Consider the following 56,440-nt stretch of genomic DNA (forward strand, 5'->3'; position numbering starts at 1 on the left):
TTTTAATTAAGCTAAAAAAGCCGTGCTATTAGCACGGCTTTTTTGTGCCTATAATTTGGCTAACTTCATTAGTTGAGGGCACAATTTAATACAACCTCGCATAAGCCCCTTTTTATTCAATTATTTTTTCATTCCTTTTAAACCTTTTCGAACTGTCATTACGTCTAACTTATCAATACACTTAAATAGCAACTCAACAATAATAATTAAAAGGCGGCATCACGGATGTTACACGTTAAACCCGAACCAACGCCTTTGTGCGAAGCTGCACTCATTGAGCGTGTTAAATCGGGTGATCAAGGCGCATACACAACGCTTTATGAGTTACATATAAAACGAGTATACGGTTTATGTTTACGCTTATTAGCAGACCAAGCACACGCCGAAGACGCCGCCCAAGAGGTATTTGTACAGGTATGGCATAAAATAGCATTGTTTGATGGGCGTTCGCAGTTTTCTACTTGGCTATATAGTGTTGCCAGTAATGTAGCGATAAGTTACCTGCGCAAGCAAAAAAACTGGTTACAAAAAGTAGTAAGTATTGAACACAGCGGTATGGATGAGCAATCAGCTAACGACTGCAAAGGCTTAAATGGCCTCGATAAGTTAATAGTAAGGCTTCCTGAGCGCGCACGTATGGTATTTGTATTATTTGCTATTGAAGGTTACAGGCACGAGGAAATCGCGGAGCAATTAGGTATGGCTGTTGGTTCAAGTAAGTCACAATATCATCGTGCTAGGCAGTTATTACAAGAGTGGTATGAAAATGAGTAAACCAAACTTTAACGACTACTTAAACAAGTCATTAAACACGCTTGATAAAGAAATTACGCCACAAAAAGATTTATGGGCGGGGATTGAGCGAGCAATTGTTAATAATAAGCAGAACCCAAACAGCACTATTATTTGGCCAAAACTAACGGCAATAGCAGCGTGTACTGTGGCTGCTTTAATTGCTGTTAATATATTTGTTATAGCACCTGAACCACAGCCCGTAGTGGCTATAAGTGATTACTTTTCGGCTCAAAAAAATAGTTTGTTAGTTGAATACGAAAATAAAGAAGCATTAACCACTAACTGGCAAACGCAACTACAAGAACTTGAAGAAGCTGAGCAAGCAATAAAGCAAGCTCTTGAAAACGAACCACAAAACCAAGCGCTACTGACAATGTTAGCGCAAATATATCAACAACAACTTGATTTAATTAACAAGGTGCACGCGCCACGTTGGCAGCACATTTAGGAGTACGATATGAAAGCGATTTTATTAGGACTGAGCTTATTTCCACTGGTGGCATTTGCGGGTGAAAAAATAGATAAGCAAATAGACGTACCAAGTGGCGGCACTATTTTTATTGAAAACCAACGCGGTGATATACATATTACAGGCTGGGATAAAAACGAATTTAAAGTATCTGGCGAGCTTGATGATAAAGCACAGGGTTATGAGCTTAAAACAAGTGGTGATAAAACACAGTTTATTGTAAAAATGCCCCGTAAATCAAATTGGGGCAATAGTGGTGACGGCTCAAACCTAACTATATTTATGCCTAAAAGCAGTAGTTTAGAGTTTGCTGGCGTTAATGTATCGGTGACTGCGAAGGAGCTTAAAAACGGCGCAGAAGTTGATGTGGTTAACGGCGAAATTACGGTAGATCATATTACTGGCAACATTAAGCTCACCACTGTAAATGGTGATGTGAACGCTGAGAACTTAAACGGGAATATTCAGTTTGAAACCGTAAATGGTGAAATTAACGATAGGCAATCAAGTGGTGAGCTGCGTTTTAGCGCTGTTAATGGTGATATTAAATCAACTTCAAGCGCTAATGATGTACGCCTTGAAAACGTAAATGGCGATATAGAATTTACGCTATCGGCTATTAAAAACCTACGTATTAATACGGTCAATGGCGAAGCAGAAGTACAGATTAACGAGCTTTTAAAAGGCGGTGATGTACGTTTTGAATCAGTAAGTGGTGATGCCGACTTTTATTTCCCACAAAGTGTATCAGCAAAGTTTGAAATTAAAGCCCATGCTAATGGTAAAATCATTAACAAAGTCAGTAGTGACAAAGTCAGTAAAGCTAAATATGGCCCAGCCAGTGATTTAGAATTTAGCATTAATGGCGGTAATGCTAATGTTGAAATGGATACCATTAGTGGACGCATAGAGCTGCGTACCAAATAACACTCATTCCCCATCACGATTACAAAAAGCAGGAAAGATTTCCTGCTTTTCTATTTGCACAGCCCCTGCAAGTCGATAGAATAGAGCCATTCAATTTTACTACTGTGAAGTTATGGCCAAACCAGATAAGCAAGTCGATACTCTTAAAGTTCCTCCCCATTCAATAGAAGCTGAACAATCTGTTTTAGGTGGCTTAATGCTTGATAACCAAGCTTTTGACCGCGTAGCTGAGCTTGTTGTATCACAGGATTTTTATACCCGCACGCACAAGTTAATTTTTGAGGCGATGACGGCACTTGCTGAGATTGGCGATCCGATAGATTTAATCACTATTTCTGAAAGTTTAGAAAAAAATAATAAACTTGCAGGCATTGGTGGTTTTGCTTACTTAGCCGAAATTGCTAAAAATACGCCAAGTGCAGCCAACATTGATGCCTACGCAAACATTGTACGTGAGCGTGCTGTTGTACGTGAAATGATTGGCGTGGCAAATGAAATAGCCGAAGCGGGTTTTAATACCGAAGGGCGTACTAGTCACGACTTACTCGACTTTGCCGAAAGCAAAGTATTTAAAATTGCCGAGCAACGTACAAAAAGTACGGAAGGCCCGCAAAGTATTCATAACATACTCGAAAAAACCGTTGATAAAATAGAAGAGCTTTATCAATCGCCACAAGATGGTGTAACGGGTGTAAGTACAGGTTATGCCGATCTTGATAAAATGACGACGGGCCTGCAACCGTCTGACTTAATTATTGTTGCTGCGCGTCCTTCAATGGGTAAAACCACCTTTGCGATGAACCTTGCAGAACATGCCGCAATGACTCAAGACAAACCCGTGCTAATTTACTCGCTAGAGATGCCTTCAGAACAAATTATGATGAGGATGTTAGCGTCTCTTGGCCGTATTAACCAAACTAAGGTACGTACAGGTCAGTTGGATGATGACGATTGGGCGCGACTTTCATCAACAATGGGCTTGTTGATGGAAAAAGGCAAAATGTATGTGGATGATGCCTCGGGCTTAACACCTACCGATGTTCGCTCTCGTGCGCGTCGTATTGCGCGTGACCACGGCGGCATTAGTATGATCATGGTCGATTACTTGCAGCTAATGCGTGTACCTAGCCTTGCTGATAACCGAACGCTTGAAATTGCTGAAATTTCGCGTTCACTTAAATCACTAGCAAAAGAACTAAAATGTCCGGTTGTGGCGCTTTCGCAGCTAAACCGTACGCTAGAGCAACGTGCCGATAAGCGCCCAATTAACTCAGATTTACGTGAGTCAGGGTCGATAGAGCAGGATGCCGATTTAATCATGTTTATTTACCGTGACGAAGTTTACAACGAAGACAGTACTGATAAAGGTATTGCTGAAATTATCATAGGTAAACAACGTAACGGCCCAATTGGTAAAGTGCGTTTAACGTTCCAAGGTCAATTTTCTCGCTTTGATAATTACGCGGGACCAGCGGTAGATGACGATTACTAATGCGCTTAGCCACTGCTGAAATTAACTTAACGGCACTTGCGCATAATTTAGCGCAAGTTAAGGGCTTTGCACCTAACAGCAAGGTGATGGCGGTGCTAAAAGCAAATGCTTACGGGCATGGATTAGTAACGATTGCGCAGCATTTAAATAATGCTGACGCATTTGCTGTGGCACGTATAGATGAAGGGCTTGCCCTTCGAGCTGGGGGCTTAACAAAGCCAATTGTTTTACTAGAAGGCTTTTTTAACAAAGCCGACTTACCGATTCTGCTCGCCAACAATTTTCAAACTATTATTCACGATGAGTACCAATTAGCGGCGCTTGAAAAAGCAAAGCTAGATGCACCAATAACATGCTGGTTAAAAGTAAATACAGGTATGCATCGATTAGGTATTGCGCCAGAGCAGTTTGAAGCGTTTTATAACCGCTTACAAAAAACACCTAACGCTAAAAATACCGTTAATTTAATGACCCACTTTTCGTGTGCTGATGATGTTGATAATGCCAAAACGGTTCAGCAAATTACGTTGTTTGATAATTTAGTGAATGGCATTGACCAAGCGCATTGTTTATCAAATTCTGCTGGTATTATTGCCTGGCCAAGCGGTCATGGCGATTGGGTACGTCCTGGGCTTATGCTCTATGGTGTATCGCCAATGGCAAATAGTATTGGGCAGCAACACAAATTAAAACCAGTTATGCGCTTAACTACGCGCGTAATTGCAGTGCGTGATGTGCCTGCTAATGAGGCTGTTGGGTATGGTGGTCGTTGGAAAAGCGATAAACCAACCAAGTTAGCTGTTGTAGCTATGGGTTATGGTGATGGTTATCCTCGGCATGCTAAAGAGGGGACACCGGTAATAATTGGTGAGCAGCGTTATGGTATTGTAGGTAGCGTAGCTATGGACATGATCAGCGTTGATATAGGCGCTAATGAGCATAATATTAAAGTTGGCGACAGAGTCACTATGTGGGGCCCTGAGCTACCAGTTGAAGAAATAGCACTGTGCGCTGATACTATTCCTTACGAGCTATTATGTAATATTACACCACGCGTAAGTTATGAGTATCAGCCATAGTTAGTTTTTAGCGTACACCAATTGGGTATAATTACTCTTTTATAAAGTAAATGTCGCTAAAGCCCATACGGGCAAATTCTTGGTCGCGAAAGTTACGAACAGAAGCAGACCCTTTTGAGGTCATTTCTATTTGGCGTACCATGTTTAAGTAATTTGTTAAATCAATACCCTCGGCAGCAGCAATAGCTTGATACATGTCGTGGTATTTATCTTTTGCGAAGTTAATTTCGCGCGGTTGGTTTTTAAATGTATACGTTATTCTGCGTGCCATAATAAGCTCAGTTAAATTGAGTGTTAGTATAATTTTACACTGTATTGAACTGGCATTGAATGATTTGTTTAAATCAAATAATTAAAAAGTAGAGTTTAAAATGAAATTATCAGTAGAGATCAGTAAATATCCACTTCACCAAGATTACATTCCGTTTATTAAAGGCTTTATTGACCGCTTAAACGAATACGAAAATTTAAAAGTGATTACTAATACGCTATCAACGCAAATTTTTGGTGATTATGATTTAGTAATGCAGGTGTTAAATACCGAAATTAAGCGCTCATATGAAGAATTTGGTAAAGCTATTTTTGTATGTAAGTTTCTCTCTGGCGACTTATCGCCTGAATAATCTATAATACCAACCTACATAAATCTTTGATCAATTTAACGAATTAAATTGCACTAAAACGTCGTTAAAAATTTTTTATTTAGAACAACTAGATACAAAAATTTTTGCCTAGTTCTAGCGTAATTTCCTTAACGTTAAATAGACCCCGTATATAAGCAGATTGGTATAACAATCTGCACAACTAAACGGTAACTGCATAATATGGATTTTTTAACACAAACCTTAAGCGGTTTTACAGCAATGTCGCATTGGGAATACATTGCGGTAGGATTGTCGATGGCGTACTTATTATTGGCAATAAAGGAAAGCTTATGGTGTTGGCCAGCGGCATTTTTTAGCACGCTCATTTATACAATAATGTACTGGAATGGCGCATTGCTCATGGAGTCGTTACTTAATTTTTATTATATGTATATGGCTGTGTTTGGATGGGTTGTATGGAGAAAAGGCAAAGCTGAAAATTTAAATATTACCTCGTGGTCGATAAACCGTCATGCTGTTTTAATTAGTTTAACAACCGTAGCTGCAATTACAATTGGTTACGTTATGCAAAACTATACGCATGCCGATTTTGCTTATCTTGATAGTTTTACAACGTGTTTTGCTGTAGTAACTACTTACTTAGTTGCTAAAAAAGTCCTCGAAAACTGGCTGTACTGGATTGTAATAGATGCAGCTTCCATGTATTTATATTATGAAAAAGGCTATTACCCAACGCTTGCGCTCTTTATATTTTATACCATTATGGCAGCGTGGGGCTTTAAAACTTGGTACGAAGAGTACGAACAAAGCCAAGCTAAGCCGCTAGCTCAGCTTTAATTAATGATTGAGCATACTCAGTTAGTAAAAATGTGTAGGGCGTTTATAGAGCCTACGAGCGTTATTTCAAGCGAGCGACTACTCAATGGTTTTAGTAACGATAATTTTTTAATACGTACCGAGCAACAAGGGTATTTGTTAAAGTGTTATAAAAGCCATTGGCCAAGTGACGGCCTTGAAGCGCAGCGCTTTTTAAGTGACTTTAATATATGTCCTGCGCCTATTTGGCTCGATAAAAAGAATAGCCGTGCGGTATTTAATTATATTGAAGGTAATACAGCGCAATCGGATATAACGCTTAGCTTTATTAATAAACTTGCTCAAGTGCACAATTACACAGTGTCTACTGCGCCAATGGATATAGCTAAAGAGCTGCATTTTTATCAAAGCACCGGCGTATATACGCAATATAAACCTCAAATAGAGCAGGCACTCAAAGTAGTTGCAGCCATGCAATTTGATGAAGGCTTTTGTCATAATGACTTGGTAAAAGATAACATTATTGTAAATGCTTCGGGCATGTATTTAATTGATTTTGAGTACGCGCAAACCAACGATGTATATTTTGATTTGGCAGCTCTTGCAGTGAGCTTTAATCTTAATGAGAGCAGCGAAAGTACATTGTTAAATAACTATAAAAATAGCGTTGATGAAACAAGTACGTTTTACCCATCAATAGATAAGCTAAATTACTATAAGCTGTTTTTTTTGGTGTTGTGTATTGCTTGGTATGAGGAGCGCAGCATAACTAGTAAATCTATAATGTTACGTGCGCAGCTAAATAAACTTGTTACTAATACTTTTTTATAAAAGTTACAAACCACCAAAGCGTTCAGCTAATTCTTTATATTTTGCAACTTCTGCGGCATCAAATTGTGGCTCGCCGTTTTCGTCTTCTGACTTAGCTATTAGTAAACTCTCGCGAGCAAGACGCTTTACACGCTCAACTTTTACACCTAAAAATTCAGCGGTTTGCTCTGTAGACATTAAACTCATAATTATTTCCCTCGTATTAAATCAATTCGTATCACAATAACCATAGTAATAATGTTGCTAAAGCGTTACTACTTTTTACCGAATATGAATAAATAGCGTGTTTTTAAGTCATTGTGAAGTGTTTTATTTAAAACAGCTTAATTAATAAGCATATAAGCTGATCTTACTGGTATTTATTTAAAGATCTCTTTATCATTGCGGGTGCTAAAGCACTGATATCGCGAGTTGGTGTGGCGGCAACAAATGTGCTCTCGTGGTGAAATGGATATCACGTGGCCCTCCGGAGGCTGAGTTGTAGGTTCGATCCCTACCGAGAGCGCCATTTGCTTTTATATGTATTAATTATCCTCTTTATATTACCTAGCTTCTTATTAATTACTCTTATATTTAAAAGTACATTTACTGCAAAAACTTTGAAAGTTAATTTTAAAAATAGCTTTCTAGTTATTTATACAATGCAAAATTAGCATCCAAAATTCATGTTGTACTTTTTTGCATATAAAATTTAGTGATAAATGAGGAAGACCGATTCAATGTTAAATAGTCAATTAGAGATACTAGCTCAAGGGCACGCTTATCTTGAAGGTGTAACTAAAGAGGACTATTCCCAAGTCATAACTCCTAACTTTATTAGCTCGGCAGGAGCTCATATGCGACATATTATCGATCATTATCAATCTTTAATGACCGGCTTTAGCACGCAAAAAGTAGATTATGATTGCCGCTTAAGAGGAGGGGATATTGAAAGCTCTCCAACTGCTGCAATAAAAAAGATTGCCGAGATAGCATCGTGGATTGAACAGCTAAGTCCAGATGATTTTAATAAACCGTTATCACTTTCAAGCGAAGTTTCGATTAAAAGCAAAAATGTACAAACAGTAACAACATCACTTGCGCGAGAGCTTATTTTTGTAGGCAGTCACGCTGTGCACCATTACGCGATGATTTCACAAATTTCTTTTGCTCAAAAGTCGCAGCTCGATAAAAGCTTTGGTTTAGCACCAAGTACAGCTACTTTTTTAAGAGAAAATAGCCAGCCAGCACAACCAAAATCGATGCAAAATTAAAATGTGCACGTTGAGCTACTTTTTAACTGATGATGGCTACGAGTTATTTTTTAATCGTGATGAGAAAAAAACACGACAAACGGCAGTCGCTCCAAGTAAGCACCAGGGCAATGCAATTTTTCCCATTGATCCGCAAGGAGGAGGTACTTGGCTTGGCGTATCGCATTTTGGGCAAACACTCGCATTATTAAACGATTACCAAAGTGTATTCGATATAACAGCCGTAAAGCATAGTAGAGGTCTGTTAATCCCTCATTTACTGAGCAATAAAGCCCCTGCATTGTCCCAATTACAAAACATGGATTTATCGGGCTACGCGCCTTTTAAGTTGTGTATTTTTCCGGATGGGCTATCGATAAATAACAATAACGTGGTTTTTGTTAGGTGGGATGCAAAGCAGTTAAGCCACTGCCAAGTTGAACCACTTGCTACGTCATCAGGTGTTGAGCTTGAAACGGTGACACAAAAGCGTAAACATCAATTTAAGCAACTTATTGATTTAAGACATCCTGAAAGCGAGCAATTTTTAGCGTTTCACTATAGTAAAGCCGAACAAGGGCAATATGGCGTAAACATGCTAAGAGAAGATGCAATGACAGTCAGTATTAGTCATATTAAAGTTGGTAACACTATACGCTTTAATTATTTTGATAAGCAGTCTCAGCTCATTAGTAGCATTGGTTGTTTAAAAGTGGCTGCAGCTTAACTAAATATTTTTATAGCTGTTACATAACTAAAAAAGTCGACGCAATTAATAGCGTCGACTTTTTTTGCTCAATTTTTACCTGCTATATTAATACAGCAGGTAAAAATTATGAGTGATTTATATAATCATCCTTTTTATCACCAAGGTAGAGCTTAAGTAGCTTTTCAGGCGCACTTGGTAGGTGCACACTTAAAAGTAATCCTGGCGTGTGATTAAAGTTGCTATCAATGCCCATGCAATGAAATTGAGCGCCTAGCTTGTGGTACTGCTTTAATAAAATTGGTATGTCTTTTTTATCTTCTTCTATTCCCATAACCAATGCTGATACATGGCCTATGTTTAACGCGTGGTCATTAATAAAGTCTTCAAATTCTGGGTGAAGCTTATTATTAAAAGGCGTATTGGCGCTAACACCTTGTTTATTATTAACCATTGTATGGTCAATAATTGCAACAGAACGAGGGTCATAAAGTTTACTTAATGAAACCGTGCCATATAAAGTCCTATAGCGTGGATTTTGCGCCATAAATACACCAATCCCTTTAAATAGCAGTAATAAACCATGGTAACTGCCCTGATGTTTTTGAACTATAAACGATCGACCCATTTCTAAGCACGGCTGTTGCTGATTAATAAAAGAAGGTTCGAAGTTAAACATTTGCGATAAATAAAGGGCGCTCACGTCGCTATTTTTTTGTAATAAATCGGTTTGTCCAATTCTATAAGCACCAATAATTTCTTCATTTTTATGATCAAAAATAAACAAATGCATGTAAGTCGTATCAAACTTATCAGTGTCGCATGGCTCGCCACTTCCTTCGTTTAATGTGCGAAAAGTTATTTCTCTGAGGCGTGTTATTTCAGTAACGCAATTAGGTATTTGCTCTTGGTAGCCGTAATAAACTGAGTAACCTTTAAAGTCGACTAAATGCTGCTCGCTTGGCAAGTTTGCAAGCTCATTTTTCATTTTTGTTTTATCAACTTCCTGCATAATGGCTTTGAGCTGTGTTGATTGGTTATCCTCTTGCCAAGGCGTTACAAAGCGCTCATCGTTTAAGTAACATTGCAAGCGCGCAAGTGCGTTTATGTCGTCAGTTTTTTCAAACTTATTTAATAATTTGGGTGTAAGTAAATTACCAGCGCTTAAGCTAATAGAGCTTTTTTGAATTTTAAGTAATTCGCGTATTAGCATTAATAATCTAAATCGGTAGTAAACACGCCCCAAGTTATAAAAGGTTGAGCTATTCTGACCGCTAATAAATACAGGCAATAAAGGAGCTTGTGTTTTTAAAGCTAGTTGAGCGGCTAAGCGATTCCATTGTCCGTCAGTTACACGTTGTTTTTCTGATTGAAAAAATGACACTCTTCCCGCAGGAAAAACCACAAGTAAGCCATCATTTTTAACATGACTAAAGCACTGTTTTATTGCGCCGGTATTAATGGCTGCTTTTGGTTTTAGTGGGTTAGCAAAAATAAAATAGTCTTTAATTTCTTTAAATATTTTTAAACCCACGTTAGCCATTACTTTTGTATCGATACGATAATGGGTGAGTAAATTTGCAATAATTACGCCCTCAATCATGCCATAAGGATGATTACATACCACTATGCAAGGACCATGCTTTGGTATTTTGTTAATAACACCTTGTGCACCAAGCACATTAATACCTAATACATTTAACAGCTTTTCACTAAACTCTTGTTTATCTAAACCCGATAAATTATTAGAGAGGTATATATCACGTAGCTTATTGATGCCCAATAGGCTATCGAGCAGCGGAGCGGCTATTTTTAGTATATGACTCAAAGGAGAAACGGTGCTTATTGCCGCTACACTTAAGTTTGATACGGGGTGGTTTAATTTTGTCATATACGTTGATGCTCTTAAATTTTTATAGCTGTTGTGTATATTTAGACCGAGGAAAAACCACATTATGTTCAAATTAGGTTAATTAAGTTTGTTTAAAAGCGTAAAAATAATACTCAAATAGCCTTTTAAGTGCTAAGTGGCTGTAGGTTATTAAGAAAATAGAAGAGGGTTTTAATTATCCATAAAATAAGGTTACCCACTACAGCTAATAAGAGTGATACAGCAAGTAATCCTTTGTAGTTATATATCACTACTTACAACTCAAAAACTAGACTTTTAAGCTTAATTAATGCTATTTAAGGTACATCTACTTTAAATGTAAAAAATCTCACCTTTATGCTAATTACTTTGCCTGTGTCTGAGCTCACCCCTGGTATGTACGTTGATAGCGTTACTAAGCAACACGAGGGGATCAATAGCATAAAAATTAAGACCAGTGGCTTGGTGCGCGACAAATCTATTATTAAGCGTTTAGTGTCTGAAGGGGTGCTCGAGCTGCTTATAGATTTTACTAAAGGTGATATACCAGTTCCTGCCAAATATAAGCTCCAAAGCGCACCTAAAACATCTAATAGCCAAAAAAAAATAGAAAAAACACCTATAGCTATTTCTATCGAACAGGAATTTGCTAAAGCGACTGTAAATTACGATCAGCATGGCCGAAAGTTACAATCATTATATGGCGATTTAACATCTGGCCTGAGTGTTAATATAAAAGTGCTTGATGAAATTGCCAGCGAGATAGTCAGCTCAGTTTTTCGTAATGCTAACGCTATGACTATTCTTACTCGTATAAAAGACAAACATAGCTATAACTGGCGCCATATGATCAACTGCGCCATTTTTACTGCTGTATTTGCTAAATACTTAGGGTATGAAAAAGCTGTTGTACAAGAGCTTGCAATGGGGGCGTTACTTCATGACTTGGGCCAAGCTAAATTACCGCAGGGTATATTTTCCAAGCCAACTAAACTAAGTAATAACGAGCTAGCAGCAATTAAAAAGCATGTTGCGCAAGGTTTAGGTTTAGTTAAAGGCGAGAAGGGTATAACTCCCCTTATGCTCGATATGATAGTAAATCATCATGAGCGTTTAGATGGCTCTGGTTATCCGCGAGGCCTGCAGGCTGAAAAGTTAAGTCGCCCGGCGCGTATAATGGCAATTGTAGATGTGTACGATGCTATGACAGCCGATAGAATGCACCAAGAGGGTGATGAGCCTATTAATGCATTACGCTACTTATTAGCCAATAAGCACTTGTTTGATGGTGAGTTAGTTCAGCGCTTTATAAAATGCTTGGGGGTCCATCCGGTAGGGACTATTGTAAAATTAACGAATGAACGTTTAGCCTTAGTGCTTGAAGGGAACGTATTAAATCCTATAAAACCTAAAATTAAACTATTTTATAATGCTAAGCACAATCATCATGTTACACCTAAAGACATCGATTTAAGTGAGCACACCCAAGAGCTTAAAATACTAGCGAGTGTTAAGCCTCTTGATTATCAGATTAATTTGTCTCGCCTGCTAAAAGAGCATTTGTTGAACTAGTTTTACTGCATTGCCTTTTTTTAGTTTGTTTTTCAGAAATAAACGCACCCAAAAAACAACTTCCCATCAGTGTTAGCCATAGCAAAGTACCTAACTCTACGTGCAATGCAAAACAACACAGTCCTAAAGAGATCAACGCATTTAACATTGCCCCAAGCCAATAATGGTTTACGGGGTTATCGCATTGTCCTGCTTGAGTGCATGCACAGTAGTTTGCTTTGTAAAAGCAAAATACACTCGCCCCACAAAATATTAGCCCTGTAATAATAAATAAAATGATCACAGTTTTACTTCCTTTGCGATTTTATAGTGAGTGTAATTTGCTATATATTTCAAGTCAATCTAAATGATAATTAATTACAATTAGAGCTTTAACTCTAATAACACATTTCTCATCCGATGAGTTTTAAATAGTTGTTAAAATGTCGTTAAATAACATGTTTTTTGCTGTTTTTTGACGCATTCATAGAGTTTTTTACAAAAAATTAAGGTAGTGTAGCAAAGTTTCAAATCCTAATAACAACACACATAGTACCCAGACAGTCAGTTTGGTTAAGGACTCAACAATGAAATTTTCTAAAACTCTTATTGCAGCTTCGCTTGCATTTGTTTCAGCTGATAGCTTTGCAGCTGCGTTTCAATTATCAGAGCAAAATGCATCGGGTTTAGGCCGTGCATACGCTGGTGAAGCTTCTATCGCAGACGATGCGTCTGTAGTTGCACGTAACCCAGCACTAATGACTTTATTTAAAGATAAACAACTAAGTGTTGCTGCTATTGGTGTAATTCCAGATGTAAGTATTGAAGGCGAAAGTACTAATAACGGTATTGACCCAAGTGCATTAGATGACGACAGCATCGCACCAAGTGCTGTAGTACCTGCTATTTACTTTACTATGCCTTACAACGATAAAGTATCGATTGGTTTTGGCGCATTTTCTAACTTTGGTTTATCTACAGAGTTTAACGACGAATACGTTGCTGGCCAAATTGCTGGCGAAACAGAAATCTTTACTGTTAACCTTAATGCAAGCGTTGCTTATAAAGTAACTGAGCAATTTAGCTTTGGTATTGGTTTAAACGCTATTTATGCTGATGCAACTGTTATTCGTAAAGTGGGTGCTAATGCAAGCGGTATTGATTTTGGTGCTGATGCTGTAAACCTTCAAGGTGATGATACTGGTTTTGGTTTAAACGTTGGTTTAATGTACCAGCTAGATGATAACAGCCGTTTTGGTTTTAACTATCGCAGCGAAACAGACATCACATTTGATGGTGACTTCTCAAACGATCTACCAGCAGCTATTGGTGGTACAGGCGGCGCTAAGCTACCAGGAGCTGTTGATCTAACACTACCAGCTATTGCTGAGTTTTCTGGCTCACATCAGTTAGATGATAAGTTAGGCCTACATTACAGTGTATTATGGACAGGTTGGAGCAGCTTTGAATCACTAGAAGCACAAGTAACGTTACCAACTGGTGATAAGTTTGTTGCGTTTGAAAAGCAAGAGCAGTTTGATGACTCTTTCAGATACTCTGTAGGTGCTGATTACCAATACAACGAAGATTTACTACTTCGTGCCGGTGTTGCATTTGATGAGTCACCGGTATCACAAACGCACCTTTCTATCTCTATTCCAGATACCGATCGCTTTTGGTTCTCGTTTGGCGGTAACTACACAATTGATCAAAACTCTAACGTTGACCTTGGTGTAAGTATCATCCGTGGTAAAACACAAACGTTCACAGAAGCTGATGACTCGGGCAGCCAGTGGGGCTTCGAATCTAAAGGCCACGCGGTATTACTTGGCGCTCAGTACAACTACAAGTTTTAATGTAGAAGTGTCTTGTGGTTAATCACAGGGCACAAAAAAGCCGCTCACTTTAATTAAAGTGAGCGGCTTTTTTAATGCCTATTAAATAGTGTTAATAGGCATTTTATGAAAGCTTATAAGCTTTCTATTTTAGTTTTTTGCTCAAGTAGCTTAGTTTTAGCATCGCTAAACTCAGCCAGTTTTGCATTTTCTTTAGCAAGTACAGCTTCAGGTGCGTTGTTTACAAACTTTTCGTTAGCGAGTTTGTTTTGCACTTGTGCTAGGCCTTTTTCTGCTTTTTCGAGTTGCTTATTAATACGCGAAAGCTCGGCTTCTACATCAATTAAGCCCGCCATTGGGATCATGATCTCAAGGTTGCCAACATAAGACGTTGCACATGCAGGTGCGTCGTCTTTGTTTTCAAGCATTGTAAACTCTTCAATTTTTGCAAGTGATGCTAAAAATGATTTGTTTTCTTCAATGCGGCGCACGTCGTCGCTTGATGCATTAGCAAGTAATACGCTAAGCGGTTTACTAGGGCTAATATCCATTTCACCACGAATATTACGAATAGCTAAAATGAATTGTTTAACCCACTCTAAGTCATCCATAGCTTTAGCATCAACGCTTGCTTCATTATATACAGGGAACGGCTGAACCATAATGCTGGTGTTTGCTGTTTCAAGGCCTGCAAGCGGTGCAACACGTTGCCAAATAGTTTCAGTGATGTACGGCATCATTGGGTGCATTAAACGCAGTAAGCTTTCAAGTACGGTAATAAGTGTATTACGTGTACCACGTTGTTGCGCTTCATTACCTTTAAATAATACCGGCTTAGTTAGCTCTAAGTACCAATCACAGAACTGGTTCCATGTGAATTCGTAAAGCGTGTTAGCAGCTAAGTCAAAACGGTAGTTATCAAGGTGTTCAGTGTATGTTTTAACTGTTGACTCAAATTGACCTAAAATCCAGCGGTCAGCTAATGAAAGCTCTTTTTGTGCATCGTTTGCAAAACCACAGTCTTGCTCTTCTGTATTCATTAATACGTAACGGCTCGCGTTCCATAACTTATTACAGAAGTTGCGGTAACCTTCAAGGCGGTTCATATCCCAGTTGATATCACGACCCGTAGATGCCATAGCAGCTAACGTAAAGCGCAGCGCATCAGTACCGTGTGCTTCAATACCGTTATCGAAGGTTTTACGAGTATCTTTTTCGATTTTTTTAGCGACTTTTTCTTGCATCAAATTACTGGTGCGTTTGGTTACTAAGCTCTCAAGGTCGATACCGTCAATCATGTCGATTGGATCAAGTACGTTACCTTTTGACTTAGACATTTTATCGCCATTATCATCACGTATCAGACCCGTTACATACACGGTTTTAAACGGAACTTGTGGTTTGCCATTTTCGTCTTTTACAAAGTGCAGCGTCATCATAATCATGCGCGCAACCCAGAAGAAAATAATATCAAAACCAGTTACCAACACGTCAGACGGGTGGAAGGTTTTTAAATCATCGGTATTTTCAGGCCAACCTTGTGTAGAGAACGTCCAAAGCGCTGATGAGAACCACGTATCAAGTACGTCTTCGTCTTGGCTTAGCGTTACGTTATCTGCAATGTTGTTTTCACGGCGAACTTCAGCTTCGTCGCGACCAACAAATACATTGCCTTCACTGTCGTACCAAGCTGGGATACGGTGACCCCACCAAAGCTGGCGTGAAATACACCAATCTTGTACGTCGTTCATCCACGAGAAGTACATGTTTTCGTATTGCTTAGGTACAAATTGAATATCGCCGTTTTTAACAGCGTCTTTTGCAGGTTCAGCAAGTGGTGCAACACGTACATACCATTGGTCGGTAAGTAGTGGCTCAATTACCACACCAGAGCGATCGCCGTAAGGAACCGTTAAACCATGGTCTTCAATTTTTTCAAGCAAACCTAGTTCTTCAAATTCTGCCACAATTGCTTTACGCGCTGCAAAACGATCAAGTCCATGTAGGCGCTCAGGTATTGGTGCATCAAACTCAAGCTCTTTACCGTCAAAGGTGTATGTTTCACCTTGGGTAAGAATAGCGGCGTCTTTATCGAAAATGTTGATCATCGGCATTTGATGACGCTTGCCCACTTCGTTATCGTTAAAATCGTGCGCTGGGGTTATTTTTACACAGCCCGTGCCTTTATCTTTATCGGCATGTTCGTCAGCAACAATTTTAATACGACGATTAACGATGGGTAATAAAATCTCTTTACCGATTAAATCTGTGTAGCGCTCATCATCAGGATTTACTGCAACACCTGAGTCACCCAACATGGTTTCAGGACGTGTTGTTGCTACTACTATGTAGTCTTTTCCGTCTTGTGTTGTAACGCCATCAGCCAGTGGGTAACGTAAGTTCCACATGTGGCCTTGCTTGTCTTTGTTTTCAACTTCAAGATCAGAAATAGCCGTGTGTAATTTTGGATCCCAGTTTACTAGGCGCTTGCCTCGGTAAATTAGGTTTTCTTTATGAAGGCGTACAAACACTTCTTTAACAGCTTCAGATAAACCATCATCCATGGTAAAGCGTTCACGATCCCAATCAACCGATGCGCCAAGGCGACGAAGTTGCTTAGTGATAGTGCCGCCAGATTCTTTTTTCCATTCCCAGATTTTATTAATAAAATCTTCGCGGCCTAAATCGTGGCGTGTTTTGCCTTCTTCGGCATGCAGTTTACGCTCAACCAACATTTGCGTTGCAATACCTGCGTGGTCAGTACCTACTTGCCATAATGTGTTGTTACCTTGCATACGTTTAAAACGCGTTAGGGTATCCATTATTGTATCTTGGAAGGCGTGGCCCATGTGTAAGCTACCAGTGACATTTGGCGGCGGGATCATAATTGAATATGGTACGCCTTGGCCAGATGGCTTAAAGTAGCCTTTTTGTTCCCAGTCTTGATATAGCGACTGTTCAATATCTTGCGGATTGTAGGTTTTATCCATTACACAGAACCTTAAATAAGTACTTAAATTAGTTGGTTAGTTTGCCTGATTGGCTAGCTATTAATATCTTGCGTGGTGAGATTGGCACCGAGTTGGCGTAGCTTTTTAAAACGCTCGCGGGCTGCTTGCTTAGCAGCTGGTTCTACGGGTACAAAATCAAAAACTTGGTTAAACCGACGAATGTAATCCGGTAACTGAGTAGCCAAGTTAATTAAAACTTTACGATTGCCAACAGGTGGCGTAATACCAATTTCTACAGGTGCGCCGCCTTTAGGGCCTTCACCTTGTAAATTATGTGGCACAAAACTATCTGGATCGAATGCCCAAATTATTTCATCAATGGCACAGGCTGCTTCGTTATCGTTAACACAAATAAACACACGCTGCCCATTTCGATACTGATCGGCTGCAATTTGAGCTGCCAATGCAAAATGATCGTCAGCCTTCGCTTTAGACTCATCTTGTTGCTTTAGAACGAAAAATTTAGCGTTCATGTTCATTGTATCGGGGTTTCCCATGACATTGAATGTATACCAAATTGATATACACAAATTAAGAGGCAGATTTTGCCATATAACGGGGTTTGCTTCAATTAATACACAAATAAATAAGGCGCCAAATGGCGCCTTATAAATAGCTAAATAGATTATTAATCGTGCGTAGCTTCGCTTACACCCGCTCGGTTTAATAAATACTGAGTAAGCATAGGAACAGGACGGCCCGTTGCGCCTTTTTTAGCGCCACTGCGCCACGCTGTACCGGCAACATCTAAATGTGCCCAATTATACTTTTTAGTAAATTTAGATAAAAAACATGCCGCAGTAATAGTACCCGCAGAGCGTCCACCTAAGTTCGTAAAGTCAGCAAATGGGCTTTCTAGTTGATCTTGATAGTCATCCCATAACGGTAACTGCCATGCACGGTCGCCACTTTGCTCAGACGCTTTTAATAAATCGTGTGCAAGTGGGTTATGGTTTGATAGTAAACCAGTAGCATGCGCGCCAAGGGCTACAATACACGCGCCAGTTAGCGTTGCTACGTCAATAACCGTATCTGGATTAAAGCGTTCAACATATGTTAGTGCGTCACATAATACTAAGCGGCCTTCAGCGTCGGTGTTTAACACTTCAACTGTTTGCCCTGACATTGTTGTTAAAATATCACCTGGGCGATACGCATTTGAGCCGGGCATGTTTTCACAACCCGCTAAAACACCAATAACGTTAATCGGCAATTGCATTTGTGCAAGTGCACGCATTGCGCCAATAACGCCTGCTGCTCCGCCCATGTCGTATTTCATTTCGTCCATGCCTTCGCCTGGTTTTAATGAAATACCGCCTGAATCAAACGTTAGACCTTTACCAACAAGTACAATAGGGGCTTGGTCATCAGCGGCGCCTTTGTAGTTAATAATCGACATAATCGATTCGTTATCACTACCTCGGCCAACAGCTAGGTAAGAATTCATACCAAGTTCTGCCATTTGCTTTTCACCAATAAGATCAACAGTGATGTTGTCAAAATCAGTTGCCAGCTCTTGTGCTTGTTCACCTAAGTACACAGGATTACAAATATTTGGTGGCATATTAGCTACGTCTTTACATAGCTTACTACCTGCTGCAATGGCTAAACCATGCTCAATAGCGCTTTCGCCAATAGTTAGTTCGCGTCGTGTTGGTACGTTAAACACCATTTTACGAAGTGGACGACGAGGGTCTACTTTTTTACTTTTCAGTTGGTTAAACGTATATAAGCAGTCTTGCGTTGTCTCAACTGCCTGACGTACTTTCCAGTAGGTGTCTCGACCTTTAACGTGTTGCTCTGTTAAAAAGCAGACTGCTTCCATAGAGCCCGTTTCGTTTAAGGTATTAATAGTTTTAGAAATGATTTGTTTATATTGCTTATCATCAAGCTCACGCTCTTTACCACAACCAACAAGCAATATGCGCTCGCTTAATACATTAGGTACATGATGCAATAATAAAACTTGGCCTGGCTTACCTTCTAAATCGCCACGGCGAAGTAAATTAGAGATATAACCATCACTAATTTTATCGAGTTGTTCACCAATGGGGGATAACCTACGTGGCTCGTAAACGCCAACCACAATACATGCGCTGCGCTGTTTTTCTGGGCTACCACTTTTTACGTTAAATTCCATTGTTACTCCTGGTTTTGAGTCGTTTAAGTTACTAAGTTGGGGCTAAAAAAGTATTTTCTAGTCTTATCTACGTAACTTATGTAAGGATAATTCTTATTTTAGCTGATTTTGCTAGACTCTTACTGTGTAATTGAACTTTATATGCTTAAGGGCTACTAATGCAACATTATATCGTGCACTTAGGTAGGATAATTAATTTTGATGGCTTATAATAATAGCCTATTTGCCGGTATTAATTGGGTAAAATAGCTATTTAACTATTCAATTCTCACTATCGTAGTGAAATTCCATGTTTAACAGGGGCGAGCATTGCTAATTTTCCGTTATTTGACCGCTGAGGTTTTAAAATCGCAGGTCGCCGTATTTTTAACTTTGATGACAATATTTTTGTCACAAAAGTTAGTTGGTATTTTAGGTGATGCCTCTGAGGGCAGCATTCCTGCTAAATTAGTGCTATCGATGATTGCACTAAAACTTCCACAACTAGCCTCGCTAATACTTCCGCTGAGTATATTTTTAGGCATTATTTTAGCCTACAGCCGTATTTACGCCGATAGCGAAATGACCGTACTTAAAGCCTGTGGCGTAAGTGAATGGTATGTTGTGCGCGTAACACTTATATCAAGTGTAGGGCTTGCTATATTAGCCGCAGCACTGACTATGTATATAGCGCCGTGGGCAAGCGAGCAAGAGTATCAATTAAAAGAGCAAGCCAAAGCCGATGCGGGGTTATCTGCACTCAGAGCTGGGCGGTTCCAAGAAACCGGTAACGAAAAAGCCGTGGTGTTTATTCATAATATTGAAAAGGGTGGCAAAGAGCTCAATAAGGTATTTGTTGCACAGTTACCCGATAGCGAAAAAGGCAACTTAGCGCGCTTGGTATATGCAGAGCAAGGTGTTGTGGTTGAAGCCGTAAATGGTGAGCAACAGCTCGTACTAACAGACGGTAAACGTTACGAAACAGATGGCGCAACGCCTGCACTTAACTTAACAGAATTTGATGGTTACAGCGTACAAATACGAGAACAAGAAATAGAGCACCAACGCCGTAAATTAGAGGCTGTGCCTACTAATCAATTACTCGCCATTAATACACCAGAATCTATTGCTCAATGGCAGTGGCGACTCGCTATTCCATTATCAATTCCGCTACTTACCTTACTGGCAGTACCGCTAAGTGTGGTTAATCCTCGCCAAGGTAAATTTGCAAAACTAGTGCCTGCTATAAGCTTGTACTTAGGCTATTTTATTTTACTAAATGCCGCTAAATTTGCAGTTGAAGATGGCAAAATTCCGCCTTCAATTGGCTTGTGGTGGATTCACCTAAGTGCCTTATTTATAGGTGGGTTATTAATTATAAAAGGGCGACCGTTGGGCGCTTGGCTTAAAGCCGTTGTAACTAAGCGGGAGTTAGGCTCATGATGAAAACGCTTGATTGGTATTTAGGCCGCAGTATTTTACAAACTACCGGCTTTGCATTGTTGGTACTTGTTGGTATTAGCACCTTAATTAAGTTTATCGACCAGCTAAAGTCGGTAGGGCGTGGCAGTTACGATTTAATGACCGCAATGCTTTACACGCTTTACACAATACCTGGCGATTTAGTGGTGTTTTTTCCGATGGCTGCGCTAATTGGTGGCTTAACGGGGTTGGGGGCACTTGCCTCAAACAGTGAGCTGGTAGTGATGCAAGCGGCTGGTATGTCGCGCTTACAAATAATTGGCTCTGTGATGAAAACGGCCATATTTATGGCTGTATGCATGATGGCACTTGGCGAATGGGGTGCACCTGAAGCGCAATTACACGCTAAAGAAATGCGTAACCAAGCAATACATGGCGGCGATGTATTTAACACACAAAAAGGTGTATGGGCTAAAGACGGCAGCAATTTTATTAATATTGAAGATGTTGACGAAAACGGCAGGCTCAATGGGGTACACATGTACCACTTTGACAAATCGTTAGAGCTTACCCAAATCACTAAAGCAAAAGATGCACTGAGCCGAAAAGAAGGCTGGCTACTTCGTGATGTAAATAAGGTTATTATTACGAGCGAAAAAACCACAACAGAGCAACTACCTGAAGAGTTTTACCCTTCACAATTGACCGCTGAAAAGTTAGGGGTTGTTTCGGTAAAACCAGAGTCACTTTCATTTACTGGGCTTTGGTCGTATTTAACTTACTTAGAGCAAAACGAACAAGACACCAGTACCTACGAGCTTGCTCTGTGGCGTAAGCTTATGCAGCCTGTATCTGTAGCGGTAATGCTGCTGGTGGCGCTCTCGTTTATATTTGGCCCACTGCGTACCGTTACTATGGGCGCACGTATTATTATGGGTGTTGTAACGGGGATTGTGTTTCACTTAACTAATGAAATATTTGGCCCTGTAGTTATGGTTTACCAAATACCCGCTATTATAGGGGCGGTATTACCCAGTATTATATTTATAGGCTTTGCGACATATTTGATGAATAAACGGGTATAGAGTACCCATTCAAAGCATTAAAAAGGGTGACCAGTGGTCACCCTTTTTGCTTTTTAATTTCCAGTTTTGGAAAGCTGGTATTAATCAAGCTCACTATAAATACGTCTGTTTTCTTCTTTAGTAAGTGTAATAACTTCTGTTTTAGAGACGTAATCTTGTAGTGCCTTTTTGTTTTTAAAATCGACTAACACCACCAAATTACCTAAACCGAGTAAAGCGCTAACGCTGCGGATAATTGATTGCGGCCAGCTAATTAAATTACCTTCAAGAGTTTGTACTTTTAAACGCCATGCACGCATGCCAATGGTTTGCCCGCTTTTAGTCCAAAAGTAGCCAAAAAATACTAAGCTAACAATAATTAAAAGAGCGGTACGAATACCCGAAAGAAGATTTGAATTTTGAATAAATGCAGATACATCCTCTGCGCCATTTAAACTAATTACATCGAGAGAAATAAGCCCCTGTACTGCAAATAAATACAGCACTACAGTTAACATCGCAAACGCAATAATGGCTAACGTATCGTAGACCAACGACGCAAAACGGCGCCAAAAACCAGCACGTGGAAACTCACCCGACATAAATACACTCTCACTATTAATATGCGAGCTAGTTTAACAAAAAAGCTTACAAATACTAAGACATGTTAATGTTTAGAGAGAATTGATTTTATTGCTGTAAATTACTACCTACGGAGGGGAATGAAAAAGACCCTACTATTTACAGTAAGGCCTTTTAATTTATAGCGAGTTTAACCTAGCTTAATGGCAAGGTATTTTATGTCGTCACCACTTATTTGCGGTAAAAAATAAATATCGCCGTATTTAAAATACTGCTGTGAGTTAATTATTACGGCCTGTGCTGCCTGAGGCAGTGAGTCGTAAGTTTGGCCCAAGCTATAATCATTCACATTACCCACTTTTACTGCCTGATTAAGGCGAGTTGATGGCTCATCAACAACCGTATAACCATTATTATCTGCAATGTAGTACACATTTTGATAAGTGTAGTAAGTCGTATTATGGTGTTTAAAATGCCTGTAATTTCTTGGTAGCGTATTTATACGCAGGCCTCTAGGTGGTTTAACAACATGGTAGCCTCTTTTAGCTTTACGGTAATAAAGGCCGTCGTTAAACGTAAACGAAATACCATTAAATCTGATTGATGCGCTATTGCGTGGTAAATGGTTTATAAATCGATTTTGTCTGTAAGCGACTGAATTGTGATGGCTTGTTAAGTAGTTATATTTTCGCTGGTTGTAGCGGTGTAGTTCATGCTTTTCCTGTTTGTACTTAGCAAGTTTACGTTTTTCTTGCTTACGGTCTTCTCGTTTTTCTTTTTTATGCTCAATACGCTGCTTTTTTTCATGGCGGCGTTCATCGCGTTTATATTCAACACGTTTTTCGTGGTCACGTTTAAAGCTTTTATCATTCTCTCGCTCGTTTTGTGCTCCAAGCGCAGAGCCTGATACTGCGCCAATGGCGAGCAGGGCAGGTAGTAAAAAAGTAAGTTTCATAGTATTGCCTCGTTTATGTTTTTACATAACTGGGTTCAATACTAGCGGCTCAAACTGAATGTTAACTGACATACAACAGCAAACGGAGTTATGCTTACAGCTTTTTACATTTTACTGACGGTTCTTGACATAATCTCTAGTTTTTGACGATTTTAGGAACGTTTTAATATATCAAAATGATTAGTCGTGTCATAAAAAATAGCTATTAAATTAGTAATTAAGCCTTCCTTGGCTTTGCAGGTTAATTACTTTTGATAAAAAGGATAATCGCTATAACCTACTTCAGTACCGCCATACATAGTGGCTGCATCAGCTTCGTTAAACATCCAATTATTTGCTATACGCTCTGGTAAATCAGGGTTAGCTATAAATGGGCGACCAAATGCAAATAAGTCACCGTAACCTTCACCTAAAATACGCACTGCTTTTTCTACTGTGTATTTACCTGCATAAATAATGCGCCCTGAAAATTCAGCTCGGACTGCTTTATAAAATTCTTGTGGTAAATCGGGAGCGTTATCCCAATCAGCTTCCGCAATCGATAAGTAAGCAATACCTGCTTGCTCAAGCACTTTAACTGCCTGGATATAAGTGTGATGAGGGTTTGATTCAACAAGTCCTAAATACACTCGTGTTTCATCTGTGCTTTCAAATAAAGGAGCAAAGCGAACACCTAAACGGTTTGCGCCTACAACGTCACTTACCGCTTCAACTATCTCTTTTAAAAAGCGCAGGCGATTACTAAGCGTTCCACCGTATTGATCGTCACGGTTATTAGTATGCTCAGAAATAAACTGATTAACTAAATACCCGTTAGCACAATGAAGCTCCACACCATCAAAGCCTGCTTCTAAAGCATTACGTGCAGCTTGAGCGTACATGTTTACCAGTTCGCCAACTTCAGTTGTTGTTAGCGCAAGAGGCTCACTTGGGTCAGCCAATGCGCCTTCACCAGGTGCGGTTTCAATAAATACTTTTACATTGTCAGCTGCAATGTCTGAAGGACCAACTGGTTTACCTGAATTTGGTTGTAGTGTGGCGTGCGATACGCGCCCTACATGCCAAAGCTGAGCAAAAATAACACCGCCTTTAGCGTGTACCGCGTGTGTTACTTTTTTCCAGCCTTCAATTTGTGCTTGCGAGTGAATACCTGGGGTCCAAGCGTAGCCTTGTCCACGAGGTTCTATTTGTGTGCCTTCGGTAACCATAAAACCAGCCGATGCCCGCTGCGCATAATACTCAGCCATTAATTCATTAGGAATATTGCCAGGTTGAGTGCTGCGAGAGCGAGTAAGAGGTGGCATCACAATACGGTTTTTAAGTGTAAAAGGGCCAAGCTCAATTGATGAGAATAAAGGGGCGGTATTAACTAATTCTGATTTCATTTTAAATTCTCTTATAAAGCAAACAAAGGCTTAAATAGTGGTTAAGCAACATTGGCAGCATAGAGATTTAAGGATACAATTTGAAACAACACTTTTTTGTGCAGCATACAATTATGAATGGTATTAGCCGGCTCGATATAAAACAGTTAAGAGTACTCAGTAGCTTATTAGAACTGCAAAATCTTTCGCAAGTAGCCAAAAAAATGGGGTTAACGCAACAAGCCATTAGTGAGCAACTACGAAAGCTACGAGATTTATTTGACGATCGCTTGTTTATACGCCAAGGCAATAACATGGTTGCTACTCCTAAAGCGCAAGGACTCAAGGCGCCTGTTAATCATATTTTAAAGCAATTAGAGTCGTTACTAGAGCCCGAGCAGTTTAGCCCGCAAACTTATAAAGGTGTGTTTACCATAAGCGCAACCGACTACGCCACGCAGGCCTTATTGCCACAATTATTTAATATTACCCGCCGCGAAGCGCCAGGTTTAAAGTTGATTGTGCGCGACTTTGCATCAGATAACGTTAATCAACTTATAACGGCAGGCGAGCTTGATTTGCTGATAAGCTTTCCAGAATTTATACCCGACAACCTTTCTTATATCACTTTGTTTGAAGAACAACATTTGTGTATTACCGGTATAGGTAACACGACTTACACTGAACCTTTGAAATTGGCGCAATTTGCAAAGCATCCACAGCTAGTGGTGTCGCCATCTCGTGCAAATTTGCGCGGATCGCACGATCAGTGGTTTGAAAGCCAAGGGCTAAAACGTAATATTGTAATGTCGGTACCAAGTTTTTCTGCGGTGCCCGACATTTTACATACAACCGATATGCTCGCGTTTTACCCATCAAGATTATTACCAAACAGCAAAGTTAAACAGCTAAAAATAGAAGCTCTGCCCCCTACATTTAAAGTAATAGCCGCATGGCATCCGCGTACTAATAACAGCCCTATTCATAAATGGTTGATAGAGCAATTACAAAACTTATAAAATCCGTAAAAATGCAACAAGATCTAAACGCTCTTGCTTGGTGAGCTTTAATGGTTTTAACAGTTTCGTCGTTTTAGGAAAGTGTGGATCGTTTAATTGGCTTTTCCTAGGCTTAGGTCTTGCTCCACCATGGTTGTACATGTTTACTATGCCTAGTAGGTCATCAAAAAGCCCATTGTGCATCCAAGGAAATGTTTCAGTTAAACCAAGTAGAGAAGGGGTTCTAAATAACCCTATATCACTTGGATTATTTGTAAAATTAAACCGCCCTTTATCTTCAAAACTACGGCCGTAGTAATGAAGGCCAGTGCCATGAAATTGGTTGTCACTTAATAGTGCGCCATTGTGGCAAGTCATACATTTTGCTTTGGTTCTAAATAAATGTAATCCGTTTAATTCATTATCGGATAAACGTCTAAGCGCTTTTTTTGGATTACTCTGAACCTCATTAATAAATGATTTAAAGCGAGTATTAGGTGCAATGAGTGTTCGCTCAAATGCAACGAGGGCTTCTGCCATTTGTGCCATAGAGAGCGTATTTGAATTAAAAGCACTTTTATTAAATGCCGTATAGCTTTTATCTTTATTGACCCGCATTAAAGCTTTTTGTGGATCTAAGTCCATTTCAATTGGGTTGCTAATGGGCATAAGTGCTTGTTGCTCAGCTGTTTTAGCGCGACCATCCCAAAAAAAGCTTTGCCACTGATCTATACCAAAAATTGCAGGGGTATTGCGTGTGCCTATTTTCCCATCAATACCCACTGCGGTTGTGCGGCCATCATGAAAGCCTTTGTCGTGCTCATGGCAGGTTGCGCAGCTAACGGTATTATTACGCGAGAGCTGCACATCATGAAAGAGCTTGTCACCTAAAGCAACATGCTCAGGTTTTGGCGAGGCTACAGGCAAAAGCGACATGGGCTCAACGCTTCTGCCATCACTGGTTTGAATAGCAGGCCAGTGTGCTTGGCCTTTGCTATACAGTGAGCGTAAATCGTGGCTACTTGTTGGTGTGGCGTTTAAGCTAAATGAGCACAGAAAAAAAATGCTTAATAACCTAATCATAGTTATAGCTAACTCCTAGCCAAAACATACGCCCAGGCTCAATACCAGATGCGCCTTCGTTTACTGTGTAAGTACGTGCATTCAACAAGTTAGAAATATCTGCTCTTATTTCAACTGACTGGGTTTTTGTTAGGTTGTGGCTATAGCGCAGGCTAAGGCCTAGCATGGTTCTGGCACGAATTTCTTGTTCTTCGTATATATCAACAAGTGTTGATTCTGCAGGACAATTCGCACAGCTCTGTTCAAGGCCTATGCTTTCGCTTGCGCCGGTGCTCACTGCGCTGGTGTAGCTATCACTGAAGGTTACGTTAAGCCCTGTGCTTAATGAATTGCTCCAATCAACATTCCAACCTAGCGCACCGGTAATCGGAGTGCCAAAGTTTGTACGAATTTGATCAAGTTGTCCAAGCGTTACAAGCTCGCCGCTGCCACTTGCATTTACGTAGTAAACGAGTTCGTCAAGGGGGGTATTTTCAGCAGTGGCATTGTAGTCGTCGTTAGAGACTTTGTTTTCAGCGTATGAGGCGTTAGCCCATAATGAATGGCTACCAAACTGCGCGCTCCACGAAATAGAATAGCGCTCTGAGCTACCATCACCTTCGTTGGTCATACGAATATATTTATATCCATCGCTAGCAGCTTCTTCATCGGTAACCTGAGAAAATTGCTGATGCTTTTTACGTTTGACATATTTAAGCGATACATTACCTGCTTTTTCAAATGAATGTGCAATACCTAATGCGAGTTCGTCATCGTACGGGGTGTTTACATCATCAAAGCGGTACTTAAACGCGCCAGTATAGTTAGAAGGTAGCCACCCTTGCAGGTAACCGTTTTCAATTGGGCGGTATTCTCGATATGAAAAACGCTGCTGTTCTTTGACTTTATAACCAATAATGGCAGAGTCGTAATAGCGGTTAACGCCTGCACTAATAATAGTGCGGTTGTCGTTAAATACGTCGTAACCCAGCGATATACGTGGCGCGATATTATGATTTACTAAAAAGTCATCATATTCGTAGCGCATACCTAAGTTTAGGTTTAGCTGCCCTAATGTGATGCTATCGGTTACATAAAACGAGGCACGATTAAGTGTTACGTTAATGTATTCGGCAGGGGTGACTAAACGGCCATTAAAATACTGCGCTGTAGCGGTTACATTATTTGTATAGGAAGTAATGTGCGATTGATTATTAAAATCAATTTCGCCACCAAGTTGTGCTGCTAACTCATCAATAGAAATAGTGGTTTGAAGTACTTGGCAATCAAGTGTGTAACCGCTGCAATTAAGAGGCGTACTCGCGCTAGACCATATAATAGGGGAGTCGTAGCTGTAGCTATTTTGTATGCGTTCGCGTTCTACTTCTTGGCGAATAAGTTCAATACCGGCTTTAATGCGGTGCTCAGTGCCTGCAAACTCCAGCGTTTTAAAATCAAGGGTGTTTTTCCAGCTGGTGGTGTATTGGGTATTATCTAGGGCGCCATATCCCCCTTGGCGAGAGTAACGAGTTTGCGCATCGCCTTGGTCGGCGTATTGCCCCCAATCTTTCCCTTTGGCTTGTAGCCAGCTATAAAAGTGAGCTGGGCCTTCTCGGCTGCTGTCACTCATACTAAAATTAAGATTACTGTGCCACGATGCAAAGTCAAAATGCTCGGTCAATGCCGCAACGACGCCAATAGCACCGCCTTCTAAATGAAAGTTACTGTCTTTGGCATCCGTTATAAAGTTATCAACTTCGTAGGGGGAGTACATTAGTGTTAAATCTAGTGCATCTACCCAGCCATTTCGGTAGCCATACTTCACAATCGCATTTATGTTTGTTCTGCTTTGGGTTTTTACTTCCCCTAGCGATAAATCGCTGATGTCGCTGGTTAAGTAATTAACGCTCATCATTAATCCATGGCGCTCATTAATTTGTTTATTAGCACGCAGGTTATAGCTAATTTTTTCGTATTTAGGCTCTTCAAGAGTACTTTGGTCAACATTTTGCTGTGAACTGTCTTGATCAGCCTCAATAAAATGATAACTCCCCCAGCTACTTTGATTCCCCCGCACGCCAAAACTAAAGCTGTTGTTTGCAAATACGCTTTTGGTTTTACTATCAACAATACCACCCGAAAAACCACCAAATTCAGCCGGTATGTTATGGTCGTAAACTGTGATTGATTCAACTATATCGGAGTTCACGTTCATACTTTGTACGCCACCCGACACATCGTCTGATGAAGAGCTTAATCGGCTGCTGCTTGCTGGGTCTATGCGGTTATTGTAATTTAACCCATCTAACGAAAACCCTGTTTGCCAAGGCTGCGCCCCTGAGATTGATATTTCTGGCGCGCTGATCTCAGCTAAGCTACCAATAGAGTACGCTTCGTTACTTAGCTGCACGCCAGGGAGCAATGCAATTAGCTCATTTATATCGCCATTGCCTTTAGGTGTGGCGTTTATAAAATCACGGTTTAAATAAGAACGCCCAATAACTTCGGGTACTTCTATGCCTATGTACTGGCCTTTTACTTCAATATGCTCAAGTGCTTCACAGCGCTCTTTTTGCTCATCTTTAAGTTCGTTACATGGCTGTGGCTTTGGTTCGGTCTGCTGTTGCTGCTCTGCGGCGTATACACCCTGAGAAAGCAAAAGCAGACACGCGAGGGTAGTCGGTGTCTGCATTTATTACGGCTCTTATTTAAATACCTAGTGGGGTAGTGTCTTCGCTATCAATGACGCCATCGTTATCGGCATCTTGGTCGGCAATTAATCCTGCTAAGGCTATGTCTTCATCGCTGGTGTTAGGTAAAAAGAAGTTAGGTAAGCCGTCGTGGTCGGTATCTACGCTTGCTATCGCTATGCCTCTAAAGTCATCGCGAGAGGCGACTAAGTTGGTCATGCCTATGTAAAGCTCAAGCTGATCGGCTTCGCCATTAACCCCGTTACTAATTAAGCTTTGTGCTTTGCTAATGTTGTTAATTAACGTAAAACTGTTAACTAAGTCTGCCATGTTGTCGGCAATAATTGTACCGGCAAAGCCCAAAATAAGAGGCTCAAGCGTATTTAAAAGCATGCTAGCTTGTGTTTTTGCATTACTATAATTTGCTGAAAAGTCGCTAATGTTCGCTGCGTTTGAACCCATACTTGAAAGCATAGAATAACGTAAAAATTCACCTGTTTGAGCTTCTTCTAAACCAATTACTTCGGCTTTAACAGCGGCTAAAATAGTTTCTAGCTGATCGCTTGTTAACTCATTTAACGCAGGTGTTATTTCTGTAATTGCATCATTTAAAGTGGTGCTTGCAAGCGATGTTTGGTTTGCATTAACTAAGTAACCTAAGGTTTCTAGGCGGGCTTCAAATCTGTCTTCGGTATCTTCATCTAGTGCAATATAGCTAAGTAGTTGATTGTGTACACCGGCTACTTGCTCCGCTAAGCCGCCTTCAATTAGCGATACTATTACTTGATTATGCGCCGTAATTGATGAGCTATTACTTAGCGTGCGTATGTCGCCATCATTAAGCGTATTAAGTATGGTTAAACATTTATTAGCGGCATTTGCTGTATCGCCACCGACCTGCGCAGTTAAATCAACTAACAATTTACAGCCCTTGGAACCGGTTAAAAACGTGGTTGATGACTCTTTGCTAATGTATTCATCAGAGGCTAAAAAGTCGCCCGCATAGGTAAATACTTGCTGTGCTAAGTCGTTTCTGCCGGCTTCACTTAAAATTAGGCCTGTACCAGGGACGTTATCAAGCGATGTTAGCGCTCTAAAAAATTCGTTGTAATCACCATTTTCAGTGAAAAAGCTGCGAGCTTGTGCTGCGGCACTCGTTATATCTTCACCAGCAAGTAGGCGGTTAGCTATATTAAAACCATACACTTGTTCTTGCGCGTTATTTATATCGGTTTCGCTGTCTGACAGCGTTATTGCAGGGTTTTCGTCGCTTTGGTATAAGCCTTCAATTAAGCCTGCTAAAAATTGAATAGGGTAGGTGTAGTTATCTAAAGTAGCGGCGCTATATGGCGATGCAGAATAGGCATAATTACTATCAAAACCAGTAGAGCCATACATAGCAAGTACTTGGTTGGTATAGTCTTTTGCCGCTTCAAATTCGCCAGCTCTATAAAGATATTGCGCAGCCCATGCCCCGTGCAACGTTTTGTATTGCTCGTATGGTTGGCCTTCGTATTCGCCGCTACGTACAAGTCTGTAACCCGTTTTTACCGCAAGTTGCGCGTAGTTATTGGCAAGTAATTTGGCTTGAGTTAAATCGCTTTCATCTAGGCTTTGTGCATAGCTTTGTAGGGCATCATCTATTGATAAGCGTACGCTATTTAAAAAGTAGCCATAGCTTGATGTGTATTCGTCTTCGCGTACTTGCTCAGCGTATAACGAAATTGTATTCAACAAATTACTTGCTTGCGAGACTTGATCGGCGTCTAGGTAGCTTTTTACTAAAGAGTAAAGTGCTGATGCGTCTGATGAGGCAATGTTATCGAAACCTTTATCAGCTAAGTATTGGTTGTAGGCCGCTACCGCTTGGACGCGGTAATCGTTTGCTTGCTCTGTTTGGCCTATTTCATCAAGTGCTTGCGCCACATCTTTTAGTGCCGAAGAACGCGCCGTTTGCTCGTTTATAAGTGCTAAATAGTCGTTAGCAGTATCTAAAAATCCTGCACGCGCATAGGCCGCTGCTTGGGTTGCGTATATATCGTAACGAGACAGTTCGTCAGCAATATTTGCGCTTAGTTCATCTGCTTGTTTTAGATGAGATAGTCTAGAACTGTAGTAATAATTAAGTTTGTCTTCGTTAGTTACATAAGAAGGGCTTAACGAAATAATTGCAGTTAATGGCTCGCTAATTAGGCCATCTGTGTAACTAATTTCAAATTGCTCATCAATGCTGCTTAGAGTTTGTGCCTCATAGGTAAATTCACCCGTGGTGCTATTTATGCTCATTACGCCATTACTAGGTGGTGTAATTAAGCTAATAGTTACGGTGTCACCATCTAAATCTTGCGTAGTAATAATCCCTTGTGTGGTGGTTGAAGAGGTAACAAACACGTTAGTGGTTAGTAACTGTGGTGCATCATTAACATTTTCTACGCTAAAACGTACCACAACATTTGCTGTTAAGTTGCCATCGCTTGCGCTAATGGTCGCGGTATCTTCGCCATAATAATTACTAAAAGGCGTATACGTAAATTGACCATTTGCTTCTACTGCTATAGTGCCGTTACTTGGTGCATTAGCAAGTGTGTAGCTAAGGGTATCGTCGTCGGTGGCTGTTACTTGAGCAGTAAATGGAGAGTCTTCGTTTACAGTAAAGCTTAAATTAGGTTGTGCAAACTGCGGGGCTGTGTTGCCAGATCCACCACCACAGCCAGCTAAAGCAAGGGCGCATAATATTGGGGTAAACTTAATTAGCTTGTTCATTATTGTTAATATAAAAAGTTAATGATGTTGCGAATGATAACTGATATCAATTAGATTTAAAAGTTTAATCTGTATTTGTATTATAAATAGTGAGTATTCAATTGAAGTTGAAAATGTCCCTAAAAAGCAAAACCCTGCGCTTAACAGGGTTTATATTGCAAATAAGAGAGTGTTACTAAATGGAGGGGAACCAATTAATTATTTAAGATCGTTAATAATAAGAAGGGGGAAGTTTTTAGCTGAGCGAGGTTGCCAATTATTATAGCTAATATTGCTAATTCCAAAATAGTTAAGCACTTTAGGTGAATACGTCCAGCCACGGGCATGTTGCTTTATAGCTGCGCTGCGTAAATTGGGTTTTAACCCTACAGTGAGTAAATCATGATTTACGTTTAATTTTTTGTATAGGGCTTTTTCGCGCAGGCTTGCTTTATTAATTACCTCATCGTAATGAGCACGTAATTCTTCCCACTTTTGGCTTTTTTGCGGCTCTTCTAAATGCTTTACCATGGCATCAATATCACTGTCTAACCATTTTGCTGAGGCTGCATCTCCATGCCAACCGATAATTGCATTAGGTTCTATTGTAGTAGGGTGCCCAGCAAGTAACACATAATTAGCACACGATGAAAAACAAAACTGCTTTATATTTACGGTTAATTTATGCGCCAAAATTAGCTCGGCTAAATCCATTCCTAAAGCTATGTTTCCGCCGCCGCTGGTAATAGTAAAGGTATTAATTGTGGGATTGTTTTTTAACAGCTCAGCTGCTGTATTGTTATTTTGTTTGTTGATTTGACCACTATAAATAAGCGTTTTATCGCTTAAAGTGACTTTAGCCTGTAATAAAGCTGGGAATATTAAAAAAAGAGTAAAAATTAATTTTTGCATGTGGGTTTTGAATGAGTATTTTTGCCAAAGGCTACGTAATTTGGCTAAGCGAGGCAAATACTAATTTGTCTAAAGTAAGTTAACTCCTTTTAACCCCTTCTTAACCCTCGACCTAATAAGCTATGTGTAATAGTACGAATTAGGCATAGTTAAATGGTTTATTTTAAAAAGCACTCAACCGGTTTTTTACTCGCACTTAGTTGCACACTTGCTGCATGTAGTAGTCAGCCAAGCTATCAAGGTAATAGTACTGAGCAGTCGCTAAAGCAACATACAAACTGGCAGTACACGCAAAGTAACGCACAGCAAGTAAATTACATTACCGATTTGGTGGATATTGAAGGGCTTGATTCGCTTATTGAGCAAGCTGTTACTAATAACCCATCGTTTAATCAAGTGCATGTTGCATTAAAATTAGCTTATGCGCAGCGTGATGTAACTGCTGCAAGTCAGTGGTTTAGTGTAGATGCAGGATTTGACGCGCAGCGCAGTGAAACCGAAGGCACGCAATATAGCTCATCAGTAGGTATAAGCTGGGAAGCCGATATATGGCAAAAAATTGCTGACAACGTAGCCGCGCAAGATATGACTATTGCCAGTAACCAAGCTACTTATCAAGGTGCTAAAGACACATTAGTAGCGAGTGTTATTCGTACTTATTTAAATATTATTTTGCAGCAAAATTTGCTCGATATAGAGCAGCAACGTTTAGTTGCTTTACAAAATAATGAGCAAAGTATTGTAGAGCGCTACCAATATGGATTAGGTGATTTAGAAGCGCTTGATACCGCCCGTACTAGCACGGCATCTACCCGCGCGACCATTGCCGATTACGAAGAACAAATAGCAAAAGCAAAGCGTGCTTTAATGCTAATTGTAGGCACTGATAAACTTCAGAACCTGCCAAGTACATTAACCCTGCCAAGCGTTATTGAGCCATTAAGTACATTACCAGAGCAAGATTTGGCGCGCCGACCTGACTTACAAAGTGCCTATTACAACATTCAGGCAAAGCATTACTTGGTTGATGTATCGTACAAAGAGTTACTACCGAGTATTTCGCTTTCGGCATCACTGAGTGATTTAGCAAGCACGCCAAGCCAAGCATTATTAACCAGCCCAGTGTGGAGTTTATTAGGCAGTTTAAGTGCCCCTTTATTTGAAGGTGGAGCACTGCGTGCGCAAGTTGATATTGCAAAATTAAATGCCGAGCAAGCGTTTTGGCAGTACCAAGATACGCTGCTAAGTGCGGTAAACGAAGTTGAAAATGCACTCGGGCAGGAGCAATCATTAACCGAGCAGCAACTGCAAATTAGCAATGCACTTGCTAGCGCTAAACGCAGCTTTAGTAACTATCAAAGTAAGTATCAACAAGGTTTGGTTGATATTTTAGATTTGCTAACAGTGCAACAAAAAGTATACGACCTGCAAGCCCAGCTTAGCCAAATAAACTACACCCTTTTAACTAACCGCATAGATTTAGGCCTCGCTTTGGGCCTTGGAGTATCGTCATGAAAATTTCGCCAACACCGGTTGTTGTAACGCTTGTTGCTATTGTTTGTATAGTGCTTGCTATTATGTATAACGGTCAAAAAATGGCTGAAAAAGCAAATAGTCCACAACCAGCCGCTATTAAAGCTATTGCCCCAAATGTATCGGTAATTAATGCAGCTCCGAGCACTTATCAGGCTTATGTTAGCGGCCACGGTGAAGCTAAAGCGCATTGGTCACTTAGCTTAAAAGCACAAGTTAAAGGCGAAGTAACCAGTATGAGCGAGCAATTTGCGACCGGTAACTTAATAACTAAAGGGCAGGTGTTTGCACAAATTGATGACACCGAATACTTACAAGCTCTAGCTAGCGCAAAAGCAACATTGGCTGATGCAAAACTAGCACTGCAAGAAGAACAAGATTTAGGGGAACAAGCAAAACGTGAATGGGATCGCTCAGGCGTTACGCAAGCGCCAAGCTCGCCGCTTGTATTTAGAACGCTGCAGTTAGAAGCCGCGCAAGCTACGCTCGAGAAAGCACAATATGCACTTAAAACCGCACAGCGTGATGTAAATAACACCCAGTTAAGTGCACCATTTGACGCTGTTATTTTATCGCGCGATATAGATTTAGGTACTTATGTGAGTATTGGCGATACGCTTGCCACGCTCAACAGCACTGACAAAGTAGAAATAACGGTGCCGCTTTCATTAAGTCAGTGGCAAAACCTAGCAAATAATAAATCAGGCGATGTTATTTTAAGTGATGTAACCACTAATACTAAATGGAACGGTTATATTGCACGTTTTGAGCAACACCTTGATGACAGCTCGCGCCAACGCAGCGTAATTGTTGCCTTAGATAAACCGTTTGAGCAAACAACGTCGTTACTGCCTGGTACATTTTTAGCGGTAGAAATTGCCGGTAAGCAGTTAACTAACGTAATAAAACTGCCTGCTTCGGCGGTATCTCAAGATGGCTTAATTTGGTACGTAAATGATCAAAATAGCTTAGTAAGCACACACGCTAATAAAGTATTTGAGCGTGGGGGTTACGTATATATTACGCCAGTAGATGGTGCTAAAAATCTAAAAGTGGTGGCGCGCCCACTTGTTAGTTACTTAAACGGCATGAAAGTAAATCCAATAGTTGAGGAGATACAATAATGAGCCCTCATCAACCACCTCAATTACCCAGCAATAATAACCCGCTGCACGGTATTATTAATTGGTTTGCAAATAACTCTGTTGCCGCTAACTTATTGTTAGTTAGTGTGATTGTAATGGGTATTATGTCGCTTACGACTTTACGTAAAGAGGCTTTTCCGAGTTTAGAGCCAGATACTATTTCGGTATCGGTGGTTTACGACAGTGGCGATGCATTGCAAGCCGAAGAAGGAATAGCGTTAAAAATAGAAGAAGCGCTCGAAACCGTATCGGGTATTAAACGTGTTACTTCTACATCCGATGCTAGCGGCAGCCATGTAAGCATTGAAAAAAGTACTGATTGCTCACTCGATGAGTTACTTGTTGACGTTAAAAACCAAGTTGACGCTATTAATAACTTTCCGGCAGATGCTGAGCAACCTGTTATTGATAAAGCCCGTAGGCAAGATCATGCATTAACGCTGCAACTTTTTGGGGATGCAGATCGCCATACATTACAAAACCTGGGTGAAAAACTTAAAGCCGATTTATTAGCGCAATCAGGCATTAGCGACGTAGCGCAATCGGGTGTGCTCGACCCGATGATGTCCATAGAAATCGACGAAGGTAAATTACAAGCGTATGGCTTAACTATTAGTGATGTAAGTGAGGTCATTAATAATGAGTCATCAAGCCCGCTTTCGACTAGTTTGCGCGATAGCAGTAAAATTATACGCTTAAAAGCCGCCGACCAAGCTTACTGGCAGCGCGACTTTGCCAATATTGTATTGTTAACAACCGCATTAGGCACACAAATTAAGTTAGGCGATGTAGCAACCGTTACCGACTCATTTGCCGAAGATAGCAACTCATTAAGCCGTTATAACCAACAAAATGCCGTAGGCGTTGAAATTTTAATGGGCGATAACAGCGATATAACTACCATTGTTAAGCAAGCTAATAGCGTAATAGATAAATGGCACGAAAGCGGTTTATTACCTCAAAACGTAGAGCTTGAAAGCTGGCACGACAAAAGCACCATGATCACCGAGCGTTTATCGCTACTTACTAAAAACGCGGTGACCGGTATTATTATGGTGTTTGTAATACTTGCCATATTTTTAAACGTACGCGTAGCGCTATGGGTGGCTGGTGGCTTGCCATTTGTATTTTTTGGTACGCTTTATTTTATGACCGATGGCTACACCGCACTAACCATAAACGAAATGACCACCTTTGGCTTTATTATGGCGCTGGGCATAGTGGTAGACGATGCCGTTGTTGTAGGCGAGAGTATTTACACCACACGTAAAAAACATGGCGATACATTAAATAATACAGTTTTAGGTACTATGAAAGTTGCTGTGCCAACAATATTTGGGGTGTTAACCACCGTTGCCGCGTTTGTGGCGCTTTCGAATGTGTCAGGTAACTTAGGTAAAATTTACTCTCAATTTGCCACTGTAGTGACCATTTGTTTACTGCTTTCAGTTGTTGAATCAAAACTTATTTTACCCTCGCATTTAGCCCACATTAGTACTAAACGCCAAGTTAAAAAAGGCTTAGCAGGTCTGTGGTCAAAAATACAACATGGTGCTGATAGCGGCTTAAGCTGGTTTAGCAAAAACATTTACTGCAAGGTTATTGAATTTTCACTGCGCTTTAGATACGCCGTAGTGGCTGCGTTTATCGCCTTTTTTATATTAGTTATTGGCATGCCGATGACAGGCACAGTTAAAGTTGGTTTTTTCCCAAGTATTGCAGGCGACACTGTAACAGCCGATTTAGTTATGCAAAACGACGCCGCTTATGGGCAAACAAACACAAACTTACTAACGCTTGAGCAAAGTGCATTACAAGCTGAGCAAAACTTAATGACTAAGTTGAGCTCTGACAAAAGCGAAATAACCAGCCTACAAGTCATTAGTAGCAGCGACACCAGCGGTGAAGTAAGCGTTGAGCTATTAAACGAAGGCGCTTTTACAGCAAGCGAATTTGCTCAAGAATGGCAGCGCGTAGCAGGTAGCCTTGAGGGCAGTAAAAAATTACAAATATTAGCCACGCGTAAAATGGTCGATAACTTTAAAGTTGAACTTAAAGCGTGGGACGACGAAACCGTAATGGCGGCGGGCGCACTATTTAAGGAGCGCTTGCAAAATACCGCAGGCGTTAACGGAATAGACGACAACTTAAACCCAGGTCAGCCACAGCTTAAATTTACCCTAAATGCACAAGGGCGCGCGCTTGGCATGGATACAGCCAGTTTATCAAAGCAAGTACTGCAAGCCTTTGGTGGTGCAGTTGTACAGCGCTACCAACGTAATAAAGACGAAGTTAAAGTACGTGTACGCTACCCAGAAGATGCTCGTAAAACACCTGCCGATATAATGCAGTCGCGTATTCGCCTACCCGATGGCACGGTTGTCCCTTTAGTTAACGTAGCCACAGTAAGCAGTGAATATCAGCAAGATGAAATAACCCGCATTGATGGACTTCGTGCAATTTATTTAAGCGCCCAAGTGGATAAAAACGTGATTGCTCCAAACGAGTTAGTTGCTAACTTAAAGCGCGACTTAATTCCTGAGTTAACACAGCAATTTCCTAACTTAAGTGTGTATTTTGCAGGAGAGGCAGAGCAACAAAGCGAAACCACCAGCTCAATGAGCACTATGTTTGTAGCGGCTTTATTAGTTATTTACGTGTTGCTGGCTATTCCGCTTAAATCGTACATTCAACCTATGTTGATTATGGTAGCAATTCCGTTTGGCATTGTGGGCGCTATTTTAGGACATTGGTGGAACGACTTAACCATTAGTATATTGTCGTTAAATGGTATTTTGGCGCTCAGTGGGGTAGTTGTAAACGACAGCTTATTACTTGTTTCACGCTTTAACGAACTAGTAAAAGAAGAGAGCATGAGCACGCACGATGCCATAGTTGAGTCGTGTACGAGCCGATTACGTGCGGTATTACTTACCTCAATTACGACGTACGCAGGCTTAGTGCCGCTACTTAGCGAAACCTCAATGCAGGCACAGTTTTTAATCCCTGCTGCAGCATCACTTGGCTACGGTATTTTGTTTGCCACGGTTATTACCTTAATACTTATACCAGCATTATTAATGATTCAAACCGATGCTAAACGCGGTATTGATGCTGTGCTAAAATCGCTAGGTGCTAAAAATAAAACGCAGGAAACAGCCTCTTAATGATAAACGTACTACTGGTTGAAGACGACATAGATTTGGCAACCACCATTGTTGATTATCTCGAAATTGAGTCAATAGAGTGTGACCATGCAAGCAATGGCGTAATGGGTTTAAATTTAATAGAACGTAATCAATATCAAATGATTATATTAGATGTAAACATGCCCAAAATGGACGGTTTAACCATGTGTAAAACATTGCGTGAGCAAGGCATTGATATACCAGTATTAATGCTGACAGCGCGCGATAGCCTCGACAATAAGCTTGAGGGGTTTGCAGCCGGTAGTGACGACTATTTAGTAAAACCATTTGCGATGAAAGAGCTAGTAGCGCGGGTTCAAGTATTAGCAAAGCGTAAAAGTGGAGAGGTTAAGCGACTTACCTTTGCTAACTTAACACTTAATTTAACTGCGCATACAGCAACAGTGGCTGCGCACAGTTTAAAGTTATCACCCATTACTTTTAAGTTATTAGAAGTGCTTGTACGAGAGCAGCAAAAACCAGTAACCCGACAGGTAATTATGCAAGCAATATGGGGAGACGAACAGCCGGACAGCAATAGCTTAAAAGTGCATATTCATCATTTGCGTAAACAGCTAGAGCAAGCGCATTGCCAAGCCGTACTAGAAACAATACCCAGTATAGGGTTTGCGCTAAAATTAAAAAATGAGACACAAGCATGAAAATTAGACCCAGCCTGAGGTTGTATTTTTTTGCCACCATGGTGCTTTTAAGTTCATTAATGGCAATTGGCTTTTCGTTTTTAAGTGTTAATTATTTTATTGATGGCTTAGACCGAGGGTTAAATGGCGTAATGCATGCGCTTTCGCAATCTACTGAGGTTAAAAACGGTGAACCTGCAGAAATGATTGGCTTTAAAATAGCTAGTCGCTGGGAAGACATGCCAAGCGAAATTCAGCAACGCTTTACAAAGCCTACAGAGATTGGCGTACTACAAAAAAGCAAAGTAAAACCATCGTTTTTTTCAATGCCGGAAGACCTCTATTTTGTAGCGTATTTTCAAAACCCTGCAGGGGAGCCCCGTTACGTATCACGCATTATGCTTGAAAAAGAGCGCCTTAAAAAACAAAGCTCACCCGATAAACCTATAAAAAAGTTGGCATGGATAGCGTTAACAGGGGTTACGGCAATTGCTTTATTTACCTTCTTTTTGTTTATGGTAATGAAAAAAATAGCTAAGCCAGTAGAGTCACTACGCGGTTGGGCTAAGTCGTTAAATCAAAATAATTTACAAAACACGCCGCCCGACTTTACCTATAACGAACTAAATACCTTGGCAACGTTAATACGCAGTAGCTTGCTTTCTGCTCACGAGAGCCTTGAGCGAGAGCAGCGCTTTTTAAGTTATGCGAGCCACGAGTTACGTACACCAATTTCGGTTATTCGTAGCAACGTTGAGTTACTTAACCGCTTAAGCGAAAAAGCGCCTTTAAGCGATAAACAGCAACTTACACTGCAGCGAATAGAGCGCGCCGGTTTAACCATGAGCGATTTAACCGAGACGTTATTGTGGCTTAGCCGAAATGACGACCAGCAAAGTGCACCAGAGCCTGTAAACCTAGCCGAAAAAATAACGACCTTGGGTAACGAACTCGATTATTTACTCAATTCAAAACAAGTTGATGTACTTATAAATACTGATAACCAAAGTACAACTATTAATACCGAAGCCACCGCATGCCACATTGTGCTTACTAACTTAATACGTAATGCGTATCAGCATACGCAACAAGGGCAAGTGCGAATTACTCAGCAGGGTAGCCGTGTAATTATAGTAAATAGCAGCGAACAAACTGAAACGCCACACAGTGCTAATAACACAAACAAGCCTGCTAACATTGGCTACGGTTTAGGGTTGGAGTTAAGCGAAAAAATAATAAAACGACACGGTTGGGTATACGAAGTAAACGACATGCCTGGGCGTTATGAAGTGGTGGTCGATTTTAGTTAATACGCTTTTTTTAATACTTAACCTGAACTCTGGTTAAGAGATTTACTAACATATTGAATCATAGTGATATTAAAATTTATTTTTTCTAGCCAGAAATTTTCAGTGAAAACAAGGCGAATTTACGCGTCAATAGCTGGTCTATTGCAAGTAAATTCAACGCAGTTCGCGCTGAGAATAGCTGCTTGAGATAGATTTATTATCCAGAGTTTAGGTTACTTAGATTTAAAATATAAAACCGCGCTAAGGTACTTTTAAAAAAGCTTTAGCGCGGTTTTTTATATTCAAAAATATTTAATTTAACGCTGAGAATATAGAAACTTAGTGATTTATTTAGCAAAGTATCTGTTAATGAGCCTTACAATGCCAATGATCATCGTGTTTAGTGCAGGCTTGTTTTGTGGGCTTGGCTTTTACGATCACAATGTTGGGAGAGTTGTGCTCAGTTACTAAAGCAGGCGTAACTACTTTAACGACTTTTTTATGTGGTTTATGCGCACTGGGACCATGTTGATATACTGTGCAGCCGCTCATAATAAGCGCGGTCGTCATTACTAAAACTACTTTTAAAGATAAGTTCATGTTTATTAGTCCTATGTAGCTTAATACAAAGCCTAGGATAAACTTTTTTTTTGTATAGTGCTGTAAGCAAACGTAAGGATATTGTAAAGGTGATTTATATGGCTTTTGACGTCTATTTAACTAATTAATAAGTACATTGGTACAGCGTTAAATACGCCAATACCAATGCTTATAATATTGAGTTTAGAGCTTAGAGCTCAGAGCTTAGTCCGCTGAGTTCAAACTTATAAATCGCTGCGCCAACCCATACCAGACTCTTCCATTAAACGCTCGTACACGCCTTCTATGTTAAGCGGTAACCATGCATCAAACTGTTTAAAGTCACTAAATTGGTCTAACTTTATATTTTGTTTAATTTCGTCAAGCGTATTACCAGCTAAAACGCCTGCGGTTACTTGGCTATACAAAAGATCTAAATAACTTAAGTAACGCGCTACATCTGCTTTACTGCCAATATCGGCATGACCACCTACAAAAGTATCAAAGTCATATTTGAGTGCCACTTGGGTTGAGTTAATCATGCCTTGAATATCGTAACTCCACAGCTTTTGCCACGGCATTCTGCCAATAACAATCCAATCAACTACAAATAACGTTTTTTGCTTTTCGAATAATATACTAACCGAACCACGACCATCGTTTGGACCATGGTAGTTAAGCTTTACTGTTGAATCATCAAGAGTAAGTAGTAGCTCGTCATCAAAAGTAAGGCTGGGCGTTACTGTTTTCATTTGTGTGTTTTTAATATCTTGCGCAGCGAGTTTATGCGCTACAAACGTGGTGTGCGGGTTTTTAAATACCTCGGCGCCGTAAATATGATCGCTGTGATTATGGCTATAAATTACATACTTTACCGGTACGTTATAGCGGGTTTTAATTTGCTCGTTTAACCAGGTGGCGGCTTTTTTATTAAGCGGGTCGGTAACAATTGCACCCTCAGAAGTGATTAAAAATACTGAGCGGTGTCTGTCGTCTATAAAGCGGTGTAAGCCATCTCCTAAGTCTTCTATTTCATAGGCTTGTGTGGCAAAGCCTATAAACAATAGGGCTGTAGTTAATAGTTTTTGTAGCAAGCGGGGCATACACCATTCCTTTTTAAATTGATTAAATTAATAACGCTATTAAAAGAAGAAAGCATTAAGCCGTAAAAAATTTCAGCTATTGGTTAAATTAAAGCTTAAGTAAAAGGATCAAATATAAGGATGAAATAAAAAGCCATTATAAAAATGGCTTTAGATAGGTTGGTTGGGTTTATCTTTGTGTTAGTTGTTGGTTTATTTCTTCAAAGATACTGGCATCATCTATGGTTGAAGGTATTTGTAGCTCTTCGCCATCAACCAATTGGCGCAAATTTTTACGCAGTATTTTACCCGAGCGAGTTTTAGGTAACCTACCTACGCTAACTATATTTTTAAGGCACGCAATAGCGCCAATCTGATTACGAACACTTAAAACAAGCGCTTCTTCCACGTCGGTACTTGAGCCCATAAAATCATTTTTAAGCACGATCATTCCCATAGGAAGCTGCCCTTTTAGAGGATCGTTTACACCAAAAACAGCGCATTCGGCAACAGCAGGGTGCGCGGCTACTATCTCTTCCATTTCGCCGGTAGAAAGCCTATGCCCTGCTACATTTATAACGTCGTCGGTTCTGCCCATAATAAATAGGTAGCCGTCTTCATCAATATAACCACCATCTCCAGATAAATAATAACCCTCGTATTCATTTAGGTAGTTTGCTTTAAAGCGCGGGGTATCTTGCCAAATAGTTGGTAGGCAACCCGGTGGAAGTGGCAGTTTAATTACCACAGCGCCTTGCTCGTTAGCTGCGCATTCATTGCCATTCATATCTAATATTCGCACGTCAAAACCTGGAGTTGGCACGGTAGAGCTGCCAGGTTTTGTTGCTAAGTACTCAAGCCCTACAGGGTTACAAGCAATAGCCCAGCCGGTTTCTGTTTGCCACCAATGATCGAGCACTGGCAGTTTGGTTTTTTCTTTAAGCCACTCGTAAGTGGGAGGGTCTAATCGCTCGCCAGCTAAAAATAAACGCTTTAAGCTTGAGGTATCGTATTGATTAAAACCATCGGCATTTGGGTCTTCTTTTTTAATTGCTCTAAATGCGGTGGGGGCACTAAATAATGCATTTACTTTATATTCTTCAACCACGCGCCAAAATGCACTGGCGTCGGGGGTTTTAACTGGTTTACCTTCATATAATACAGTTGCGCAGCGATACATTAGCGGCGCGTAAACTATATAAGAGTGCCCAACTACCCAGCCAATGTCAGACGCTGCCCAAAATACGTCGCCGGGCTTCATACCATAAACGGTTGCCATGCTGTATTGCATTGCCACTGCGTGACCGCCATTTTCGCGTACTACGCCTTTGGGTGTGCCTGTCGTGCCTGAGGTATATAAAATATAAAGCGGATCATCTCCATTTACAGGCACCGGATCTGCGCTTGCAGCCGTTTGCATTGCCTGACTCCAATCTATGTCTCGTTTAGGCTTAAGAGTGGCGGTTACTTGTGGACGCTGATAAATAACGCAGTGTTCTACTTTGTGCGCAGCTAAGTCTATTGCGTTATCAATAAGTGGTTTGTATTCAATAACGCTGTTTACTTCAGCCCCGCATGAGGCGCTAAGTATAAGTTTGGGCTTGGCATCATCAATGCGTACAGCCAATTCGTGTGCAGCAAACCCACCAAATACCACCGAATGAATAGCACCAAGGCGAGCGCACGCCAACATACCAATAACAGCTTGTGGGATCATTGGCATATAAATAACAACGCGGTCGCCTTTTGTAACGCCTAACGATTGCATTACTCCTGCAAATTTAGCAACTTCTTGTTGTAGTTGTGAGTAGCTATAAGTTTGCTTTGTATTAGTGACTGGAGAGTCGTAAATCAGTGCTGTTTGCTCGCCAAATCCGGCAATAACGTGTTGGTCTAGTGCTAAAAAACTGGTGTTTAATTGCCCGTCACTAAACCAATGATAAAGCCCGTTGTCGTCTTGTGTGTATGCTTTTGTGGGGGTTTTATACCATGGAATATTTTTACTTTGTTCGAGCCAAAATTGGGCTGGGTTTTGTTTAAAGGCATTATATTGCTGTTTATATTCGCCTGACATGTAAGGCTCCTAAAGCTAAATTTGTGTGTGAGAGACCTTACAAAATGTAGGCTTTTTTTAGCAAGCAAGCTATTCGACCTTGGTCGGCTAAAAGTTAATCAACACACTGGTTTTAAAAACACAAAATTGACAACACAAAGCGTGTGGTTCAGCATGGCGGGCAGTAAAAATAAGAGAAAATACGATATGAGTAACGTAGTAAGAGTTGGTGTGGCGGTTATCATAAAGCACCAAAACACAATTTTACTAGGTGAGCGCATTGGCGCGCATGGTGCTAATACATGGGCAACACCTGGTGGACATTTAGAGTTTGGTGAAAGTGTTGAGCAATGTGCAATACGAGAAGTGTTTGAAGAAACAGGTTTAAAGGTAAGTAAAATTACTAAGCTTGATTTTACCAATGATATTTTTACAGCAGAGAACCAGCACTATATTACGCTGTATGTAAAAGCTGATTTTGAAGGCGGAGAGCCTGAGCTTAAAGAGCCTAATAAATGTTTAAAGTGGCGCTGGTCCGATATTAATAATCTACCAACGCCACTGTTTACATCACTAAAAAATTACTTATCTGAGGCTGTACTAGCCTAGTTATTTTGTTGGCGGTGTCGCTGGGCTTAACTCTAGTTTACTAAAGCTTACTTGAGCGTAATCGCCATTTTGTTTATCTGTAGACCAATCGCCAGTACCTAAACAACCTGGGTACCAAATACCTTTCGCGCTTTTAGTACTACATTGGTTATAAGCGCCAGCTTTAAAGTAATGCCAATCAGCAGCGTAACCATGTGGATGATCTTTTTCGTCCACTTTGCCATAAGCATCTACGTTATTACCTAAGTTAATAGAGTAGTTAACGTCTTCTTTGCCTTGTGCGCTAAATGTAAGGTGCATAACATTTTTATACACATTTACCGTGTAGCTAAATTCTTCACCTAGTGCAATACCGGCACTGCCAGGCTCGTTAGGGTTTTCCCATGTATTACCCCAAACTGGGTAAGTAATGTCTTTACGGTCAGGATTGGTTTTAGGTAAATTACGTTCGTAGTTCCAAAAAACTGAGCCTGTTTTATGCCCTGGCCATTTTTTGTAATATATTTTAAGTGGCTCATTGCCCCAGCCATAACCAAGCTTGGTATCAATAAGTGCCTGATCTTTACCTGCGTGAATTTGCCCTACAACAACCGAGTAAGCCGCTTTTTTATCAGGATCAGTTGCACGTAGCGCAACGTGATCTACTTTTAACGTTGCTTCCATCTTTCCACCAACAGAACCAAATCGGTCAGATAGCGGGTGAACAGCTAAAGCAAAGTTGTTTTTAGAGTGTTTAGTTTTAATTTTAGTATTTGATCCACGGATCATTTGTCTAAGTTCACTACGGGTATTAGTAGAGTTAGCACTTGTAAGCGCTTTATTAGGGGAGGTAAATACCATGTAGCCTTTATCATCAAGATAGAAAAAATCAGGGTGTGCGTAAGTCTGAATTTCTTCTACATCTATTTCATCAATTTTACCGTCGTTGTTTAAATCTACTGGTACATTTATTTTCCAGTGAGATAAATCAAACTTTGTTGCAGGTACCGGCGCATCGCTTTGCTGATTAGTGCTTTGGGTACTTGAACAAGCCGTAAAAAGTAGAGGTGTGATAACGGCTAAAGCCGTAAGTTTAAATGTGGATGTATTTTTTATCATTATTGTCTCTGTGTGATGAAGTAAAAATTGCGCGGTACAGGTGTCGCTCAATCTCAATCTAACATACCAATTTGAAAATTAAAACTTACCAATTTGTAGTTTTTTATAATTAATTGTTATTTCAATGATGGTGTTTTGGTTAACCAATAGGGCTGGTTAACGTTATTATGTTATTTGAAATTGTTAAATAGAGGTGTTTATCATTATATTTGGTAGCGCTTGATGCTTGCTAATATACTTATTTAAATAGGTTTAATTTGTAGAAGGAGGAAGAGGGAGTTGCCACTTTTTTAAAATGGCTTGGTATTCGCCACTTACTTTTATAGTTTTTAATGCCTGCGAGATTAAGTTTGCTGTTTGTTCGTCAAGCTGATTATTAGCAGCAAAATAGAGTATTGAAGGAAAATCAGCTAAATGAAGTCGTTTAGTTATTAAGTCTGGGTCGAGCCCTGACATTTTTAGTTCATTATCTAAGGTAAGTGTATTCATAAGGACAAAGTCAGTTCTACCCTTATAAAGCATTTGCCATGCCTGCTGATAATAACTAGCTAGTATTAAATTTTTATCTTCTTCAAACCCCATTTTTATTAAATATTTGGCACTCAAATATCCACGAATAGTGCCTACTCTATAAAATTTTGCATGATTTAAATGAGTTACTTCGTCTTTGTGGCTTTTTAAACTAACTAGGTAGGCATCAGTAAAATATACCGCTCCTAACCATTTAAACTGACTTTGCCTAGCGGGAGTTTTTAATAAAGAGAGCATAATTGTGTTTGGATTAGCTGCTAGCTGATGAAAGGCTCGTGCCATTGGCATTATTTCAAATTTAGCTTGTAGCTTTGCTTCTTTTAAAACAGCCTTAGCAATATCAACGGAAGCTCCGTCAGCTTCACCGCTTTTGTTTTTAAAATGGTAAGGATGTAAATCTTCGGCAATAAAAGTAAGAGGGCTTACTGCCCCTACATTACTGCAAAAAATAAAAACGAAAATGATAACTACAACACGCAGATACATAAGAGAATCTTTCTAACTACAATACTTTGAGTTTAAAGGGTCTTGTCTGAAATATATACTCAAATGTATAAAATAAGTAAATGAATAGGTATATAGAGAGTCTATTGCATAATTAAAGACGTGAAAATTGAACGTGTATTGAGTAAAGTTTTATATACCGACAAGCGCTGTAAAAATAATTAAGCGCTTGTGGGTATATGCATTGATTAAAAGTAGTATTGAATTGCAAATTTAGCCGATGTACTACTTGTATACCAATGTTGGTTTTTAAGCTCAGTACGTATAGATAAATTACGTGATAAAGAGTAATTCCACTTTATTGCAAAGTCACTGTGTTTATCTGCTTGGCCATCTATTAACCATGTTATGTTTGCTGTAAGAGCGAGTTTATGACTGTTATTTATTTGCCATATTGCACCTGCTTCACTACCAATGCCTGTTGTTAGGTTGTCTGTTATGTCACCATTATTAAATTCAACTTGGCCAAGTAAATAGCCGTGTAACGTGTTTGGGTTACCGATTGATTTTCCGTATCCACCTTTAGCAAACCAACGACCTTGTTGAATATTATTATTAGGCTGACGATCAAAGCCCATTTTAAAGTTCCAAGACCAGCTATCAAACACGCGGTTATCGGGTGCAAGTGACATAGCATCTAATAAATAAAAATGCTCAAGTCGCGTGTTACCCTTATCGCTTATGGCACCTTCAATATCAAAAAAGCTAATTTGAGCACCAGGAATAAATCCAGCTGAGCTATCTAATAAATCATGGTATGCAAGGCGATACGCAAAGCTTGTTAAGTCACTTTGATGGGCATACTCAGTTCTTCCAAGCGTTACTTTAGAAGAGCCATGACCTTGCTCTGGAGAAGCAATAGGACGACTTGGCTTAGTAAATGGCGAAGCTACTTTATATTTGCTGCGCATTAGTAGTAGCTTAGTTAGTCGCGGTGCAATTTCTTCACGCTTTAATGCTTTATCGTAAAATTCAAAATTTAACCATTCATACGCCATTTCTAATATTGCGACTAATTGCGACTGTGAGTAATTACGAGTATTGAGGGAGCCACCTTGCATTAACTCTCTTGCATCATCAAGTTGTTCGTCAGTCATTTGAGTAGAGTAATGGTAAAGCTTAGTGCCAAAAGCAGGGCGGTAATTAGGTGATTGTAGTAAGTTGTTATTTCTTAGTACTGCAACGGTATCTGATGGAATAGCTTGCATATTAAATGACGATGTTAAATCAAGGTCCTCTTGTGCGAGTTGTAATAATGCAAGTAATTGGTAGGAGCAGTTTTCATCAATAAAAAAGTAATCAAATGTAGCTGATTGTAGCTCCCATAAGTGCAATAAAATAAGCTCTACTTGTGGCTCAGATAAATTAAGTTTGTATTCCCAAATATCACGAGATTCTAAATCATTATATTCGCGTACTTTTTTATAGTACGGCATAAGCGAAAATTTACCAGGATAGCTGCCAATCAGGCCTTTTAGTGCGTACATAGCTGCATTGTCTGAGCCGTCTGGTTCTGCTGCAAAATTAACCGCAAATGCGAGCAACTCTTTATGGCGAGTCTGATCTTTTGCATCAATACGAAGTAAGGTGTGACCAAACATTGATGATGGGCTATTCATAAATGCAGTAGGAAAAACTAACGTAACCCCTTTTGGGTTTATTATTTTTTGCCACGTTTGAAGCTCTGGGCAATTAAGCGCGGGCCAGTTATTTTTAATTTTTGTTTTTAGCCATTTATAGCGTGCTGGAAACCGACAGCGAGATTGTGTTGTTTTTGGGTCAGTATTTTTACCACTAAATGCGGCTATAGTGGCTTCAAGTTCGTCCAGTGGACTTGTTTTACCTATAGGAGATAAAAAAAACTCAGCACTATCTACTTCACTTTTCCAACCACCTAATGTGGCCCCACGGTAATGACCTAATTTGAGCCAGTAAGGGTCGGTTGCTAAGGTGTCATTTTTAAAACTTTGAGCGTTTACGTAAGTACTAAACAGCGCAATTGATAAAACAAAGAATATTTTTTTCATAATCACTAAACAATAAAAGCCGCTAGAGAAATACTCCAGCGGCTTTATTTATACGTATAAAACCGGCTAATTTAGCTGATTAAGAAAGAGTATAAGAAGCAAGTTGTGCGTTACTTGCAAGAACAGTGTTTAGGTTTTCTAAAACTGTTTGCGAAGTTACGTTTTCAGAAGTAAATACTGAAGAAAACTGTGCTTGAGCAAGCGCGTTGAATGCTGCTTTATCTTGATCTGCAACACCCCAAGCTTCAGCTAGAGTAGCTAAAGTTTCGCCTTCACCTTTTGACATATCACGAGCAAGTTGCTCCATGTTACCGTCAATGAATAAAGCAATTTTTTCTGAAGAAGTTACTGTACCAGTACCATCACAACCTAAAGTACCAAAAGTGATACCAAAAGTTTGGTTACCAGAAGTACCGTTTGTTGTAGCGCCTAAAATTTTAACGCCTTTACCTTGCTGACCTGCAAATAACATAGAACCAAGACCACAACCAATATCTTGGTCAGCCATTGCGTTTGAGAAAGGAAGTAAAGATAGAGCTGCTACTGCGATTAGTTTTTTCATTTTCATAAATCCATATATGATTGTCTTTATTTAGGGTAAATAAAGTTCGCGAAAGATTCTAACAGACTTGCAAAGAAAAAGAACAGCTTAAAACATGAATATTTTACACTCTAATTTCTCTACTATATTAAAGCGAATGCTGGGAGAAACTAGACCAGTTCAATAATTTTTTATTGAACTGGCGGTGGTTTTTTACTTCTTGGGGCACCTAACAAAATACAGGTATGGCAAATACATACAGATAAAAATGCACTAATACCTAGTGCACCACCGTAGCCGTCAAGTTTTGGTACAAGAAATTCAAATAATATTGAAAACAAAACAGATGAGCTTGCTACGGTATAAATACCAAAACGATGCGGGGCGCTCATGCCAATAAATGTACCGCCAAAAAATATAATCGCGTATAAATCGGGGTTTAAATTCAATGCGCTAAAAATTAAGTAAGCAATAATAGAAAGTGAAGAGGATGCTCTTATACCATCAAAGCGACTATGTTTAGCTAAGTAAAACGTTAAAAAAGCACCAAGCAGTACAAGTAATGGGTATTCAATACTCATAGTAGGATTCCTTTAGCTAATACAAAAAGTGCCACGCTTGCAAAAGCGACACTGCCAAGTTTGCCACCAAAGCCTGTAAACATATTCATAGTAAGCACATACAAACTTGAGCCAATAAGCGAAATAATAGCAATTTCCCAGTAACTGGTAATTAAATGGGTTGAACACATACCGGCAAAACTACCAGCATAAATTGCAGCATAAGGATGGTTTTTATAACGCGCAGGAAAAGGAATAAAAGAGCCAATAAGCCCCGTTAGCGCGGCAGAAATTACTAAAGGCAGTGCAAAAGTAGTGTGCATAGCAAAGCAAGCTACAAAGCCTAAAAAGAAAGTAATGAATTTTAAAAGTAAGAATTTAATCATAGCGGCGCATTTTAAACTAATCCTTTTGCGCTTTCTAATACTCTCTAACAAATAAATGTTATAAGTAATTACACATTTAAAAAGCGTGTTTTTTAAATGACTCTTAGGTATTAAATATGCTTAATAGCGTTGCTGTTAATGTTCTATAAATCACAAATTATGTATAATAGCGATAATTTAATGTATTAAAGTGTTAACCAAGGGTTATTTATGTCTAACTGTTTGCATCTGGCTATTCCGGCTGGCGATTTAAAAGTGGCTAAAGCGTTTTATTGTGACGTACTAGGCTGTAAAACGGGTAATAGTGAAGAAGGTCGCTGGGTAGATATAGATTTTTGGGGCAATGAACTTACCTTACACCAAAGCGTTGAGCGCCTACCAACAGTTCGCCATGATGTTGATATGGGAGCTGTGGCAGTACCTCACTTTGGGATTCACCTATCTGAAGATGAATTTAACGGGTTAAAAACACGTATTGAAGATGCGGGTATTGAATACCTAGATAAACCATACCGCCGTTTTATTGGTGATGAGTTTGAGCAAGAAACGTTTTTTATTGAAGATCCAAATGGCAATGTGCTTGAAATGAAAACCATGGTAAACCCAGAGGTTTTATTTAAAAAAGTATAAATGCTGTTGTTTAAGTTAAGCTAAAAAACCACTTTAATAAGTGGTTTTTTTATAACTATTAATCAGTGTTTTGATAAATTAGTTAATATTTACAGGTAAAAAAATTACGCTACATACATGATTTTTATTCACTCTACAATGTAGGTATAGACACGTAGACTTAATTTCAGCTCTCATATTTTATTGTTATTTATGCTGCTTAAACTCATAATTGCACCTTTGCTTATTTACTAATAACATTCGCCCAAAAACGCTTTGGTAGTTTTGTTAGCGGCATAGTTCCTGGCTTGCCTATTACCTCTGGCCTATTTCTTATTTTATAGCATTAGAACAAGGTAAATTATTTGCAGCTAACTCAGCGGTGGCCTCTCTTTATGGTATGAGCGGTATAGGCTTATTTTGTTTTAGTTACTTGGTTGTATCACGAAGATTTGGAATGCTTAAATCGCTTTTTACAGCGTTGAGTATTTGGTGTGTATTTAGCGTTATTACTTTATTTTTACCAGTGAATATTATTGTGGCGAGGGTGATTTCGCTTTGTATTTTACTCGGTTTAGCTATTATCTCTACAAGGCTAAATATATCAGTTGATGCAAAGCCATTAAATGCCCGCTGGGAGCTTTTGGTAAAATGATATTAGTGACGGGCTTTATTTTACTTGTTACGTTTATATCACAGCATATAGGGTCTGCGTGGAGCGGGTTAACATCTACCTTTCCGGTTATTTTAGCGGTAATGGGCAGTGTTGCCCTTTAGTGACAAACAAGCCTCAACGTTATTTACTATTATTTTTAGCCACTATATAAACCGTAAGCCGTTTGCTAAGCCGGCTACGGTTTTAAATACTTAAAGTTAGCCATCAACTAAAGTGAGCGGCTTTACTTTACGCTGTAGTTTTTCATGATACATAGCGGTGTCGCCGGCTTTTAAAATTTCGTCAATATTTTTAGGAGGCTCACTAAATACGCTGCTACCAATGCTTGCCTTTATAGCAATAGGCAGGTCGTTATGCGTGATGGCGAGTTTATCTAACTCTATTTTTAGATGGTGTGTTTTTGGGCTTACTTGCGCTTTGCTGTAAAAGTGGGCAAGTACTACAAATTCATCGCCGCCTAAGCGGCCGACTGCATCGCTGGTGCGTACGATACTTTTTAAACTGGCGGCTACTTTACATAAAGCTTCATCGCCTACGGCATGCCCATAATTGTCGTTTATCTGTTTAAAGTCATCTAAATCTATATACATTAAACATAAAACTCCGCCTTTTTTTGCATGCAGCTCAATCAGCTCTGATGATTTTTTACCCCAGCCACGGCGGTTTAAAATGCCACAAAGGTGATCGTAATCGGCTTCGGTTTCGGCGCGTTTTTGTGCGATTCGCATACGGCTAATACGCCTAGAAACAGCTACTGCTAGTAAAAATGACTCCACAGCGAAAGCCAAAATAAATCCGTAACGTTGCATAAATGGGCTTTGATTAATAAGTAATACTCTAAATATCATGCTTACGAGCACCAAGCTCAATGCTACAAAAACAAGCGTTGCTTCGCGTATTCCTTTGCGAGCCTGTTGTGCCGCTAAAACAAAAATAACAGTCACAATAATTAATGAGCCGTAAGCCATGATGTTGCCAGCTATTTGCCAAATCAAAGTGTTACTGAACAATATTTTTATTAAAGAAAAGCACATAACAATACCGGCCATAATTTTTAAAATCTTACTTGTTTTTGGCCATCTATTGTTTAGTTCAAGTAATGCGCACATAAACCATGTAGCACTGAGTACTGTTAAACCTATGCTGAGTAAGTACAAATCAAATAGGAGTGATGAAACGTGGTCAGTTATAAATAAATAGAGTTGGCCTTCTTGAAGCAAAATAAAGCTGCCAATACAAAAAATATAAGCGCTGTATAGCTTAAATATCTTGTCGTGAAGCCTGTAGCCCATTATAAATACGTAAAAAATGAGTGTGATACACAGCCCATAAAAAGCACCCATAATGAGATTGTGTTGCTGTGTTTCTTTAAAAAAAACTTGTGTATTTTGCCACTTAAAGCGTGGTGTATAGTTAAGTTTTGACTCAATTGTAATAATGGCTGTAAAGTTTCCTGAGTCCATTAAAAATGCCACTTGTGCCGATTTTAATGGTTGCTTTATTACACCGTTTTGCTGCCATGTAAAATCATCAAGACCTGGGCGCAAAAACGAAAGTACGCCGCCACGCTTTAACAAGCAGTTTAGCTGAAATTGGTTTGTACCGCGTTTTGCCTGAAGTTCAGAAGTTGTATTAGGTTGTAAAGATGATGGAGAGGACTGACTATTTAAGGGGGTAATATCGCAAAAATCGCCTGCATTGCTATTAAATGCTATTAAGTAAATAAAAAAAAGAAATACGTATTTAGCACCTCCGTGTAAAATATTAGGAACTGTATTTTTATGATGTTTTTTGTCAGCCATAAGCACTTCCAAGCTCAACTACATTTTTTTATACTAGCAGAGCCCACCTATTTAGCTATTAGTTAATTAGTTAAATTAACTATGTAATTGAGTTAATACTTCGCTAGGTGTTTTATTAAAGTGGCGTTTGAATTCGCGGCTAAATTGCGATGGGCTGGTATAGCCAACCTTTAATGCAGCTTCGTTGGCTTTACTTCCACTAGTAGTTATAAGTTCTTTAGCCTTAGCTAAGCGTACTTTTTTTAAATACTGTAGAGGGGATTCAAACGTTACTTGCCTAAAAGCACGATGAAACGACGATACGCTCATGTTTACATCTTCAGCTAACCCTTCAACCGTAATTTGATTGGCATAACTACTGTGCATAGTTGAGAGCGTACGGGCGATACGTGCATAATGCCCATCATGCATAGCAAGCCCTATTAAAGTATGTCCTTGTGGACCACAAAGTACGTGATATACCAATTCTTTTACTATATCCTCGCCAAAAATGTCAGCCTCAATGGGGTTATTTAAAACAGTTAATAACCGATGAGTAACGAGCTCCATTGCTGTATCTAGAGTTGCCGACTGTACTGCGCCAATTTGTGCTGACGACGATGACGCTGAAAGAGGCTTATGCCGCATTATTTGATTAACGAGTTTGTGTAGCATTGCAGGGTTTATATCTATGGCAATGCCCATAACGGGTAAGTCGTTATCAGTAAATGCTTCACACTCTAATGGCACCGGTACACCAAGGACTAAGTAGTCGCCTGCGCCGTATTTTATTTGATGTTCAGGAAAGTGAATTATTTTATGACCTTGCCCAACAATAATAATACCTGAGTTATATATAAGCGGCTGGCGCGGCGAGCTTTTAGTTGCTCGATGAAAATACACGCCTGGAATGATAGTTTCCATGGTGCCTTCAAAGCTGAGTAATTGATTATGCTCGGCGTATTGTTGCAACATATTGGCTATGGTGGGCATAAAAGGCATCTTTAATTGAGTGTATTTTGCGTAAAATAACAACGTTGGTAGTTTTAGGCAAGCTTTTGCGAGTTATTGGGCTTTTTTTATGTTTGTTTTGCTACTAATATGCACTCATTGAAATTTGGCTTAGCTAGTAACTAAGCATTCTATTTAGTATTTAACCGTCACCTAGGAGCAAAATAATGAAATTTAGCTACGTAAATCCAACTCTTATTCAATTCGGTCAGCAACAAATTGCGGCACTATCTGATTTGATCGCAAAAGATCAAAAAGTACTTGTAGTGTACGGCGGCGGTTCAATTAAAAAGAACGGCGTGTACGACCAAGTTGCAGCAGCACTTGAAGGCTTTGACTGGGTTGAGTTTTCGGGCGTTGGCGCTAACCCAACAATTGAAGTGCTAGACCAAGCAGTAAAAATTTGTAAAGAACAAGATATCGACTTCGTATTAGGCGTAGGCGGCGGTTCAGTAATCGACGGCGTTAAATACATTGCCGCATCAGCCGTTTATGATGGCGAAGGTTGGGATATTCCTACTGGTAAGCATACTATTACTAGCGCTTTACCAATCGGTGCAATATTAACATTGCCAGCAACGGGTTCTGAATCTAACCAAAACTCAGTTGTGAGCAAAGAAGCAACGAAGCAAAAACTACCGTTTGCATCACCAGAAGTACTTCCTAAGTTTGCGATTATGGACCCTGATGTAATGAAAACATTACCGCAGCGCCAACTTGTGAATGGTTTAGTAGATGCATGGGTTCACACCTGTGAGCAGTACCTAACATTCCCTGAAACAGCATTAGTTCAAGAAGGTTACGCTGAAGCACTTTTAAGAACGCTTAAAACTTTAGGTGATAACTTTGAAAACCAAGATGACGCATGGCGTGCAAACCTTATGTGGGCTGCTAACCAAGCACTTAATGGTTTAATTGGTTCTGGTGTATCGCAAGATTGGGCAACACACATGATTGGCCACGAGCTTACAGCCGCTTACGGTGTTGATCATGCACGTTCACTTGCTATTGTTCAGCCTTCTTTATTACGTAACCAATTTGCAGTTAAAAAAGCAAAGCTTGAGCAAATGGGTAAAAACGTATTTGGTCTTGAGCAATCTGAAGACTTAGCAGAGAAAACAATTGCAGCAATTGAGGCGTTTTACCATAGCCTCGACGTAGCGACCCAGCTTACTGAACATGGCGATGATAAAGCCGCTGCTATTGACAATATTATTGGCAAACTTGAAGCTCACGGCATGGTTGCTCTTGGTGAAAACCAAGCTATTACGCTTAAAGAAAGCCGCGAAATTTTAGAGCAAGCGGTTGCTTAATTTTCAAAGCTAAGCGCTTACTTAAATATACTAGGGCGTGTTGATCTTTGGTGGGTGAATTTGCAGCAGTATGTTTGGTTTTTAGGCAAGGCGGAGCCTATGTAGTGTGGTTATTCCCCATGAATAGGCGATAACGCAGCATAAATACCAAACAT

The 56,440-nt window shown here is 39.9% G+C and carries 50 protein-coding genes and 1 tRNA gene; 26 read left to right on the forward strand and 25 right to left on the reverse strand.

Features of this window, described 5'->3' with window-relative positions:
• The first annotated feature begins 225 nt into the window (after nt 1-225).
• The 5 genes from H5087_RS06785 to alr all read left to right on the forward strand — a co-directional run bounded on the left by H5087_RS06785 (nt 226) and on the right by alr (nt 4,762).
• Complete coding sequence (locus H5087_RS06785; protein ID WP_002963053.1) at nt 226-774, forward strand: RNA polymerase sigma factor; 549 nt, start codon at nt 226-228, stop codon at nt 772-774.
• On the forward strand, nt 761-1,243 hold the full coding sequence (locus H5087_RS06790) for a hypothetical protein (RefSeq protein WP_024596807.1): 483 nt from the start codon (nt 761-763) through the stop codon (nt 1,241-1,243). Before H5087_RS06785 ends, H5087_RS06790 begins: the two co-directional genes overlap by 14 nt.
• Nucleotides 1,244-1,252: 9 nt before the next feature.
• On the forward strand, nt 1,253-2,191 hold the full coding sequence (locus tag H5087_RS06795; protein WP_182671533.1) for a DUF4097 family beta strand repeat-containing protein: 939 nt from the start codon (nt 1,253-1,255) through the stop codon (nt 2,189-2,191).
• Nucleotides 2,192-2,303: 112 nt separating this feature from the next.
• Nucleotides 2,304-3,683, forward strand: a complete 1,380-nt coding sequence (gene dnaB, locus H5087_RS06800; protein ID WP_002963050.1) for a replicative DNA helicase — start codon at nt 2,304-2,306, stop codon at nt 3,681-3,683.
• Nucleotides 3,683-4,762 carry an alanine racemase gene (gene alr / locus H5087_RS06805; RefSeq protein ID WP_138489606.1) on the forward strand — a complete coding sequence of 360 codons (1,080 nt, stop codon included), beginning with the start codon at nt 3,683-3,685 and terminating at the stop codon, nt 4,760-4,762. The genes dnaB and alr overlap by 1 nt, the downstream gene beginning before the upstream one ends.
• 31 nt (nt 4,763-4,793) lie before the next feature.
• Here the strand turns inward: alr and H5087_RS06810 are convergent, their stop codons facing one another.
• Entirely contained in the window at nt 4,794-5,033 is a 240-nt protein-coding gene (locus H5087_RS06810) for a DUF2960 domain-containing protein (RefSeq protein ID WP_002963045.1), read from the reverse strand.
• Between the two features lie 100 nt (nt 5,034-5,133).
• Here H5087_RS06810 and H5087_RS06815 point away from each other — a divergent pair, with 100 nt between their 5' ends.
• The 3 genes from H5087_RS06815 to H5087_RS06825 all read left to right on the forward strand — a co-directional run bounded on the left by H5087_RS06815 (nt 5,134) and on the right by H5087_RS06825 (nt 7,014).
• Nucleotides 5,134-5,385, forward strand: a complete 252-nt coding sequence (locus H5087_RS06815; protein WP_002963043.1) for a hypothetical protein — start codon at nt 5,134-5,136, stop codon at nt 5,383-5,385.
• Nucleotides 5,386-5,586: 201 nt separating this feature from the next.
• Nucleotides 5,587-6,204, forward strand: coding sequence for a nicotinamide riboside transporter PnuC (gene pnuC / locus H5087_RS06820; RefSeq protein WP_002963042.1), 618 nt, complete (start codon nt 5,587-5,589; stop codon nt 6,202-6,204).
• 3 nt (nt 6,205-6,207) lie between these two features.
• Entirely contained in the window at nt 6,208-7,014 is an 807-nt protein-coding gene (locus H5087_RS06825; protein ID WP_182671534.1) for a phosphotransferase, read from the forward strand.
• 3 nt (nt 7,015-7,017) lie between these two features.
• On the opposite strand, the gene H5087_RS06830 is transcribed toward H5087_RS06825, so the two are convergent.
• A complete protein-coding gene (locus H5087_RS06830; protein WP_002963040.1) occupies nt 7,018-7,200 on the reverse strand; it encodes a hypothetical protein in 183 nt (60 codons plus the stop codon).
• A gap of 247 nt (nt 7,201-7,447) precedes the next feature.
• On the opposite strand from H5087_RS06830, the gene H5087_RS06835 reads away from it, so the two are divergent.
• The 3 genes from H5087_RS06835 (at nt 7,448) to H5087_RS06845 (ending at nt 8,973) form a co-directional block, all read left to right on the forward strand.
• Nucleotides 7,448-7,522 (forward strand) — tRNA-Arg (locus tag H5087_RS06835).
• Nucleotides 7,523-7,733: 211 nt separating this feature from the next.
• On the forward strand, nt 7,734-8,267 hold the full coding sequence (locus H5087_RS06840; RefSeq protein ID WP_182671535.1) for a DinB family protein: 534 nt from the start codon (nt 7,734-7,736) through the stop codon (nt 8,265-8,267).
• A gap of 1 nt (nt 8,268) precedes the next feature.
• Nucleotides 8,269-8,973 (forward strand): NRDE family protein, encoded by a 705-nt coding sequence (locus tag H5087_RS06845; protein ID WP_182671536.1) that lies wholly within the window; start codon nt 8,269-8,271, stop codon nt 8,971-8,973.
• Nucleotides 8,974-9,079: 106 nt separating this feature from the next.
• On the opposite strand, the gene H5087_RS06850 is transcribed toward H5087_RS06845, so the two are convergent.
• Nucleotides 9,080-10,843 carry a lysophospholipid acyltransferase family protein gene (locus tag H5087_RS06850; RefSeq protein ID WP_182671537.1) on the reverse strand — a complete coding sequence of 588 codons (1,764 nt, stop codon included), beginning with the start codon at nt 10,841-10,843 and terminating at the stop codon, nt 9,080-9,082.
• Nucleotides 10,844-11,179: 336 nt separating this feature from the next.
• On the opposite strand from H5087_RS06850, the gene H5087_RS06855 reads away from it, so the two are divergent.
• Nucleotides 11,180-12,394, forward strand: a complete 1,215-nt coding sequence (locus H5087_RS06855) for an HD-GYP domain-containing protein (RefSeq protein ID WP_182671538.1) — start codon at nt 11,180-11,182, stop codon at nt 12,392-12,394.
• Here the strand turns inward: H5087_RS06855 and H5087_RS20150 are convergent.
• Nucleotides 12,354-12,677 (reverse strand): hypothetical protein, encoded by a 324-nt coding sequence (locus H5087_RS20150; RefSeq protein ID WP_310736464.1) that lies wholly within the window; start codon nt 12,675-12,677, stop codon nt 12,354-12,356. The two genes, H5087_RS06855 and H5087_RS20150, sit on opposite strands and share 41 nt — an antisense overlap.
• A gap of 283 nt (nt 12,678-12,960) precedes the next feature.
• Between H5087_RS20150 and H5087_RS06860 the strand changes: the two genes are divergently transcribed.
• Nucleotides 12,961-14,229: an outer membrane protein transport protein gene (locus H5087_RS06860; protein WP_182671539.1), complete on the forward strand. Its 1,269-nt coding sequence runs from the start codon at nt 12,961-12,963 to the stop codon at nt 14,227-14,229.
• A 113-nt stretch (nt 14,230-14,342) separates the two neighbouring features.
• Here the strand turns inward: H5087_RS06860 and H5087_RS06865 are convergent, their stop codons facing one another.
• From H5087_RS06865 to pepA, 3 genes are all read right to left on the reverse strand, one after another.
• Nucleotides 14,343-17,198 carry a valine--tRNA ligase gene (locus H5087_RS06865; protein ID WP_182671540.1) on the reverse strand — a complete coding sequence of 952 codons (2,856 nt, stop codon included), beginning with the start codon at nt 17,196-17,198 and terminating at the stop codon, nt 14,343-14,345.
• Nucleotides 17,199-17,251: 53 nt separating this feature from the next.
• Nucleotides 17,252-17,698, reverse strand: a complete 447-nt coding sequence (locus H5087_RS06870; RefSeq protein WP_002962020.1) for a DNA polymerase III subunit chi — start codon at nt 17,696-17,698, stop codon at nt 17,252-17,254.
• Between the two features lie 149 nt (nt 17,699-17,847).
• Nucleotides 17,848-19,359, reverse strand: coding sequence for a leucyl aminopeptidase (gene pepA / locus H5087_RS06875; protein WP_039490278.1), 1,512 nt, complete (start codon nt 19,357-19,359; stop codon nt 17,848-17,850).
• Between the two features lie 309 nt (nt 19,360-19,668).
• Between pepA and lptF the strand changes: the two genes are divergently transcribed.
• Both lptF and lptG read left to right on the forward strand, forming a co-directional pair.
• Entirely contained in the window at nt 19,669-20,781 is a 1,113-nt protein-coding gene (gene lptF / locus H5087_RS06880; RefSeq protein ID WP_138489600.1) for an LPS export ABC transporter permease LptF, read from the forward strand.
• Nucleotides 20,778-21,845 (forward strand): LPS export ABC transporter permease LptG, encoded by a 1,068-nt coding sequence (gene lptG, locus H5087_RS06885; RefSeq protein WP_024603537.1) that lies wholly within the window; start codon nt 20,778-20,780, stop codon nt 21,843-21,845. The genes lptF and lptG overlap by 4 nt, the downstream gene beginning before the upstream one ends.
• Before the next feature lie 80 nt (nt 21,846-21,925).
• Here the strand turns inward: lptG and H5087_RS06890 are convergent, their stop codons facing one another.
• The 3 genes from H5087_RS06890 to H5087_RS06900 all read right to left on the reverse strand — a co-directional run bounded on the left by H5087_RS06890 (nt 21,926) and on the right by H5087_RS06900 (nt 24,746).
• Complete coding sequence (locus H5087_RS06890) at nt 21,926-22,426, reverse strand: RDD family protein (RefSeq protein WP_182671541.1); 501 nt, start codon at nt 22,424-22,426, stop codon at nt 21,926-21,928.
• A gap of 170 nt (nt 22,427-22,596) precedes the next feature.
• Nucleotides 22,597-23,361 (reverse strand): DUF6515 family protein, encoded by a 765-nt coding sequence (locus H5087_RS06895; protein ID WP_182671542.1) that lies wholly within the window; start codon nt 23,359-23,361, stop codon nt 22,597-22,599.
• A gap of 245 nt (nt 23,362-23,606) precedes the next feature.
• Complete coding sequence (locus H5087_RS06900; RefSeq protein WP_182671543.1) at nt 23,607-24,746, reverse strand: alkene reductase; 1,140 nt, start codon at nt 24,744-24,746, stop codon at nt 23,607-23,609.
• An 80-nt stretch (nt 24,747-24,826) separates the two neighbouring features.
• On the opposite strand from H5087_RS06900, the gene H5087_RS06905 reads away from it, so the two are divergent.
• Nucleotides 24,827-25,744, forward strand: coding sequence for a LysR family transcriptional regulator (locus H5087_RS06905; RefSeq protein ID WP_220491546.1), 918 nt, complete (start codon nt 24,827-24,829; stop codon nt 25,742-25,744).
• On the opposite strand, the gene H5087_RS06910 is transcribed toward H5087_RS06905, so the two are convergent.
• The 4 genes from H5087_RS06910 to H5087_RS06925 form a co-directional block, all read right to left on the reverse strand.
• On the reverse strand, nt 25,739-26,806 hold the full coding sequence (locus H5087_RS06910) for a cytochrome-c peroxidase (protein ID WP_182671544.1): 1,068 nt from the start codon (nt 26,804-26,806) through the stop codon (nt 25,739-25,741). The genes H5087_RS06905 and H5087_RS06910 overlap by 6 nt on opposite strands.
• Nucleotides 26,799-29,477, reverse strand: coding sequence for a TonB-dependent receptor plug domain-containing protein (locus H5087_RS06915; RefSeq protein WP_182671545.1), 2,679 nt, complete (start codon nt 29,475-29,477; stop codon nt 26,799-26,801). The genes H5087_RS06910 and H5087_RS06915 overlap by 8 nt, the downstream gene beginning before the upstream one ends.
• A 16-nt stretch (nt 29,478-29,493) precedes the next feature.
• Nucleotides 29,494-32,238: a cadherin-like domain-containing protein gene (locus H5087_RS06920; protein ID WP_182671546.1), complete on the reverse strand. Its 2,745-nt coding sequence runs from the start codon at nt 32,236-32,238 to the stop codon at nt 29,494-29,496.
• A gap of 198 nt (nt 32,239-32,436) precedes the next feature.
• On the reverse strand, nt 32,437-33,129 hold the full coding sequence (locus H5087_RS06925) for a hypothetical protein (RefSeq protein ID WP_259397748.1): 693 nt from the start codon (nt 33,127-33,129) through the stop codon (nt 32,437-32,439).
• A gap of 153 nt (nt 33,130-33,282) precedes the next feature.
• On the opposite strand from H5087_RS06925, the gene H5087_RS06930 reads away from it, so the two are divergent.
• From H5087_RS06930 to H5087_RS06950, 5 genes are read left to right on the forward strand one after another with little or no spacing between them, the layout of a single operon-like run.
• Nucleotides 33,283-34,644: a TolC family protein gene (locus H5087_RS06930; protein ID WP_182671548.1), complete on the forward strand. Its 1,362-nt coding sequence runs from the start codon at nt 33,283-33,285 to the stop codon at nt 34,642-34,644.
• On the forward strand, nt 34,641-35,786 hold the full coding sequence (locus H5087_RS06935) for an efflux RND transporter periplasmic adaptor subunit (protein ID WP_182671549.1): 1,146 nt from the start codon (nt 34,641-34,643) through the stop codon (nt 35,784-35,786). The genes H5087_RS06930 and H5087_RS06935 overlap by 4 nt, the downstream gene beginning before the upstream one ends.
• On the forward strand, nt 35,786-38,974 hold the full coding sequence (locus tag H5087_RS06940) for an efflux RND transporter permease subunit (protein ID WP_182671550.1): 3,189 nt from the start codon (nt 35,786-35,788) through the stop codon (nt 38,972-38,974). Before H5087_RS06935 ends, H5087_RS06940 begins: the two co-directional genes overlap by 1 nt.
• Complete coding sequence (locus H5087_RS06945) at nt 38,974-39,657, forward strand: response regulator transcription factor (protein WP_182671551.1); 684 nt, start codon at nt 38,974-38,976, stop codon at nt 39,655-39,657. The genes H5087_RS06940 and H5087_RS06945 overlap by 1 nt, the downstream gene beginning before the upstream one ends.
• On the forward strand, nt 39,654-40,946 hold the full coding sequence (locus H5087_RS06950) for a HAMP domain-containing sensor histidine kinase (protein WP_182671552.1): 1,293 nt from the start codon (nt 39,654-39,656) through the stop codon (nt 40,944-40,946). The genes H5087_RS06945 and H5087_RS06950 overlap by 4 nt, the downstream gene beginning before the upstream one ends.
• Nucleotides 40,947-41,291: 345 nt before the next feature.
• Here H5087_RS06950 and H5087_RS06955 read toward each other — a convergent pair whose 3' ends face one another.
• The 3 genes from H5087_RS06955 to H5087_RS06965 all read right to left on the reverse strand — a co-directional run bounded on the left by H5087_RS06955 (nt 41,292) and on the right by H5087_RS06965 (nt 44,660).
• Complete coding sequence (locus tag H5087_RS06955; protein WP_182671553.1) at nt 41,292-41,525, reverse strand: hypothetical protein; 234 nt, start codon at nt 41,523-41,525, stop codon at nt 41,292-41,294.
• 224 nt (nt 41,526-41,749) lie between these two features.
• Nucleotides 41,750-42,607 (reverse strand): MBL fold metallo-hydrolase, encoded by an 858-nt coding sequence (locus H5087_RS06960; protein ID WP_182671554.1) that lies wholly within the window; start codon nt 42,605-42,607, stop codon nt 41,750-41,752.
• A 169-nt stretch (nt 42,608-42,776) separates the two neighbouring features.
• Nucleotides 42,777-44,660, reverse strand: coding sequence for a propionyl-CoA synthetase (locus tag H5087_RS06965; protein WP_182671555.1), 1,884 nt, complete (start codon nt 44,658-44,660; stop codon nt 42,777-42,779).
• Between the two features lie 186 nt (nt 44,661-44,846).
• Here H5087_RS06965 and H5087_RS06970 point away from each other — a divergent pair, with 186 nt between their 5' ends.
• The gene (locus H5087_RS06970) at nt 44,847-45,248 is read left to right on the forward strand and encodes an NUDIX hydrolase (RefSeq protein WP_182671562.1); all 402 of its coding nucleotides are present in this window, start codon (nt 44,847-44,849) and stop codon (nt 45,246-45,248) included.
• Here the strand turns inward: H5087_RS06970 and H5087_RS06975 are convergent, their stop codons facing one another.
• The 6 genes from H5087_RS06975 to H5087_RS07000 all read right to left on the reverse strand — a co-directional run bounded on the left by H5087_RS06975 (nt 45,249) and on the right by H5087_RS07000 (nt 50,832).
• Nucleotides 45,249-46,346 carry a polysaccharide lyase family 7 protein gene (locus tag H5087_RS06975; protein WP_039490305.1) on the reverse strand — a complete coding sequence of 366 codons (1,098 nt, stop codon included), beginning with the start codon at nt 46,344-46,346 and terminating at the stop codon, nt 45,249-45,251. It lies immediately after the preceding gene.
• A 252-nt stretch (nt 46,347-46,598) separates the two neighbouring features.
• Complete coding sequence (locus H5087_RS06980; RefSeq protein WP_182671556.1) at nt 46,599-47,363, reverse strand: ABC transporter substrate-binding protein; 765 nt, start codon at nt 47,361-47,363, stop codon at nt 46,599-46,601.
• A 206-nt stretch (nt 47,364-47,569) separates the two neighbouring features.
• Nucleotides 47,570-49,408, reverse strand: coding sequence for a DUF4105 domain-containing protein (locus H5087_RS06985; RefSeq protein ID WP_182671557.1), 1,839 nt, complete (start codon nt 49,406-49,408; stop codon nt 47,570-47,572).
• A 79-nt stretch (nt 49,409-49,487) separates the two neighbouring features.
• Nucleotides 49,488-49,970, reverse strand: coding sequence for a DUF3015 domain-containing protein (locus H5087_RS06990; RefSeq protein ID WP_002962856.1), 483 nt, complete (start codon nt 49,968-49,970; stop codon nt 49,488-49,490).
• A gap of 170 nt (nt 49,971-50,140) precedes the next feature.
• Complete coding sequence (locus H5087_RS06995) at nt 50,141-50,530, reverse strand: hypothetical protein (RefSeq protein WP_002962855.1); 390 nt, start codon at nt 50,528-50,530, stop codon at nt 50,141-50,143.
• Entirely contained in the window at nt 50,527-50,832 is a 306-nt protein-coding gene (locus H5087_RS07000; RefSeq protein ID WP_182671563.1) for a hypothetical protein, read from the reverse strand. Before H5087_RS07000 ends, H5087_RS06995 begins: the two co-directional genes overlap by 4 nt.
• Before the next feature lie 273 nt (nt 50,833-51,105).
• Here H5087_RS07000 and H5087_RS07005 point away from each other — a divergent pair, with 273 nt between their 5' ends.
• The 3 genes from H5087_RS07005 to H5087_RS20160 all read left to right on the forward strand — a co-directional run bounded on the left by H5087_RS07005 (nt 51,106) and on the right by H5087_RS20160 (nt 52,281).
• On the forward strand, nt 51,106-51,525 hold the full coding sequence (locus tag H5087_RS07005) for a VOC family protein (RefSeq protein ID WP_010554617.1): 420 nt from the start codon (nt 51,106-51,108) through the stop codon (nt 51,523-51,525).
• A gap of 436 nt (nt 51,526-51,961) precedes the next feature.
• Nucleotides 51,962-52,159: a hypothetical protein gene (locus H5087_RS20155; RefSeq protein WP_240915878.1), complete on the forward strand. Its 198-nt coding sequence runs from the start codon at nt 51,962-51,964 to the stop codon at nt 52,157-52,159.
• Entirely contained in the window at nt 52,156-52,281 is a 126-nt protein-coding gene (locus H5087_RS20160) for a hypothetical protein (RefSeq protein WP_259397749.1), read from the forward strand. The genes H5087_RS20155 and H5087_RS20160 overlap by 4 nt, the downstream gene beginning before the upstream one ends.
• 96 nt (nt 52,282-52,377) lie before the next feature.
• Here the strand turns inward: H5087_RS20160 and H5087_RS07015 are convergent, their stop codons facing one another.
• Together H5087_RS07015 and H5087_RS07020 are read right to left on the reverse strand one after the other, a co-directional pair.
• Nucleotides 52,378-53,982 (reverse strand): diguanylate cyclase, encoded by a 1,605-nt coding sequence (locus H5087_RS07015; protein ID WP_182671558.1) that lies wholly within the window; start codon nt 53,980-53,982, stop codon nt 52,378-52,380.
• Between the two features lie 75 nt (nt 53,983-54,057).
• On the reverse strand, nt 54,058-54,954 hold the full coding sequence (locus H5087_RS07020; RefSeq protein WP_182671559.1) for an AraC family transcriptional regulator: 897 nt from the start codon (nt 54,952-54,954) through the stop codon (nt 54,058-54,060).
• Nucleotides 54,955-55,139: 185 nt separating this feature from the next.
• Between H5087_RS07020 and H5087_RS07025 the strand changes: the two genes are divergently transcribed.
• Nucleotides 55,140-56,285, forward strand: coding sequence for an iron-containing alcohol dehydrogenase (locus H5087_RS07025; protein ID WP_002962851.1), 1,146 nt, complete (start codon nt 55,140-55,142; stop codon nt 56,283-56,285).
• Nucleotides 56,286-56,440: the final 155 nt, after the last annotated feature.

Source organism: Pseudoalteromonas sp. SR43-7, from assembly GCF_014163785.1.
GTDB classification, from domain to species: domain Bacteria; phylum Pseudomonadota; class Gammaproteobacteria; order Enterobacterales; family Alteromonadaceae; genus Pseudoalteromonas; species Pseudoalteromonas distincta.

What these genes read in the sequence shown, in the direction of transcription:
- H5087_RS06815 (WP_002963043.1), top strand. Translation starts at nt 5,134, where the DNA reads ATGAAATTATCAGTAGAGATCAGTAAATATCCACTTCACCAAGATTAC.
- H5087_RS06795 (WP_182671533.1), top strand. Translation starts at nt 1,253, where the DNA reads ATGAAAGCGATTTTATTAGGACTGAGCTTATTTCCACTGGTGGCATTT.
- H5087_RS06970 (WP_182671562.1), top strand. Translation starts at nt 44,847, where the DNA reads ATGAGTAACGTAGTAAGAGTTGGTGTGGCGGTTATCATAAAGCACCAA.
- H5087_RS06985 (WP_182671557.1), bottom strand. Translation starts at nt 49,408, where the DNA reads ATGAAAAAAATATTCTTTGTTTTATCAATTGCGCTGTTTAGTACTTAC.
- H5087_RS20155 (WP_240915878.1), top strand. Translation starts at nt 51,962, where the DNA reads ATGCTTAAATCGCTTTTTACAGCGTTGAGTATTTGGTGTGTATTTAGC.
- H5087_RS06950 (WP_182671552.1), top strand. Translation starts at nt 39,654, where the DNA reads ATGAAAATTAGACCCAGCCTGAGGTTGTATTTTTTTGCCACCATGGTG.
- alr (WP_138489606.1), top strand. Translation starts at nt 3,683, where the DNA reads ATGCGCTTAGCCACTGCTGAAATTAACTTAACGGCACTTGCGCATAAT.
- H5087_RS06900 (WP_182671543.1), bottom strand. Translation starts at nt 24,746, where the DNA reads ATGAAATCAGAATTAGTTAATACCGCCCCTTTATTCTCATCAATTGAG.
- H5087_RS06785 (WP_002963053.1), top strand. Translation starts at nt 226, where the DNA reads ATGTTACACGTTAAACCCGAACCAACGCCTTTGTGCGAAGCTGCACTC.
- H5087_RS06955 (WP_182671553.1), bottom strand. Translation starts at nt 41,525, where the DNA reads ATGAACTTATCTTTAAAAGTAGTTTTAGTAATGACGACCGCGCTTATT.
- H5087_RS06975 (WP_039490305.1), bottom strand. Translation starts at nt 46,346, where the DNA reads ATGATAAAAAATACATCCACATTTAAACTTACGGCTTTAGCCGTTATC.
- H5087_RS06840 (WP_182671535.1), top strand. Translation starts at nt 7,734, where the DNA reads ATGTTAAATAGTCAATTAGAGATACTAGCTCAAGGGCACGCTTATCTT.
- H5087_RS06980 (WP_182671556.1), bottom strand. Translation starts at nt 47,363, where the DNA reads ATGTATCTGCGTGTTGTAGTTATCATTTTCGTTTTTATTTTTTGCAGT.
- pepA (WP_039490278.1), bottom strand. Translation starts at nt 19,359, where the DNA reads ATGGAATTTAACGTAAAAAGTGGTAGCCCAGAAAAACAGCGCAGCGCA.
- H5087_RS06935 (WP_182671549.1), top strand. Translation starts at nt 34,641, where the DNA reads ATGAAAATTTCGCCAACACCGGTTGTTGTAACGCTTGTTGCTATTGTT.
- H5087_RS06940 (WP_182671550.1), top strand. Translation starts at nt 35,786, where the DNA reads ATGAGCCCTCATCAACCACCTCAATTACCCAGCAATAATAACCCGCTG.
- H5087_RS06895 (WP_182671542.1), bottom strand. Translation starts at nt 23,361, where the DNA reads ATGAAACTTACTTTTTTACTACCTGCCCTGCTCGCCATTGGCGCAGTA.
- H5087_RS06850 (WP_182671537.1), bottom strand. Translation starts at nt 10,843, where the DNA reads ATGACAAAATTAAACCACCCCGTATCAAACTTAAGTGTAGCGGCAATA.
- H5087_RS07025 (WP_002962851.1), top strand. Translation starts at nt 55,140, where the DNA reads ATGAAATTTAGCTACGTAAATCCAACTCTTATTCAATTCGGTCAGCAA.
- H5087_RS06910 (WP_182671544.1), bottom strand. Translation starts at nt 26,806, where the DNA reads ATGATTAGGTTATTAAGCATTTTTTTTCTGTGCTCATTTAGCTTAAAC.
- H5087_RS06995 (WP_002962855.1), bottom strand. Translation starts at nt 50,530, where the DNA reads ATGAGTATTGAATACCCATTACTTGTACTGCTTGGTGCTTTTTTAACG.
- H5087_RS06810 (WP_002963045.1), bottom strand. Translation starts at nt 5,033, where the DNA reads ATGGCACGCAGAATAACGTATACATTTAAAAACCAACCGCGCGAAATT.
- H5087_RS06825 (WP_182671534.1), top strand. Translation starts at nt 6,208, where the DNA reads ATGATTGAGCATACTCAGTTAGTAAAAATGTGTAGGGCGTTTATAGAG.
- H5087_RS06915 (WP_182671545.1), bottom strand. Translation starts at nt 29,477, where the DNA reads ATGCAGACACCGACTACCCTCGCGTGTCTGCTTTTGCTTTCTCAGGGT.
- H5087_RS07005 (WP_010554617.1), top strand. Translation starts at nt 51,106, where the DNA reads ATGTCTAACTGTTTGCATCTGGCTATTCCGGCTGGCGATTTAAAAGTG.
- lptG (WP_024603537.1), top strand. Translation starts at nt 20,778, where the DNA reads ATGATGAAAACGCTTGATTGGTATTTAGGCCGCAGTATTTTACAAACT.
- H5087_RS06870 (WP_002962020.1), bottom strand. Translation starts at nt 17,698, where the DNA reads ATGAACATGAACGCTAAATTTTTCGTTCTAAAGCAACAAGATGAGTCT.
- H5087_RS06890 (WP_182671541.1), bottom strand. Translation starts at nt 22,426, where the DNA reads ATGTCGGGTGAGTTTCCACGTGCTGGTTTTTGGCGCCGTTTTGCGTCG.
- H5087_RS06790 (WP_024596807.1), top strand. Translation starts at nt 761, where the DNA reads ATGAAAATGAGTAAACCAAACTTTAACGACTACTTAAACAAGTCATTA.
- H5087_RS06830 (WP_002963040.1), bottom strand. Translation starts at nt 7,200, where the DNA reads ATGAGTTTAATGTCTACAGAGCAAACCGCTGAATTTTTAGGTGTAAAA.
- H5087_RS06925 (WP_259397748.1), bottom strand. Translation starts at nt 33,129, where the DNA reads ATGCAAAAATTAATTTTTACTCTTTTTTTAATATTCCCAGCTTTATTA.
- H5087_RS06990 (WP_002962856.1), bottom strand. Translation starts at nt 49,970, where the DNA reads ATGAAAAAACTAATCGCAGTAGCAGCTCTATCTTTACTTCCTTTCTCA.
- H5087_RS07015 (WP_182671558.1), bottom strand. Translation starts at nt 53,982, where the DNA reads ATGGCTGACAAAAAACATCATAAAAATACAGTTCCTAATATTTTACAC.
- H5087_RS20160 (WP_259397749.1), top strand. Translation starts at nt 52,156, where the DNA reads ATGATATTAGTGACGGGCTTTATTTTACTTGTTACGTTTATATCACAG.
- H5087_RS06920 (WP_182671546.1), bottom strand. Translation starts at nt 32,238, where the DNA reads ATGAACAAGCTAATTAAGTTTACCCCAATATTATGCGCCCTTGCTTTA.
- H5087_RS06930 (WP_182671548.1), top strand. Translation starts at nt 33,283, where the DNA reads ATGGTTTATTTTAAAAAGCACTCAACCGGTTTTTTACTCGCACTTAGT.
- H5087_RS06860 (WP_182671539.1), top strand. Translation starts at nt 12,961, where the DNA reads ATGAAATTTTCTAAAACTCTTATTGCAGCTTCGCTTGCATTTGTTTCA.
- dnaB (WP_002963050.1), top strand. Translation starts at nt 2,304, where the DNA reads ATGGCCAAACCAGATAAGCAAGTCGATACTCTTAAAGTTCCTCCCCAT.
- H5087_RS06945 (WP_182671551.1), top strand. Translation starts at nt 38,974, where the DNA reads ATGATAAACGTACTACTGGTTGAAGACGACATAGATTTGGCAACCACC.
- H5087_RS07000 (WP_182671563.1), bottom strand. Translation starts at nt 50,832, where the DNA reads ATGCACACTACTTTTGCACTGCCTTTAGTAATTTCTGCCGCGCTAACG.
- pnuC (WP_002963042.1), top strand. Translation starts at nt 5,587, where the DNA reads ATGGATTTTTTAACACAAACCTTAAGCGGTTTTACAGCAATGTCGCAT.
- H5087_RS06865 (WP_182671540.1), bottom strand. Translation starts at nt 17,198, where the DNA reads ATGGATAAAACCTACAATCCGCAAGATATTGAACAGTCGCTATATCAA.
- H5087_RS06965 (WP_182671555.1), bottom strand. Translation starts at nt 44,660, where the DNA reads ATGTCAGGCGAATATAAACAGCAATATAATGCCTTTAAACAAAACCCA.
- H5087_RS06855 (WP_182671538.1), top strand. Translation starts at nt 11,180, where the DNA reads ATGCTAATTACTTTGCCTGTGTCTGAGCTCACCCCTGGTATGTACGTT.
- H5087_RS07020 (WP_182671559.1), bottom strand. Translation starts at nt 54,954, where the DNA reads ATGCCCACCATAGCCAATATGTTGCAACAATACGCCGAGCATAATCAA.
- H5087_RS06845 (WP_182671536.1), top strand. Translation starts at nt 8,269, where the DNA reads ATGTGCACGTTGAGCTACTTTTTAACTGATGATGGCTACGAGTTATTT.
- H5087_RS06960 (WP_182671554.1), bottom strand. Translation starts at nt 42,607, where the DNA reads ATGCCCCGCTTGCTACAAAAACTATTAACTACAGCCCTATTGTTTATA.